The organism is Streptomyces sp. NPDC001292, assembly GCF_042896465.1.
Lineage (GTDB): Bacteria > Actinomycetota > Actinomycetes > Streptomycetales > Streptomycetaceae > Streptomyces.
Genome location: NZ_JBIAXG010000008.1, coordinates 171,313 through 225,313 on the forward strand (window position 1 = coordinate 171,313; position 54,001 = coordinate 225,313).

56 protein-coding genes and 4 pseudogenes (2 of these 60 running past the window's edge) are annotated in these 54,001 nt (G+C 73.1%); 27 read left to right on the plus strand and 33 right to left on the minus strand.

Translation table 11 applies throughout. The annotated features are described in order from the left end of the window. A protein-coding gene (locus tag ACFY4A_RS12265; RefSeq protein ID WP_390829340.1) for an N-acetylmuramoyl-L-alanine amidase crosses the window boundary here: on the minus strand, positions 1-1,664 show its 5' portion. 310 nt of this gene lie to the left of the window's left edge; the window shows 1,664 of its 1,974 coding nt (coding positions 1-1,664); the start codon lies at positions 1,662-1,664; the stop codon falls past the left edge of the window. 296 nt (positions 1,665-1,960) lie between these two features. Further along, positions 1,961-3,100, minus strand: a complete 1,140-nt coding sequence (locus ACFY4A_RS12270; RefSeq protein WP_390829341.1) for an aminoglycoside phosphotransferase family protein — start codon at positions 3,098-3,100, stop codon at positions 1,961-1,963. Between the two features lie 234 nt (positions 3,101-3,334). Between ACFY4A_RS12270 and ACFY4A_RS12275 the strand changes: the two genes are divergently transcribed. Further along, positions 3,335-4,828, plus strand: coding sequence for a hypothetical protein (locus ACFY4A_RS12275; protein ID WP_390829342.1), 1,494 nt, complete (start codon positions 3,335-3,337; stop codon positions 4,826-4,828). Positions 4,829-4,864: 36 nt separating this feature from the next. Here the strand turns inward: ACFY4A_RS12275 and ACFY4A_RS12280 are convergent, their stop codons facing one another. Beyond that, positions 4,865-6,319, minus strand: coding sequence for a PP2C family protein-serine/threonine phosphatase (locus ACFY4A_RS12280; RefSeq protein WP_390829343.1), 1,455 nt, complete (start codon positions 6,317-6,319; stop codon positions 4,865-4,867). A 416-nt stretch (positions 6,320-6,735) separates the two neighbouring features. On the opposite strand from ACFY4A_RS12280, the gene ACFY4A_RS12285 reads away from it, so the two are divergent. Next, a complete protein-coding gene (locus ACFY4A_RS12285; RefSeq protein ID WP_390829344.1) occupies positions 6,736-7,149 on the plus strand; it encodes an SsgA family sporulation/cell division regulator in 414 nt (137 codons plus the stop codon). A 78-nt stretch (positions 7,150-7,227) separates the two neighbouring features. On the opposite strand, the gene ACFY4A_RS12290 is transcribed toward ACFY4A_RS12285, so the two are convergent. Continuing rightward, the gene (locus ACFY4A_RS12290; protein ID WP_390829345.1) at positions 7,228-8,328 is read right to left on the minus strand and encodes a chemotaxis protein; all 1,101 of its coding nucleotides are present in this window, start codon (positions 8,326-8,328) and stop codon (positions 7,228-7,230) included. Between the two features lie 458 nt (positions 8,329-8,786). Between ACFY4A_RS12290 and asnB the strand changes: the two genes are divergently transcribed. After that, positions 8,787-10,631, plus strand: a complete 1,845-nt coding sequence (gene asnB, locus ACFY4A_RS12295; RefSeq protein WP_390829346.1) for an asparagine synthase (glutamine-hydrolyzing) — start codon at positions 8,787-8,789, stop codon at positions 10,629-10,631. A gap of 6 nt (positions 10,632-10,637) precedes the next feature. Here the strand turns inward: asnB and ACFY4A_RS12300 are convergent, their stop codons facing one another. Next, positions 10,638-12,245: an alpha/beta hydrolase gene (locus ACFY4A_RS12300; RefSeq protein WP_390829347.1), complete on the minus strand. Its 1,608-nt coding sequence runs from the start codon at positions 12,243-12,245 to the stop codon at positions 10,638-10,640. A gap of 265 nt (positions 12,246-12,510) precedes the next feature. Here ACFY4A_RS12300 and ACFY4A_RS12305 point away from each other — a divergent pair, with 265 nt between their 5' ends. Beyond that, the gene (locus ACFY4A_RS12305) at positions 12,511-13,176 is read left to right on the plus strand and encodes a chaplin family protein (RefSeq protein WP_390829348.1); all 666 of its coding nucleotides are present in this window, start codon (positions 12,511-12,513) and stop codon (positions 13,174-13,176) included. A gap of 132 nt (positions 13,177-13,308) precedes the next feature. Next, the gene (locus tag ACFY4A_RS12310; RefSeq protein WP_390829349.1) at positions 13,309-14,085 is read left to right on the plus strand and encodes a GNAT family N-acetyltransferase; all 777 of its coding nucleotides are present in this window, start codon (positions 13,309-13,311) and stop codon (positions 14,083-14,085) included. A 32-nt stretch (positions 14,086-14,117) separates the two neighbouring features. On the opposite strand, the gene ACFY4A_RS12315 is transcribed toward ACFY4A_RS12310, so the two are convergent. Continuing rightward, positions 14,118-14,384, minus strand: a complete 267-nt coding sequence (locus tag ACFY4A_RS12315; protein WP_390829350.1) for a GlsB/YeaQ/YmgE family stress response membrane protein — start codon at positions 14,382-14,384, stop codon at positions 14,118-14,120. A 143-nt stretch (positions 14,385-14,527) separates the two neighbouring features. Here ACFY4A_RS12315 and ACFY4A_RS12320 point away from each other — a divergent pair, with 143 nt between their 5' ends. Then, positions 14,528-15,295 carry an ArsR/SmtB family transcription factor gene (locus tag ACFY4A_RS12320; RefSeq protein WP_390829398.1) on the plus strand — a complete coding sequence of 256 codons (768 nt, stop codon included), beginning with the start codon at positions 14,528-14,530 and terminating at the stop codon, positions 15,293-15,295. Between the two features lie 33 nt (positions 15,296-15,328). On the opposite strand, the gene ACFY4A_RS12325 is transcribed toward ACFY4A_RS12320, so the two are convergent. From ACFY4A_RS12325 to ACFY4A_RS12335, 3 genes are all read right to left on the minus strand, one after another. Continuing rightward, a complete protein-coding gene (locus ACFY4A_RS12325; protein ID WP_390829351.1) occupies positions 15,329-15,973 on the minus strand; it encodes a sigma-70 family RNA polymerase sigma factor in 645 nt (214 codons plus the stop codon). Between the two features lie 118 nt (positions 15,974-16,091). Next, positions 16,092-17,462, minus strand: a complete 1,371-nt coding sequence (locus ACFY4A_RS12330; RefSeq protein ID WP_390829352.1) for a cryptochrome/photolyase family protein — start codon at positions 17,460-17,462, stop codon at positions 16,092-16,094. 86 nt (positions 17,463-17,548) lie between these two features. Then, positions 17,549-19,081, minus strand: a complete 1,533-nt coding sequence (locus ACFY4A_RS12335) for an SDR family oxidoreductase (RefSeq protein WP_390829353.1) — start codon at positions 19,079-19,081, stop codon at positions 17,549-17,551. 225 nt (positions 19,082-19,306) lie between these two features. Here ACFY4A_RS12335 and ACFY4A_RS12340 point away from each other — a divergent pair, with 225 nt between their 5' ends. Beyond that, positions 19,307-19,663, plus strand: a complete 357-nt coding sequence (locus ACFY4A_RS12340; RefSeq protein ID WP_390829354.1) for a YciI family protein — start codon at positions 19,307-19,309, stop codon at positions 19,661-19,663. Positions 19,664-19,866: 203 nt separating this feature from the next. On the opposite strand, the gene ACFY4A_RS12345 is transcribed toward ACFY4A_RS12340, so the two are convergent. Then, on the minus strand, positions 19,867-20,574 hold the full coding sequence (locus tag ACFY4A_RS12345; RefSeq protein ID WP_390829355.1) for a dienelactone hydrolase family protein: 708 nt from the start codon (positions 20,572-20,574) through the stop codon (positions 19,867-19,869). Positions 20,575-20,843: 269 nt separating this feature from the next. Between ACFY4A_RS12345 and ACFY4A_RS12350 the strand changes: the two genes are divergently transcribed. The 4 genes from ACFY4A_RS12350 to ACFY4A_RS12365 all read left to right on the plus strand — a co-directional run bounded on the left by ACFY4A_RS12350 (position 20,844) and on the right by ACFY4A_RS12365 (position 23,753). After that, positions 20,844-21,218 carry a BlaI/MecI/CopY family transcriptional regulator gene (locus tag ACFY4A_RS12350; protein WP_390829356.1) on the plus strand — a complete coding sequence of 125 codons (375 nt, stop codon included), beginning with the start codon at positions 20,844-20,846 and terminating at the stop codon, positions 21,216-21,218. Continuing rightward, positions 21,215-22,150 (plus strand): M48 family metalloprotease, encoded by a 936-nt coding sequence (locus tag ACFY4A_RS12355; protein ID WP_390829357.1) that lies wholly within the window; start codon positions 21,215-21,217, stop codon positions 22,148-22,150. Before ACFY4A_RS12350 ends, ACFY4A_RS12355 begins: the two co-directional genes overlap by 4 nt. 89 nt (positions 22,151-22,239) lie before the next feature. Further along, entirely contained in the window at positions 22,240-22,638 is a 399-nt protein-coding gene (locus tag ACFY4A_RS12360; RefSeq protein ID WP_390829358.1) for a VOC family protein, read from the plus strand. A gap of 44 nt (positions 22,639-22,682) precedes the next feature. Continuing rightward, on the plus strand, positions 22,683-23,753 hold the full coding sequence (locus ACFY4A_RS12365; protein WP_390829359.1) for an adenosine deaminase: 1,071 nt from the start codon (positions 22,683-22,685) through the stop codon (positions 23,751-23,753). On the opposite strand, the gene ACFY4A_RS12370 is transcribed toward ACFY4A_RS12365, so the two are convergent. Together ACFY4A_RS12370 and ACFY4A_RS12375 are read right to left on the minus strand one after the other, a co-directional pair. Continuing rightward, positions 23,735-24,250 carry a DinB family protein gene (locus tag ACFY4A_RS12370; protein ID WP_390829360.1) on the minus strand — a complete coding sequence of 172 codons (516 nt, stop codon included), beginning with the start codon at positions 24,248-24,250 and terminating at the stop codon, positions 23,735-23,737. The genes ACFY4A_RS12365 and ACFY4A_RS12370 overlap by 19 nt on opposite strands. Before the next feature lie 52 nt (positions 24,251-24,302). Next, positions 24,303-25,196, minus strand: a complete 894-nt coding sequence (locus ACFY4A_RS12375) for a LysR substrate-binding domain-containing protein (RefSeq protein ID WP_390829361.1) — start codon at positions 25,194-25,196, stop codon at positions 24,303-24,305. Between the two features lie 130 nt (positions 25,197-25,326). On the opposite strand from ACFY4A_RS12375, the gene mgrA reads away from it, so the two are divergent. Beyond that, positions 25,327-26,319: an L-glyceraldehyde 3-phosphate reductase gene (gene mgrA, locus ACFY4A_RS12380; protein ID WP_390829362.1), complete on the plus strand. Its 993-nt coding sequence runs from the start codon at positions 25,327-25,329 to the stop codon at positions 26,317-26,319. Between the two features lie 101 nt (positions 26,320-26,420). On the opposite strand, the pseudogene ACFY4A_RS12385 reads toward mgrA, so the two are convergent. Next, a pseudogene (locus tag ACFY4A_RS12385) lies at positions 26,421-26,848 on the minus strand (nuclear transport factor 2 family protein); the annotation flags it as partial. A gap of 396 nt (positions 26,849-27,244) precedes the next feature. On the opposite strand from ACFY4A_RS12385, the gene ACFY4A_RS12390 reads away from it, so the two are divergent. Continuing rightward, positions 27,245-27,655, plus strand: a complete 411-nt coding sequence (locus tag ACFY4A_RS12390) for a hypothetical protein (protein WP_390829363.1) — start codon at positions 27,245-27,247, stop codon at positions 27,653-27,655. 54 nt (positions 27,656-27,709) lie between these two features. Here ACFY4A_RS12390 and ACFY4A_RS12395 read toward each other — a convergent pair whose 3' ends face one another. Next, positions 27,710-28,912 carry a streptophobe family protein gene (locus ACFY4A_RS12395; RefSeq protein ID WP_390829399.1) on the minus strand — a complete coding sequence of 401 codons (1,203 nt, stop codon included), beginning with the start codon at positions 28,910-28,912 and terminating at the stop codon, positions 27,710-27,712. A gap of 236 nt (positions 28,913-29,148) precedes the next feature. Here ACFY4A_RS12395 and ACFY4A_RS12400 point away from each other — a divergent pair, with 236 nt between their 5' ends. Further along, a complete protein-coding gene (locus tag ACFY4A_RS12400) occupies positions 29,149-29,604 on the plus strand; it encodes an ATP-binding protein (RefSeq protein ID WP_390829364.1) in 456 nt (151 codons plus the stop codon). A 39-nt stretch (positions 29,605-29,643) separates the two neighbouring features. Here ACFY4A_RS12400 and ACFY4A_RS12405 read toward each other — a convergent pair whose 3' ends face one another. Further along, complete coding sequence (locus ACFY4A_RS12405) at positions 29,644-30,528, minus strand: RNA polymerase sigma factor SigF (RefSeq protein ID WP_390829365.1); 885 nt, start codon at positions 30,526-30,528, stop codon at positions 29,644-29,646. Positions 30,529-30,938: 410 nt separating this feature from the next. Here ACFY4A_RS12405 and ACFY4A_RS12410 point away from each other — a divergent pair, with 410 nt between their 5' ends. Next, positions 30,939-31,367 (plus strand): helix-turn-helix domain-containing protein, encoded by a 429-nt coding sequence (locus ACFY4A_RS12410; RefSeq protein ID WP_390829366.1) that lies wholly within the window; start codon positions 30,939-30,941, stop codon positions 31,365-31,367. A gap of 67 nt (positions 31,368-31,434) precedes the next feature. Here ACFY4A_RS12410 and ACFY4A_RS12415 read toward each other — a convergent pair whose 3' ends face one another. The 3 genes and pseudogenes from ACFY4A_RS12415 to ACFY4A_RS12425 all read right to left on the minus strand — a co-directional run. Continuing rightward, the gene (locus ACFY4A_RS12415) at positions 31,435-32,037 is read right to left on the minus strand and encodes a ClpP family protease (RefSeq protein ID WP_390829367.1); all 603 of its coding nucleotides are present in this window, start codon (positions 32,035-32,037) and stop codon (positions 31,435-31,437) included. A gap of 1 nt (position 32,038) precedes the next feature. Next, positions 32,039-32,695, minus strand: coding sequence for a ClpP family protease (locus tag ACFY4A_RS12420; RefSeq protein ID WP_390829368.1), 657 nt, complete (start codon positions 32,693-32,695; stop codon positions 32,039-32,041). Between the two features lie 111 nt (positions 32,696-32,806). Then, positions 32,807-33,355: pseudogene (locus ACFY4A_RS12425) on the minus strand (alpha/beta fold hydrolase); the annotation flags it as partial. A gap of 139 nt (positions 33,356-33,494) precedes the next feature. On the opposite strand from ACFY4A_RS12425, the gene ACFY4A_RS12430 reads away from it, so the two are divergent. Next, positions 33,495-33,977: a VOC family protein gene (locus ACFY4A_RS12430; protein ID WP_390829369.1), complete on the plus strand. Its 483-nt coding sequence runs from the start codon at positions 33,495-33,497 to the stop codon at positions 33,975-33,977. Positions 33,978-34,031: 54 nt separating this feature from the next. Here ACFY4A_RS12430 and ACFY4A_RS12435 read toward each other — a convergent pair whose 3' ends face one another. Beyond that, a complete protein-coding gene (locus ACFY4A_RS12435; protein WP_390829400.1) occupies positions 34,032-35,039 on the minus strand; it encodes a zinc-binding alcohol dehydrogenase family protein in 1,008 nt (335 codons plus the stop codon). Positions 35,040-35,213: 174 nt separating this feature from the next. On the opposite strand from ACFY4A_RS12435, the gene ACFY4A_RS12440 reads away from it, so the two are divergent. From ACFY4A_RS12440 to ACFY4A_RS12455, 4 genes are all read left to right on the plus strand, one after another. Then, a complete protein-coding gene (locus tag ACFY4A_RS12440; RefSeq protein WP_390829401.1) occupies positions 35,214-36,011 on the plus strand; it encodes a VOC family protein in 798 nt (265 codons plus the stop codon). Between the two features lie 105 nt (positions 36,012-36,116). Further along, positions 36,117-36,821, plus strand: coding sequence for a ribonuclease H (locus tag ACFY4A_RS12445; protein ID WP_390829370.1), 705 nt, complete (start codon positions 36,117-36,119; stop codon positions 36,819-36,821). 95 nt (positions 36,822-36,916) lie between these two features. Next, the gene (locus ACFY4A_RS12450; RefSeq protein ID WP_390829371.1) at positions 36,917-37,900 is read left to right on the plus strand and encodes an aldo/keto reductase; all 984 of its coding nucleotides are present in this window, start codon (positions 36,917-36,919) and stop codon (positions 37,898-37,900) included. Between the two features lie 88 nt (positions 37,901-37,988). Then, positions 37,989-38,480, plus strand: coding sequence for a DUF6328 family protein (locus ACFY4A_RS12455; RefSeq protein WP_390829402.1), 492 nt, complete (start codon positions 37,989-37,991; stop codon positions 38,478-38,480). Positions 38,481-38,500: 20 nt separating this feature from the next. Here the strand turns inward: ACFY4A_RS12455 and ACFY4A_RS12460 are convergent, their stop codons facing one another. From ACFY4A_RS12460 to ACFY4A_RS12475, 4 genes are all read right to left on the minus strand, one after another. Next, entirely contained in the window at positions 38,501-38,926 is a 426-nt protein-coding gene (locus ACFY4A_RS12460) for an SsgA family sporulation/cell division regulator (protein ID WP_390829372.1), read from the minus strand. Positions 38,927-39,048: 122 nt separating this feature from the next. Then, complete coding sequence (locus ACFY4A_RS12465) at positions 39,049-40,008, minus strand: threonine/serine dehydratase (RefSeq protein WP_390829373.1); 960 nt, start codon at positions 40,006-40,008, stop codon at positions 39,049-39,051. 116 nt (positions 40,009-40,124) lie between these two features. After that, on the minus strand, positions 40,125-40,802 hold the full coding sequence (locus tag ACFY4A_RS12470; protein ID WP_390829374.1) for an AIM24 family protein: 678 nt from the start codon (positions 40,800-40,802) through the stop codon (positions 40,125-40,127). A 38-nt stretch (positions 40,803-40,840) separates the two neighbouring features. Next, positions 40,841-42,073 (minus strand): serine hydrolase domain-containing protein, encoded by a 1,233-nt coding sequence (locus ACFY4A_RS12475; RefSeq protein WP_390829375.1) that lies wholly within the window; start codon positions 42,071-42,073, stop codon positions 40,841-40,843. Between the two features lie 401 nt (positions 42,074-42,474). Here ACFY4A_RS12475 and ACFY4A_RS12480 point away from each other — a divergent pair. Both ACFY4A_RS12480 and ACFY4A_RS12485 read left to right on the plus strand, forming a co-directional pair. Then, positions 42,475-42,561: pseudogene (locus tag ACFY4A_RS12480) on the plus strand (hypothetical protein); the annotation flags it as partial. A 574-nt stretch (positions 42,562-43,135) separates the two neighbouring features. Continuing rightward, positions 43,136-43,198 (plus strand): annotated as a pseudogene (locus ACFY4A_RS12485) (hypothetical protein); the annotation flags it as partial. 167 nt (positions 43,199-43,365) lie between these two features. On the opposite strand, the gene ACFY4A_RS12490 reads toward ACFY4A_RS12485, so the two are convergent. Further along, complete coding sequence (locus ACFY4A_RS12490; protein ID WP_390829404.1) at positions 43,366-43,542, minus strand: hypothetical protein; 177 nt, start codon at positions 43,540-43,542, stop codon at positions 43,366-43,368. 184 nt (positions 43,543-43,726) lie between these two features. Between ACFY4A_RS12490 and ACFY4A_RS12495 the strand changes: the two genes are divergently transcribed. After that, positions 43,727-44,599 (plus strand): universal stress protein, encoded by an 873-nt coding sequence (locus ACFY4A_RS12495; protein WP_390829376.1) that lies wholly within the window; start codon positions 43,727-43,729, stop codon positions 44,597-44,599. 1 nt (position 44,600) lies between these two features. Here the strand turns inward: ACFY4A_RS12495 and ACFY4A_RS12500 are convergent, their stop codons facing one another. Both ACFY4A_RS12500 and ACFY4A_RS12505 read right to left on the minus strand, forming a co-directional pair. Then, positions 44,601-45,839 (minus strand): DUF4032 domain-containing protein, encoded by a 1,239-nt coding sequence (locus ACFY4A_RS12500; RefSeq protein ID WP_390829377.1) that lies wholly within the window; start codon positions 45,837-45,839, stop codon positions 44,601-44,603. 10 nt (positions 45,840-45,849) lie between these two features. Continuing rightward, positions 45,850-46,596, minus strand: coding sequence for an MBL fold metallo-hydrolase (locus tag ACFY4A_RS12505; RefSeq protein ID WP_390829378.1), 747 nt, complete (start codon positions 46,594-46,596; stop codon positions 45,850-45,852). 176 nt (positions 46,597-46,772) lie between these two features. On the opposite strand from ACFY4A_RS12505, the gene ACFY4A_RS12510 reads away from it, so the two are divergent. The 4 genes from ACFY4A_RS12510 to ACFY4A_RS12525 all read left to right on the plus strand — a co-directional run bounded on the left by ACFY4A_RS12510 (position 46,773) and on the right by ACFY4A_RS12525 (position 49,747). Further along, positions 46,773-47,423 carry a class I SAM-dependent DNA methyltransferase gene (locus ACFY4A_RS12510; protein WP_390829379.1) on the plus strand — a complete coding sequence of 217 codons (651 nt, stop codon included), beginning with the start codon at positions 46,773-46,775 and terminating at the stop codon, positions 47,421-47,423. An 81-nt stretch (positions 47,424-47,504) separates the two neighbouring features. After that, entirely contained in the window at positions 47,505-48,059 is a 555-nt protein-coding gene (locus ACFY4A_RS12515; RefSeq protein ID WP_390829380.1) for a YciI family protein, read from the plus strand. A 129-nt stretch (positions 48,060-48,188) separates the two neighbouring features. Then, positions 48,189-49,145 carry an LLM class F420-dependent oxidoreductase gene (locus ACFY4A_RS12520; RefSeq protein WP_390829381.1) on the plus strand — a complete coding sequence of 319 codons (957 nt, stop codon included), beginning with the start codon at positions 48,189-48,191 and terminating at the stop codon, positions 49,143-49,145. A 77-nt stretch (positions 49,146-49,222) separates the two neighbouring features. Beyond that, complete coding sequence (locus tag ACFY4A_RS12525; RefSeq protein ID WP_390829382.1) at positions 49,223-49,747, plus strand: cysteine hydrolase family protein; 525 nt, start codon at positions 49,223-49,225, stop codon at positions 49,745-49,747. A 22-nt stretch (positions 49,748-49,769) separates the two neighbouring features. Here ACFY4A_RS12525 and ACFY4A_RS12530 read toward each other — a convergent pair whose 3' ends face one another. The 7 genes in view from ACFY4A_RS12530 to ACFY4A_RS12560 are tightly spaced (at most 55 nt apart) and all read right to left on the minus strand, a layout consistent with a single transcriptional unit that may run on beyond the window. Continuing rightward, positions 49,770-51,587 carry a complex I subunit 5 family protein gene (locus ACFY4A_RS12530; RefSeq protein ID WP_390829383.1) on the minus strand — a complete coding sequence of 606 codons (1,818 nt, stop codon included), beginning with the start codon at positions 51,585-51,587 and terminating at the stop codon, positions 49,770-49,772. Positions 51,588-51,589: 2 nt separating this feature from the next. After that, complete coding sequence (locus ACFY4A_RS12535; RefSeq protein WP_390829384.1) at positions 51,590-51,937, minus strand: sodium:proton antiporter; 348 nt, start codon at positions 51,935-51,937, stop codon at positions 51,590-51,592. Continuing rightward, positions 51,937-52,719 carry an MnhB domain-containing protein gene (locus tag ACFY4A_RS12540; protein WP_390829385.1) on the minus strand — a complete coding sequence of 261 codons (783 nt, stop codon included), beginning with the start codon at positions 52,717-52,719 and terminating at the stop codon, positions 51,937-51,939. Before ACFY4A_RS12540 ends, ACFY4A_RS12535 begins: the two co-directional genes overlap by 1 nt. Then, a complete protein-coding gene (locus ACFY4A_RS12545; protein WP_390829386.1) occupies positions 52,716-53,003 on the minus strand; it encodes a Na(+)/H(+) antiporter subunit B in 288 nt (95 codons plus the stop codon). Before ACFY4A_RS12545 ends, ACFY4A_RS12540 begins: the two co-directional genes overlap by 4 nt. After that, positions 52,988-53,296 carry a cation:proton antiporter gene (locus ACFY4A_RS12550; protein WP_390829387.1) on the minus strand — a complete coding sequence of 103 codons (309 nt, stop codon included), beginning with the start codon at positions 53,294-53,296 and terminating at the stop codon, positions 52,988-52,990. The genes ACFY4A_RS12545 and ACFY4A_RS12550 overlap by 16 nt, the downstream gene beginning before the upstream one ends. Positions 53,297-53,351: 55 nt before the next feature. Then, on the minus strand, positions 53,352-53,645 hold the full coding sequence (locus ACFY4A_RS12555) for a monovalent cation/H+ antiporter complex subunit F (protein WP_390829388.1): 294 nt from the start codon (positions 53,643-53,645) through the stop codon (positions 53,352-53,354). Next, a protein-coding gene (locus ACFY4A_RS12560; RefSeq protein WP_390829389.1) for a hypothetical protein crosses the window boundary here: on the minus strand, positions 53,642-54,001 show its 3' portion. Its footprint extends 96 nt past the window's final position; 360 of the gene's 456 nt are visible here — the last part of the coding sequence; the start codon falls outside the window, past its right edge; it ends in the stop codon at positions 53,642-53,644. The genes ACFY4A_RS12555 and ACFY4A_RS12560 overlap by 4 nt, the downstream gene beginning before the upstream one ends.

Below are 54,001 nucleotides of genomic sequence, written 5' to 3' on the forward strand. Positions count from 1 at the left end.
GCCGCGTGCACCGCCGTCGGCTGCTTCGCCGGGTTCTGGAACCAGGCCTTCTGGCCCAGGTACCAGATCGCCGTCCAGTCGCCCTGCCGCTCGGCGACCGCGAACTGCTGTCCGGTCTCCACCCGGGAGGCCACGTCGTTCACGTCGATCGTCGAGGAGCTGCCGTCCGGCCTGAGGCCGATGTCCTTGATCAGCGGCGAGGAGGTGTCGGGCTGCGAGTACAGCCGCACCTCGCTGGAGCCGTGCGGCGAGCACGGCTCGCCGACGGTGACGCAGCCCGTGTACTCGGGCCGGTTGGCCGCGTAGTCGGGGCGGATCGTCACCAGCCCGCCGTTCTTGCCCGTGGACGGCTCGAACGGGCGGTCCAGCAGGTCGAAGTAGTGCCGCCAGTCCCAGTACGGGCCCGGGTCGGTGTGCATGTCGTCGATGTACGAGGTGGTCGGCCCCGGCACGGTGTCGTGGCCGAGGATGTGCTGCCGGTCCAGCGGGATGCCGTACTTCTCCGCGAGGTACTTCACCAGCCGCGCCGAGGACCGGTACATCGCCTCCGTGTACCAGGCGTCCGGCGAGGCGAGGAAGCCCTCGTGCTCCAGGCCGATCGACTTGGCGTTGACGTACCAGTTCCCCGCGTGCCAGGCCACGTCCTTGGCCTTCACATGCTGGGCGATCTGCCCGTCGGTGGAGCGCAGCGTGTAGTTCCAGGACACATAGGTCGGGTCCTGGACCAGGTTGAGGACGCCGTCCCAGCGGCCCTCCGTGTCATGGATGACGATGTACCGGATGGACTGCGCCTTCGGCCGGTCGCCCAGGTCGTGGTTGCCGTAGTCGTCGCCGAACTCCTCGTACGGCGCCGGAACCCACTCGCAGGACACCGAGGCCGGGCACTCCGTACCCTCCGCCGAGCGGTACGGCAGGGCCGTCCGCGTCAGCTGGGCGGTGCGGGGGGCGACGCCGGGCCGCGCGGCCAGGACGACCCGCTGGCCCGAATCGGTGGTGCGCCGCTCGCCGGAGCGGATCACGCGGTACACGTCGTCGGCGTAGGCCGCCGCCGCGCTGTCGTCCGCGCCGGAGAACCGGGCCACCGCGCCGTACCAGTCGGCCGGATCCGTGCTCAGCGGTTCGCCGAGCTTCTTCTGGGCGGCCGCCAGCAGGGCCGCGCCGCCCGCGATGTTCGCCGAGTCGTCCTCACGCAGCCGCGCGGCGGGGATCCCGGTCAGCTCCGCCGCCTTGGTCAGCGTCTTCAGCCGGACGGGCAGGGCGGAGTTCTCCGGCACCTTCGCCTCGGGGTGCAGGGGCGCCCGCGCGTCGTCCCCGCGCGCGTCCTCCGTGCCCCCGCCGTGGTGCGGGGCCCCGGCGAGCGCGGTGCGCGCGTCGGTCAGGTGCATCGGCCCGTAGCCGCCGGTCACGCTCGGGGCGCCGCCGTGCCCGTCCCAGCGCGACTGCAGATAGGACACGCCCAGCAGGACGCTGAGCGGCACGTGGTACTCGGCGGACGCGGACGCGAACGCCCGCTGCAACCGGCCGGTGTCGTCCGTGGCGGCGCCCGCGGACGGGGTGCCGCCCAGCAGCGGCAGCAGCAGCGCCGCCGAGGCGACGACACCCGCCGCGCTGCGCGCGCTTCTGCGTCCCGGCATCGCTCTGGGGTCGGTGGCGGATCCTCGCAATGCAGCCTCCTGGGGCGCTCGGGCGTAGCGGGGCGTGCAGGGCCGGCGTGGATCAGTGGTACCGGCTGTCCGACGATCCGTCAATCATGCGCACAGCAAGGCGATTCCCCATGTCAAGCGGCATCTCGGCGAGTTTCGGCACGGCGCCCTCAAGGCCTGCGCGGCGTCAGTGGCTTACACCAATGGCCCCTGCGGCCACTACTCCGAAAGAGCTGAACGAGGGCTAGGCAAGGGCGGGCAGGACAAAGGACCGCGGGCACCCCAGTCGGAGGGTGCGCCGCGGACCGTTGTCCCCGTCAGCGAGTGCCGACGGCTGCGCGTACGGCCCGGCGGGCCAGCTGGCAGTCGTCGTGGAGCCGCCGCAGCAGCAGCCGCTGTTCCTCGCCGGACGGCGCAGCACCCGGGTGGGCCGTGCCCGGTGCCGCCGGGGCCGTATCGTGCATGGAGCGCTGCACGGCCGTCTCGTACGTGCGGATCTCACGGGTGAGTACGAGCATCAGGTTCACCAGGAACGCGTCCCGCGCGGCCGGGCCCGCCGACTGGGCGATCTGGCTGATCTGCCGCCGCGCCACCGGCGCGTCCCCGAGCACCGACCACAGCGTCGCCAGGTCGTAGCCCGGCAGGTACCAGCCCGCGTGCTCCCAGTCCACCAGCACGGGACCGGCCGGCGAGAGCAGGACGTTGGCGAGCAGCGCGTCGCCGTGGCAGAACTGGCCCATGCCCTGCCGGCCGGCGGCGAGCGCGATGCCGTGCAGCAGCTTCTGCAGGTCACCCAGGTCCCGGTCGGTGAGCAGACCCAGCTCGTGGTAACGGGAGATACGGGCGGCATAGTCCAGCGGGGCGTCGAACGTGCCCGCCGGCGGCCGCCAGGCGTTCAGCCGGCAGATCGCGCCCAGGGCCGCCCCGATGTCCGCCCGCGGCGGGGCCTGCGCCGGGTGCCGCTGCAGAGCGGCCACCCGTCCCGGCGTCCGTTCGATGACCAGCGTGCAGTTGTCCGGGTCCGCCGCGATCAGCCGGGGCACGCGGACCGGTGGCCGGTGCCGGACGAACGAGCGGTATGCGGCTATTTCGTGCCGGTAGCGCTCCGCCCACGCGGGGGAGTGGTCGAGTAAACACTTGGCGACAGCCGTGCTGCGCCCGATCGTGCCGACCAGGAGCACGGACCGCCCGCTGCGGCGCAGCACCTGCACCGGAGAGAACTCCGGGCAGATCCGGTGCACCGAGGCGATCGCCGTGCGCAGTTGCGCGCCCTGAGGGCCGGACAAGTCGAGTCTCCCGCTGAGCGGTCGCGTGCCGGACCCCACGGCGTACCGCGTCCGGCCCGCACCGAGGGCGGGGGCCGCCGGACGCACGGGGTCGAGGTAGGGGCCGCCGGCGCCCGGGCGGGCACGCAGCGACCGGGGAGGGGCGGACACGGAGGACGATGCTGCGTACATGTGGCGGGACCGATCCCTTCGTGTGCCTGCTGCTTCAGCGCGCTCCCGGCCCGGGCGCCCGGGTGCACCCTGGGGAATGTCCCTCGGCGACCGGGTCGGGGTGGCGCGTTCCTACCTGACACCCGGTGCGCACTGGCACACCATCTGGCGCACCCTGGCGAACCCTGGCGAATAGTCGCCCGGCAAGTCGCGGCGGGTCTACTGTCAACTCAGCCGAGTACCTGGGGGCTTGACGTGACAGGACAACCCAACACCCGTCTCGCGGACCTGTTCGGCCTGGCCGGCTGGTCCAAAGGGGAACTCGCGAGGCTGGTCAACCGGCAGGCGGCGGCCATGGGCCACCCCCAGCTGGCGACCGACACCTCTCGGGTGCGGCGCTGGATCGACATGGGAGAGATCCCGCGCGATCCCGTGCCGCGAGTGCTGGCGGCCCTGTTCACCGAGCGTCTCGGCCGTGTCGTGACCATCGAGGACCTAGGTCTGGTGCGGCACGGGCGTACAGGGAAACGGCAGGGCGACGGGAGTGCGGAACATCCCGACGGAGTGCCGTGGGCGCCCGAGCGGACCGCCGCGGTCCTCACCGAATTCACGGGAATGGACCTCATGCTCAACCGACGCGGCTTGGTGGGCGCGGGCGCCGCGCTCGCCGCGGGCTCCGCACTCAGCAGCGCCATGCACGACTGGCTGCAATCCGATCCGACACTCAAGGCCGACACTCCCGCCCTCGACCATCCCCTGCACGCCGCCCCCGCTGGGTTCGACCGCTACGACGCCGCCCCCATCGGGTCGCAGGAGATCGAGGAACTCGAACGCTCGGTGGAGGTTTTCCGAGCCTGGGACGCGGCCCGGGGCGGCGGGCTGCAACGCAAGGCGGTGGTCGGCCAGCTCAACGAGGTGGGCGGCATGCTCGCCTACCGCCATCCACCCCACCTCCAGCGGCGCCTGTGGGGCGTCGCCGCCAACCTCGCCGTCCTCGCCGGCTGGATGTCCCACGACGTCGGCCTGGAACCCACCGCCCAGAAGTACTTCGTCATCGCCGCCCACGCCGCGAGGGAGGGTGGCGACCGGCCGCGCGCCGGAGAGGCGCTGTCCCGCGCGGCGCGCCAGATGGTGCACCTGGGGCGGCCCGACGACGCGCTGGACCTGATGAAACTCGCCCACTCCGGTGCGGGCGACCGCCTCCAGCCGCGCACCAAGGCGATGTTCCACACCATCGAGGCCTGGGCGCAGGCCTCGATGGGCAAGGGCCAGGCGATGCGCCGCACCCTCGGACAGGCGGAGAACCTCTTCGTCTCCGACCGCGGCGACGCGGAGCCGCTCGACTGGATGCAGACCTTCAAGGACGAGGACCTGTACGGCATGCAGGCGCTCGCGTACCGCACGCTGGCGGAGCACGACCCGGGCGCGGCCGTGCACGCCCAGCACTACGCGGAGAAGGCGCTGACCTTGCGGGTCGACGGGCGCGAGCGGTCGAAGATCTTCGACCATCTGTCCATGGCCTCCGCCTGCTTCATCGCGGACGACCCCGAACAGGCGGACCGGTACGCACGGTTGGCCCTGATGGCGATGGGATCGAACTCCTCCCGCCGCACCTGGGACCGGCTGCGCGAGATGTACCGGCTCACCGCCGAGTACGCCACCTATCCGAAGGTCGGCGAGTTGAGGGAGGAGATCCGGCTCGCCCTGCCGAAGCCGAAGGGCAGGAACGCCGGCAGCGCACCGGCGTAGGCTACGGGTTCCGTACGCGGGCTACGACGAAGCGGGCTACGACGTCACTCGGGCGACCAGCACGCAGGCGTCTTCGTCGCGCCCGGTACCGCCGAACTCCTCCACGACCGTCCGTACGCACTCCTGCGCGCCGCGCGCCTCGGTGAACCGCGGGGCGAGGTCGAGCAGGCGGTGTGCGGTGGCCGTTCCTCTCGCACTCTCGGCCGCGCTCGAGCGGGGGGACTCCCGTCGCGGCACCAGTCCGTCGGTGTGCAGCAGGAGCAGGTCGCCCGGCTCCAGGGTCTCCTCGGCCTGCCCGTAGGAGGCTCCCGCAGTGGCGCCGAGCAGGACGCCGTCCGGGGTGTCCAGGATCCGCCCCGTCCCGCCGCGGAACAGCAGCGGGGCGGGGTGTCCTGCCCGTGCCCAGGTGAGGGTGCGGGTGGCGGGCCGGTAGTGGCAGCAGACGGTGCTGCCCAGGGCCGGCTGGACGGTGGTGTCCAGCAACTGGTTGAGCCAGGTCATCAGCTGTCCCGGCCGGGCCCTTGCCATCGCCATGCCGCGCAGGGCGCCCAGCAGCATCGCCATGCCCGAGGTCACGCCCGGCCCGCGGCCGGTGAGTCCCCCGACGCTGAGCAGGATGTCGCCGTCGGCCAGCTCCAGCGCGTCGTACCAGTCGCCCCCGATCGGTGTGCCGGTGGAGGACGGCAGGTAGTGGGCGGCCAGGTCGAGCCTCGGGCGGCCCCGGCGCGGGAGCCGCAGGGAGCCGCGCCACGGGGGGAGCACGGCTTCCTGCAGCTCGACCGCGAGCCGGTGCTCGGTCTGCGCGCGATGCCGTTGGCGGTGCAGCGAGTCACGGGTCTCGCGCACCGCCGACTGACTGAGCCGCAGCTCGCTGACGTCTCGCAGCACCGCCCACATCGAGGCGGTGCCGCCGTCGGCGTCGAGCACGGGCTCGCCCATCATGTGCACCGCGCGGACGGCTCCGTCGGGCCGCACGATGCGGAACTCCCCGTCGATCGGCTTGGCGTCGACCAGGCAGTCGGTGACCATGGCGGTCAGCCGGGGCCGGTCCTCGTCCAGCACCACGGAGGGCAGTTCGTCGAGGGTGAGCGGGGGAACGGCGGGGTCGCGGCCGAGGATCTGGAACAGTTCGCCCGACCAGGCGGCCTCGTCCGTCAGCAGGTTCCACTCGGCGCTGCCGACACGGCTGAGCAGCGAGCCGCGCGGTGGCGCGGCCGGTGCGCAGGGCTCGGCCGACGGTATCGCGGGCAGCGGCGGCGGGCCGTCCCGCAACTGCGTCAAGTGCTCGTCCAGATCGTTGAGTTGGTGCAGCGCCAGCTCGCACAGCGCACGCTCCCATCGGCCCCGTGGATCCGAGGCGTCGCCCCGCGCGTCCCGCCGTACGGCGTCCACCTGGCCCCTGAGCCGGCGCGCCTGCGATATCAGCGCGTCGACCGGGCCGCCCCCTGGTGGCTGGGCGGGGGAGCGGTCCGCGAAGACGTGAGGCGGCATGGCGCACTCCGATGCGGGAACGGTACGGCCGAGGCGGCGGGAAGGACCGCTATGACTCTTGCACAGCCGGCGGCGCCCCGTAAGGGATTTGGCAAGACGCGACGCGAGGGTGCATCCGGCATATGCCACAGTCCTTCCCGGGCGGCTGACCGGCACTTTTGGCGTAGCCGCCCCGGCGGCCGAGGCGTAGACGAGGTACGTGATTTGACGGTCGGCCGGCGGTGGCGCCCGGACGTTCAAGCTTGCGTTCCGCGACCGCGTGTTCCCCTCGGCGGACCGCCCGCCATCGATCGCGGCAGGAGTGACGCAGGTCACACGGATTGGTGGGCGGTCATGCGTAATGCGAGCGGCTCCTGCGGGCTCCTAAGGACAACGGCGCAACCGGCCGACCTTACGACCCGCAGCGGAGACCGATCATGGACACCACCCTCGAGCAGACCGCCCGCGCCCGTCTGATCACCGCGGACGGGTGGGAACTCCCCGTGCCCGCCACCCTGCGCTACGTCTCCACCGACCCGCTGGCCGTACACGTGGACTTCCCGCCCGAGGCCTCCCTCGACGGCGAGGCGGTCTCGTGGACCTTCGCCCGCGCTCTGCTGGAGGAAGGGCTCGAGGGGCAGGCCGGGGCCGGGGACGTGCATCTGTGGCCGTGCGGGGGGTCCCGTACGGTGCTGGAGCTGCACTCGCCCTCGGGTCTGGCCCTGCTGCAGTTCGACACCCCGGCGCTGCGCCGCTTCCTGCTGCGCAGCTACGCCGTGGTCGCGGCCGGTCAGGAGGACCTCGGTGCGGCCGTCGACCGCGGCCTGAGCACCCTGTTCGGCACGGTCTGACCGGGCGGCCCGCCGCGTCGGCCTCCCCGGAGGGGGGCCCGGTGTCCGGCGCGGCCGCGGCCGCGCCCGCGTCCGGCGTCAGTAGCGCAGCACTCCGGCGATCCCCTGCGCGTCGCCCAGGGTGCCGTCGGGGACGAAGCGCACGTCGGCGCCCGTCTCCAGGCACTGCTCGACGATCTCGTCCACGATGTCCTCGCGGGCGCCCGGTTCGTCGCTCTCCGCAGGAACCAGATGGCCGCCGACGGAGTCGCGCACCGTGACGCGGTAGTTCTCCTCGACGGCCAGCAGCCGGATGCGGCCCTCCTGCGCGGTCTGCCAGACCTCGTCGACACCGGCCGCGTACTCCTTGCGTCCGCGGGCCCCCTCCAGTTCGCGGGCCACCGCCTCGGTGTCGCCCCGCGTCTCCTCGTCGTGCAGGGGCCCGATCGCCCGCCAGACGGTCTCGGGGGTGGCGTGCGCCAGACCGCCGTGCTGGACGGGCACCGCGCACTTGGCGACGCTGCCGACCTCCTCCAGGGCGGACAGCGCGGCCGGCTCGCCCGTGATGTACAGCCGGCGCGGATGCTCGCGCAGGACCGCGCTCATCGCGGTGTCCGCCTCGCGCAGGAACTGCCGGGTGCTCTGGTCCCGGAACGTGCTCGGCTCGTCGCCGATCTGCATCCGGCGTTCGGCGTCGAAGTTCTCGACGAGTTTCCTGGTCAGCGGGAAGCCGCCGGTGTGGTCCTCCGTGACGCGGTCGACGCCGCCGCTCCACAGCGTCACGCGGTCCGCGGAGACGGCCAGGACCCAGAACGGGCGTTCGGCGGTCCGCGCGGAGACCAGGTTGCGGGTCAGGAAGGTGTCCGAGAGGACCACGCGCTCCGGAACGGTACGGGTCAGCGACCACACCTGGTGCTCGCCCGGAGCGGCGAAGATCGCCAGCCCGTCCTCGGCGTACGTCAGATCGACCTCGGCGAGGGCCTGGTCGAGCTGCCGGACGACGTCGTGGCGTTGCTCCCGGGTGACCTGCGGGTTGGTCTCCAGTTGCCTCTTGGCCTCGGCCACGACGTTGCGCAGCCGGACCGGATCCTGTGCGTTGTCGGGCTCGCGGCGGTGCGTCGGCGTCAGCACCGACACCGCCGGGTAGGGGCGCGGACGCCGCAGCTCGGTGAGTATCGAGGGACTCAGCTCGTGCTCCATGACAGCACGATAGGTCCGATTCGCACTTCAGGCATTCGGGGCAACTCGGCTGGCGCGCGGGGCCTTTCGCTGGTACGGCGCCCGAGGTGCCGCACGCCGTGCCGCGTGCCCGCCCGAGACCGTTGCGTGCCCCGTCCGAGACCGTCCGGCGTGCGGGCCGCCCGGGTCGGCGAGGCCCGGTGCGCGGACATTGGAGAAGTCTTTGCCCTTGGCCGGTTCCCGGCGCTCCGCCCCAGATGGGACGCCCTTTCCGTGATGTTCCGGGAGCAAAGTGCGGCCGCAACGGGCGGGCCACCGTGGCAACCGGGTGAAGGACGCGTTGACCGCCCCGCCCCGGTGGCGCACGCTCGTCATGTAGATGCTCAATACAACTGGTTCGCCCGGGCGTCGGGCGCTCACCCCCGCCTTCGGGCAGGGGAGCGATCCCCTCCGGCGGGCCGGGGAGCAGGAGGTGGCGGATGTGCGGCATCACCGGCTGGGTCTCCTACGACCGCGACCTGTGCGCCGAGGCCGCGACCTTGCGTGCCATGACCGAGACGATGGCCTGCCGGGGTCCCGACGACCGCGGCACCTGGGCGGAGGGGCCCGCGGCCCTGGGGCACCGCAGGCTCGCGATCATCGACCTGCCCGGCGGCCGCCAGCCGATGACCGCCGGGACCCCGGACGGCACGGTTGCGCTCGTCTACTCCGGCGAGACCTACAACTTCACCGGGCTGCGCGCCGAACTGGCCGCCCGCGGCCACCGCTTCACCACCGACTCCGACACCGAGGTCGTCCTGCGCGGCTACCTGGAGTGGGGCGACGCCGTGGCCGAACGCCTCAACGGCATGTACGCCTTCGCGATCTGGGACGGCCGCCACGACGAACTCGTCATGATCCGCGACCGGATGGGCATCAAGCCCTTCTACTACCAGCCCACCCCCGACGGCGTCCTCTTCGGCTCCGAGCCCAAGGCGATCCTCGCCCACCCCATGGTCCGCCCCCGGGTCGCCCTGGACGGCCTGCGCGAGCTGTTCACCTTCGTCAAGACCCCGGGCCACGCCGTCTGGGACGGCATGCGCGAGGTCGAGCCCGGAACCGTCGTCACCGTCGGCCGCACCGGCCTGCGCACCCGCGTCTACTGGCGGCTGCGGACCCTGCCCCATCCCGACGACCGCGAGACCACCGTCGCCACCGTCCGCACCCTCCTGGACGACATCGTGCGCCGCCAGCTCGTCGCCGACGTGCCCCGCTGCACCCTGCTCTCCGGCGGCCTGGACTCCTCCGCCATGACCGCGCTGGCCGCCCGCCGGCTGGCCGAGCAGGGCGAGAAGGTGCGCAGCTTCGCCGTCGACTTCGTCGGGCAGAGCGACCACTTCGTCGCCGACGACCTGCGCGCCACCCCCGACACGCCGTTCGTGCACGATGTGGCGCGCGCCGCCGACACCGACCACCAGGACATCGTGCTCGACGCGCACACCCTCGCCGACCCGGAGATCCGCCGGAAGGTGGTCCGCGCCCGCGACCTGCCGATGGGCTTCGGCGACATGGACTCCTCCCTGTACCTGCTGTTCCGCAGCATCCGGGACCACTCCACCGTCGCCCTGTCCGGCGAGTCCGCCGACGAGGTCTTCGGCGGCTATCAGCACTTCTTCGACGAGGAGGCGCGCCGCGCCGACACCTTCCCCTGGCTGGTGCGTTTCCCGCGCGACTTCGGCGACGACGCCGGTGTCCTGCGCCCCGGCCTCGCCCGGGCCCTCGACCTGCGCGCCTACGTCGCCGACGGCTACCGCGCCGCCGTCGGCGCCGTCAGCCGCCTCGACGGCGAGAGCGACTTCGAGTTCCGGATGCGGCAGGTCTGCCACCTCCACCTGACCCGCTTCGTCCGGGCCCTGCTCGACCGCAAGGACCGGATGAGCATGGCGGTCGGACTGGAGGTCCGCGTCCCCTACTGCGACCACCGCCTGGTCGAGTACGTCTACAACGCGCCCTGGGCCCTGAAGTCCTTCGACGGCCGGGAGAAGAGCCTGCTGCGGGAGGCGACCGCCGACCTGCTGCCCAAGTCCGTGTACGACAGGGTCAAGAGCCCCTACCCGTCCACCCAGGACCCCAAGTACGCCCTCGCCCTCCAGGACCACGCCAAGGACCTGCTCGGCCGGCCGGGGCACCCGGTCTTCGACCTCGTGGACCCGGAGCGGCTGCGCCGCCTCGCGCACCGCGACACCCCCCTGGGCGGCGACCAGGCGGCGCGACGCGGTCTGGAGCGGATCCTCGATCTGGCCGTCTGGCTGGACCTGTACCGTCCGCAGATCGTCACCGGCTGAGCCCGGTCAGCCGCTCCCGTCCGGCTCCCGGTCCGCACCGCAGGAGCTGCCGTCGGCCGGCAGGGAGCCGTACAGCAGGAAGTCGTTCACCTTCTTGTGCACGCACCGGGAGGACAGGTACCCGGTGTGCCCGTCGGCCCTGTTGTCGAGCACCACGGCCGACGGGCCGAGCCGCCGCGCCGTCTCCAGCGTCCAGCGGTACGGGGTCGCCGGGTCGCCGCGGGTGCCGACCAGCAGCATCTTCGCCGTGTCGACGTTCCTCACCTTCTCGCGGATGAAGTCGGTGCCCTTGGGGCGGCCGTAGCACATCAGCAGCTCGCTCAGCCGGGCACGGCCGAAGACGGGCGAGGCCTGCTCGTACTCGGCGCTCAGCCGGCCGAGGTCCCTGGTGAGCCGCGCGGCGCCGGGCCGGTCGGGGTCGTCGGCGCAGTTGACCGCCATGGTCGCGGCGGGCTGGTTGTCCGGCGGTATCTCGGCGGAGCCGGCCAGCCCGCCGTCCGCGGGACGCGGCGCACTCGGCCGTCCCGGCAGGGTGCCGCCACCGGCGGAGAAGGCCTCGACGCCGTGCGTGTCGCCGTCCTCCAGCAGGGAGGCGATCGCCCGTTGCAGGGAGGGCCACAACCGCTTGCTGTAGAGCGCCTGTCCGATCGCCCTGGCGAGGTCCTGGCCGGACAGCCTGCCGCCGAACCTGTTCGGCACCGGGTTCGCGTCGAGCGAGCGGACGAGCCGCACGACCTGGTCGCCGGCCGCGCGGCGGTCGTCGCCCCACGGGCAGGCGACGTCCCGCACACACCAGTCGAGGAAGTCGTCGAGCGCCGTCTGCTGCGCCTCGGCGGCGACCAGCCCCTGCTCCGTCAACGGCTCGGTCAGTGTGTCGACCCCGTCGAGGGCCATCCTTCCGACCTTGCCGGGGAACAGCGCCGCGTACACCGAGCCGAGCCGGGTGCCGTAGGAGAAGCCCAGGTAGTCGAGCCGGTCGTCGCCGAGCGCCTGACGGATCACGTCCAGGTCCCGGGCGGCGTCGACAGTGCCCATGTGCGCCAGGACCGGGCCCGAGCGCCGGGCGCACTCGGCGGCCGTCCGCTGCCACGCCGTGAGCTTCTCGCGGACGACCTTCGGGTCGCCGAGGTCCCCGTTCCCGCCGGTCAGCTGCGTGGTCCGGTCGTCCGTGTCCAGGCCGCAGCCGACCGGAGAGGACCTGCCGACGCCCCGCGGGTCGAAGGTGACCACGTCGTAGCCGTTGGTCAGGTCCATGAACCGCCTGCCGTCGGTGGTCAGCCCGGGTATGCCCGCGACGCCGGGACCGCCGAAGTTGAGCAGCACCGAGCCCCGGGAGGGTCCGGTGGCCCGGTAGCGGGCCAGGGCGAGGTCGAGGGTGCCCGCGCCGGGGCGGGCGTAGTCGAGGGGAACGGTGACCTTGCCGCACTGTATGTCCTTCGGGGCGTCCGCCTCGCACGCCGACCACGTCACCTTCTGGCGGTAGAACCGGCCCAGACCGCCTGGCGCGTCGCCGTCGGCCCCCGCGGGCAGTTCCGCGCCGAGGAGGACGAGCGTGACGGCCCCGACGCATGCGCAACGCCGGGCCGCGCGCCGCGTCGACAGCTTGGCCAGCATGAACGCCTCCAGCAACGCTCCGCCGCGGACCGGGAACGGGCCTTCGCCCACCTTAGGCGGCCCGTCCGGGCGCCGCCTCCCGGCGGGCCGCCCCGCGGGCTCCGCACCCCGGACCCATCGCCCGGCATCGGCGGCTTCGCGCGCCGTTCGATAACAGGGCCCCCGATGGGGTGAAAGGGCGACAGGCCATAACCCCGAATCCTTCACCAGCGTTTTACGGGGTGCGGGTGAGCGCCCGCGACCATGTCTGGAAGGCAGGGAACCTATGAAACGGGTCACGCGGAACAGTGTGATCGCCGTGGCCGCCGCCTCCGGCGCGATGGCGATGACCATGCCGGTGTCCGCCTTCGCGGCGGACGGCGGCGCCGCGGCGGAGGGTGCCGCGGCCGGCTCGCCCGGTGTGGTCTCCGGCAACACCGTCCAACTGCCGGTGGACGTTCCGATCAACGTGTGCGGGAACACCGTGGACGTGGTGGGGCTCCTCAACCCCGCGGCGGGCAACCGGTGCGCCGACGCGTCCGACGGGAGGGACCGGACGCCGGCAGCCGACGGTGCGGCGGCACAGGCAAGCACACAGGATTCCCCCGGTGTGGTCTCCGGCAACACCATCCGGCTGCCGGTGCACGTCCCGGTGAACGTCAGCGGCAACAGCGTGAACGTGGTGGGCATCGGCAACCCGGCCTCCGGCAACACGTCCACGAACACCCCGGGCCCGCAGGCCGACCCGACGCCCCCGCCGCCCGTGCGGTCCGAGCCGCAGCCGTTGCCGAGGCCCGTGACGCGTCCCGAGCCCGCAGCCGTGCCTCAGACGCAGGTGTCGCTCGCCCACACCGGCGCGGACCAGACCGTGCCGGTGGTGGCCGCGGGCGCGGCCCTGGTACTCGGCGGCGCCGTCCTGTACCGGCGTTGCCGGCCCGGCTCGTTCCGCTGACGCGGGCCCGCGACCGCGGTGGAGACCCACCGGACACCTGGCCGGTGGGCCTCCGCCCGGTGCGCCCCACGCCCGGGGGTCCCGCACCGTAAACCTGTTGCCGTGGACGTCCGCGTTTGCTCCAGTTGGCGTATGGATCACGCCGCGGTACTCGCCCTGTACGACCGGGACCTGCGCGAAGGCGCTCGGCCCGACGGCCCCGGCACGCGCGTGGAGCGCGCCGACAACGTGGTGCGCCAGATCGGCTCGGACCAGGGCTGGAACGGCGTGCTCTGGTCGGACCTGGACGAGGCCTCCGTGGACGCCGCGATCGCCGAACAGACAGCCCGCTACGGCGAGTCCGGCCTCACCTTCGAGTGGAAGGTGTACGGGCACGACCGCCCCGCGGACCTCGGGCAGCGCCTGCTGGCCGCCGGCTTCGCACCCGAGCCGGAGGAGACGCTGATGGTCGGCGAGATCGCCGATCTGCACCTCGACGCCGAGCCTCCCGAGGACGTTCACCTGCGCACGGTCACCGACGAGGCGGGGCTCGACCTCCTGATCGGCGTGCACGAGGCTGCGTTCGGTACGGACGGCTCCCGTCTGCGTCACCGCCTCCTCGCCCGGCTCGCCGCCGAGCCGGACACGCTCGTGGCCGTGGTCGCCCTCGCCGGAGACGTGCCGGTGAGCGCCGCGCGCATGGAGCTGGTGCCCGGGACGCGGTTCGCGGGCCTGTGGGGCGGCGGCACGGTCGAGGGCTGGCGAGGCCGGGGCATCTATCGCGCCCTCGTCGCCCACCGCGCCCGTGCCGCCGCCGACCGCGGCTACCGCTACCTCCAGGTCGACGCCTCCAGCCAGAGCCGCCCCGTCCTCGAACGGCTCGGCTTCGTCGCGCTGACCACCACGACACCGTACGTGTACGAGCCGTGAGCCGGCTTAACTGACCGGGCGGGGACGCCGGCTCAGCGGTGACCCGCCTTCGCCCGGTCCAGCGCGGTGACACCCACCGCGGCGAGGGCGATCTGGATCAGCCACTCGATCCAGTCGACGCCCTTGGTGTCCGAGACGCCGAGCGCGGAGGCGATCGCGGCGCCCACCAGGGCGGCCACGATGCCGATGAGGATCGTCCAGATGACGCCTATGTGCTGGCGGCCGGGAACGACGAGCCGTCCCAGCACACCGATGATCAAGCCGATGACGATGGCACTGATGATGCCCGTGATCTCCATCTTCCGCCCCTCCGCGTCGTGACCCCCGCGCCCTTCGAATGCCCGCTGGAACCGGAGCCACACCGGTCGGTTCCCCCGCCCCGGCTTGACATGCAGGTAATTGCCTGCATGACTGAAGTGTGCGATCAGACGCCGACTCGGGGATGGACAGGGTCTTCAAAGCGCTGGCCGACGAGACCCGCAGACGGCTGCTGGACCGTCTGCACGAGCAGAACGGGCAGACGCTGGGCGAGCTGTGCGCCCGCATCGACATGACGCGTCAGTCGGTGACCCAGCACCTGGCCGGACTGGAGGCCGCCAACCTGGTCAGCACGGTGCGGCGGGGGCGGGAGAAGCTGCACTACGTCAATCCGGTCCCGCTCCACGAGATCCAGGAGCGGTGGATCGACAAGTTCGAACGCCCGCGCCTGAGCGCGTTGGGCGCCGTGAAGCGACGAGCCGAGGAAGCCATGGCCGACAAGCCGGACTACGTCTACGTCATCTACATCGAGAGCACGCCCGAAACGGTCTGGGACGCCCTCACGGACGCCGACCTGACCGCCGCCTACTGGGGCCACAGCAACGTCTCGGACTGGCGTCCCGGCTCCCGCTGGGAACACGTCCGCACGGACGGCTCGGGCGTCGCCGACGTGGTCGGCACCGTGGTCGAGGCCGATCGCCCCGCCCGCCTGGTGACGACCTGGGCCGCGCCCGAGGACGAGGAGCGGCCGGACCGGCACTCCCGGGTCACCTTCGACATCCGGCCGCACGGGGACATCGTCCGTCTCACCGTCACCCACGAGGACCTCAACGACGAGGGCGAACTCGCCGACGTCTCGGGCGGCTGGCCGGCGGTCCTGTCCAATCTCAAGTCCCTCGTGGAGACCGGCAGTCCGCTTCCCCAGGAGCCCTGGCTGATGCCCGGCCCCTGACCCGGCGGGAGCCGGCCGTCACCCGCGGACCGGTCAGGACTTCTCGCACCGTTCGTGCAGCGAATCCCGGGCCTCACCGCACTCCTGCTGCTGGAGGCGGCGGCGCAACCGGTGCAGGCCCCGGCGGGCGTGGCTCTTGACGGTGCCCAGCGGCCAGCCCGTGCGCGCCGCGATCTGGGTCTGGGTCAGGTCCTCGAAGAAGGCCAGGCGCAGCACACGCCGCTGGGCCGCCGGGAGCCGGTCCAGCTCGTACCGGACCAGGACGCGGTCCAGGGCGGCCTCCGGCCGGCCGTCGGCCGGATCGGCGGAGCCCAGCGCCGACCCGGCGGCCGCGACCAGCTCCCCGCGACGGGTCCGGGCGGCCAGCGCGTCGGCGATCCTGCGCCGGGCGATGCCGACGATCCACCCGGCGAGCGGGCCGCGTTCGGGCCGGTAGCCGTGCCTTCCCCGCCAGACACCGAGGAAGACCTGCTGGGTGACGTCCTCCGCCTCCTTGGCGTCTCCCAGGGATCGCCGGGCCAGCGTGTGCACCAGGGCCGACCAGCGGTGGTAGGCGGCGGCTAGGCAGGCGTCGTCGCCCGCCACGAGGCCGCGCGCGAGCTCCTCGTCGGGCGCCCACGGTGACACTTCCGCGAGACGCTCCGTAGCGGTCGGGACGGCGGTCGGATGCGGTGTCATGGCGACGGCTCCAGTGACGGTTCCCGGGCTTGTCCCTGTGCGTCCATCGTGTGACCCCGGCACAACCCGCTCAACTCGCATCGGTTCTGCGTCGTTCTGCCCGGGTGGGCGCGGCTCCTCAGTCGCGGCCGCGAGCGCGCTTGAAGCGGGCCAGCCCCTCGGACAGTTCCACGACCGGGTCCGGGTAGTCGAGAGCGTCTCGCGCCGGCCCCCGGAGCTTCCACGGCTCGTGCACGGCCGGCCCGTCCAGCCCGGCGAGTTCGGGCACCCAGCGGCGTACGTACGTGCCGTCGGGGTCGTACCGCTTGGCCTGGGTGACGGGGTTGAGCACCCGGTTGGGCCGGGTGTCCGTGCCGGTGCCGGCCATCCACTGCCAGTTGAGCTGGTTGTTGGCGAGGTCGCCGTCGACCAGGTACCGAAGGAAGTGCCGCGCGCCCACCCTCCAGTCGACATACAGCGTCTTGGTGAGGAAGCTCGCGGTCAGCAGGCGGCCCCGGTTGTGCATCCAGCCCTCGTGCAGCAGCTGGCGCATGGCCGCGTCGACGATCGGATAGCCGGTGCGGCCCTCCCGCCAGGCCTCGACGTCCTCGCGCGCGGCCCGCTCGGACCGCCGGCGGTCGTGCGTGCGGTAGTCGGCGCTCGCCGAGGCGGGCCGCACCGCCAGCACCTGGCGGTGGAAGTCGCGCCAGGCGAGCTGCCGTACGAAGGCCCCCGCGCCCGGACCGCTCGCGCCGCGCGCCCGGTGCACGAGTTCGACCGGGGAGAGGGTGCCGAAGTGCAGGTGGGGGGAGAGCCGGGACGTGGCGTCGCCGGCCAGGTCGTCGTGGCGCTCCTCGTAGGCGCCGACGCCGGAGCCCAGCCAGGCCGCCAACCGCTTGCGGCCCTCCGTCTCGCCGCCCGGCACGAGGCCCGCCGACAGATCCGCGGCGGCCGGTCGGGAGGGCAGCTCCTCGGAGGCGATGCCGTCCGGGACGCGGACGGTGCGGGGGGCGCCGAGCGGAGCGCGCAGCCGCTGCCTCGACCACTGCCGGAAGTAGGGGGTGAAGACGGCGAAGTGGTCCGAGGCGGACGGCGTCAGCGCGCCGGGAGTGACGGCCGTGGTCACCGTGTCGTGCACGTGCAGCCGGCGTCCGTCCGTCTCCAGGGCGCGCCGCAGCCGCTCCTCGCGGCGGTGGGCGAATCCGCTGACGTCGGCTGCCATGTGGACCTCGTCGGCGTCGGCCTCACGGGCCACCGCGCACACCCGCTCGACGAGGTCGCCGCTGCGGACGATCAGCCGGCCGCCGCGGTGGCGCAGTTCCGCGTCGAGGTCGTGCAGGCAGTCGGAGAGGAACGCCAGCCGGTTCGGCGCGGCGAAGCCGGCCGCGTCCACGGCCCGGTCGCGCACGAACAGCGGGACGACGTGCCGGGCGCCGGCGAGGGCGGCGCGCAGCGGCGGGTGGTCGTGCACCCGCAGGTCGGCGGTGAACAGGACGACCGAGACGTTCATGGTGCGGTCTCCGTGGAGGGGACGGGAAGGGTTGGACGGATCGTTCCGGATCGCTTCGGGCGCGGGGCGTTCGGCGGATGCGGGCGTCAGCGGACGGAGGCGCGTTCCCCCGCCGGGGCGAGCCGGGCCTGCTCGGCCGCCGCCCCGGCGATGTTGCGGGCCATCCCGCCGAACACGACCGCGTGGAAGGGCGAGACACTCCACCAGTAGGCGTGCCCCAGCAGCCCGTGCGGATGGAACACCGCGCGCTGGCGGTACAGCGTGCGGCCCCCGGCGTCGGTGTCCACGCACATCTCCAGCCAGGCCAGGCCCGGCAGCCGCATCTCGGCCCGCAGCCGGAGCAGCCGTCCCGGCTCGATGTCCTCCACGCGCCAGAAGTCGAGCGAGTCGCCGGCCCGCAGCCGCTGTGCGTCACGGCGTCCCCGGCGCAGCCCGATCCCGCCCGCCAGCCGGTCCAGCCGGCCGCGCAGCGCCCAGGCGAGGGGGAAGGAGTACCAGCCGTGGTCGCCGCCGATGCCCTCGACGACCCGCCACAGTGCCTCGGGAGGGGCATCCACCGTGCGTTCCCGCCGGTCCGAGTAGAGGCTGCCGCCTGCCCAGTCGGGATCGGTGGGCAGGGGATCGCTGGGCGCGCCGGGCACCGACGCGGACGACCACCGGGTCGTCACCTGCGCGTCGCGGACCCGTCGCAGTGCCAGCCGCACCGCCTCGTCGAAGCCGATCGGATGCCCGGGAGGGTCGGGCACGTACCGCAGGATGTCGTGCTCCCGGCAGACGACCTCGTGGCGCAGCGACTCGGCGAGCGGGCGAGCGATGGCCGCCGGTACGGGGGTGACCAGGCCGATCCACTGACTGGACAGACGGGGGGTGAGGACCGGGACGGGGACGATGACCCGGCGGGGCAGGCCCGCCACCGCCGCGTACCGCAGCATCATGTCCCGGTACGTCAGGACGTCCGGACCGCCGATGTCGAAGGCCCGGTTCACGTCGTCGGGCATCCGCGCGCTGCTCACCAGGACGCGCAGGACGTCGCGCACGGCGATCGGCTGGATGCGGGTGCCCACCCAACTGGGGGTGACCATCACGGGCAGGCGCTCGGTGAGGTAGCGCAGCATCTCGAAGGAGGCGGAGCCGGAGCCGATGATGACGGCGGCGCGCAGGACGGTGGTCGGCACGCCCGAGGCCAGCAGGATGCGGCCGACCTCCGCACGCGAGCGCAGATGGGGGGACAGCTCCCGTTGCGGCACACCGGTGGGAGTCAGACCGCCGAGGTAGACGACGCGCCGCACGCCCGCGGCCCGGGCCCGCTCCGCGAAGACGCGCGCGGCCCGGCGGTCGGTCTCCTCGAAGTCCTTGCCGGTACCGAGGGCGTGCACCAGGTAGTAGGCGACGTCGACGTCCCGCAGGGCCGCGGCGACCGACTCCGGGTCGGTGACGTCCCCGCGCACCACCTCCGTCCGAGCCGCCCAGGGATGGTCGCGCAGCTTGCCGGGGGAGCGGGCCAGGCAGCGCACCCGGTGGCCGGCGTCGAGCAGCTCCGGGACCAGCCGGCCGCCGATGTACCCGGTGGCGCCCGTCACCAGGCAGCGCAGCCCGTCGCCCGTGTCATCACCGTTCATCGTCCTCGGTCCCTCGCGTGTCGGTACCTTTCCGGATCACTTCCACCGGGAGGGCCCTCGCGGATGCGTGTCCGGCGCTTTCCGTGGGCCGATCGCGTGGCCGTGGCTGCTGCGCGGCGACGGCCGGGGAACAGATTCCGCCGAGGCCGTCGGGCGAGGTGCCGGCGCGGGGGCCCGCCGTTCGTGCGAGAGGCGGGACGACGGCACGACGCCAAGGAGAACGTCATGAAGTACTACCTGCTCAGCGTGATCCAGCCGGCCGAGGGCGAGCCGCCCTCGGCCGAGGCGCTCGCGCGGATCATGCGCGACGTCGAGGGCTTCCACCAGGAGCTGCGTGAGGCGGGCGCCTGGGTCTTCGCCGGCGGGCTGCACGGCCCGGAGACCGCCGTCGTCCTGCGTCCCGGGGGCGGTGAGGTGCGGGTCACCGACGGCCCCTACACCAAGGGCGAGGCGTACCTGGGCGGTCTGTGCCTCATCAAGGCGCCCGATCTGAACGCAGCCCTGGACTGGGGCCGGAAGGCGAGCCTGGCCACCACCCTCCCCATCGAGGTGCGGTCGTTCCTGCACCCGGCCGGGGAGTGACGCCCGGCGCGCCCGCCTGCCGTCGAGGCGGCCGTCGGCGCCGAGTACGGCAGTGCCGTCTCCGGCCCACCGGGCGGGCGCCCTGCGCCTCACCGGCGAGGAGATGGCCCGTCTCGACGCGCTGCGCACCGGGACCGCCTGAGCGGCCTCCCGCGCCCGGCTGAGCGGCCCCCGCCGGCCCCGGCCGCGGCATCCGGTCCCGGTCAGTCCAGCTGCTGGTGCAGGAACGCGACCGTGCTCTGCCAGGCGCGGGCCGCCGAGTCGGCGTCGTGGCTGGGGCGGCGGTCGTTGAAGAAGGCGTGGCCGGCCGGGTACAGGCGGAAGTCCGCGGTGACGCCCGACTGCTGCCGGATCGTCTCGCGCAGCTCCTCGACCTGATCCGGCGGGATACTCCGGTCCTGCTCCCCGTAGTGGCCGAGGAGCTGGGCGCGCAGCCCGGAGAAGTCGGGCAGCTCGCCGCGGATGACGCCGTAGAACGGCACGGCCGCGCTCACCCGCGGCTCGACCGCCGCGAGGTACAGCACGAACCCGCCGCCCATGCAGAAGCCGACCGCGCCGACCGTGCCGGAGGTGACCTCGGGCCGGGACAGCAGGTGGCCGACGGCGCCGGAGAGCAGTTCGACACCGCGGGAGACCGGCAGGGCCTTCATCATCCGCTGGGCCTCGTCGGCGTCGTGCGCCACGCCGCCGCCGTACAGGTCGGGGGCCAGGGCGACGAAGCCCTCGGCGGCGAGCCGGTCGGCCACGTCGGCGATGTGGTCCGTCAGCCCCCACCACTCCTGGATGACGAGGACGCCCGGGCCGCTTCCCGACGGAGGCAGCGCGAGACAACCGTGCGCGGTGGCCCCGGCGCTGGGGAAGGTGACGTTCTGCCGGGCAGGCGTCTCGGGGGGCCTGGGCCGCTCGGACATGGCGCTCAACTCCTTGCCGGGTCGCGGATCAGCGCCCCGCGGGGGAGGGGCGGAGGGCCTTCCCGGATGCTTACCGCGTTCGCCGTGCCGATTCCGCCCGCCGTTCACGGTCCGGTTCGCACCCCTTCGTACGCTACTGCCGGCGGTCGGGCCGTGCAGCGGGCCGCCGGAGCGCACCGGGGCGCGCGTGTGCGCATCACGGCGCCAGACTGACTACAATCATGTAGACGATCTACGACTGTGGGCGACGACGGGGTGAGGACGTACCCATGACCGACGACGACAAGGAAGAACGCCGGCCGGCCGGCGAGCTCGAAGCCAGCGTCATGGCCGTCCTGTGGGCCGCCGGCGCGCCCCGGACCCCCGGCCAGGTCCAGCTGGGCCTCGGCACCGGCCTGGCCCGCACCACGGTGACCACCATCCTGACCCGGCTGCACGACAAGGGCGTCGTCGAGCGTCGCCGCCAGGGGCGGGGGTACGCCTACTACCCCGTCCAGGACGCCCACGGGCTGACCGCCCGCCGCATGCACTCCGAGCTCGACCGCGACACCGACCGCGAGACGGTCCTCGCCCGCTTCGTCGCCCAGCTCAGCCCCGACGACGAGCGCGTCCTGCGCGACCTGCTCGAATCCGGTGAGCGATGACCCCGGCCCTGCTCCTGCTGCTGCCCCTGCTGCTGCCGTTCGCCGCGCCGGCGCTGGCCCGGCGCGCGCTCGGCCGCCTCGCCCCCGTCACCGCGCTGTGGATGATCACCGTCTCCGCGGTCGTGCTCGCCGGCTGCTCCCTCGCCGCGCTCGGCGCCTTCGTCCTCACCGGCCTGCTCAAGCTGCCCCTCGTCGCGGCGCTGGGCAAGCTCGTCCACCCGCTGCCCACCCCCTCCGACCTGGTGGTCGTCCCGGCGGCCGCGATCTCCGTCGGAGCGCTCGCCGTGTGCGCGTGCACGCTCGGGCGCGCCGCGTTCAGGGAGTTCCGCGCCTTCCGCAGCGCGCACACGGAGGCCGGCCGCGGGCCCGCCGCCGGCGACCTGTGCGTGGTGGACTCCCCGCACCCGGACGCCTACGCGCTGCCCGGCCGCCCGCACCGCATCGTCGTCACCACCGCGATGCTGCGCAGCCTCGACGCGGCCGAGCGTGAGGCGCTGTTCGCCCACGAGCGGGCCCACAACCGGGGCGGCCACCACTACTTCCTGGCCGCCGCCGAGCTCGCCGCCCACTGCCATCCCGCGCTGCGGCGGGTCCGCGGGGCGATCCGCCTCGCGGCCGAGCGCGCCGCCGACGAGGCCGCGGCCGCGGCCGTCGGCGACCGCCGCCTGACCGCCCGCGCCATCGCGCGTGCCGCCCTGGCCGGCCAGGAGGCCCGCTCCGTGCGCCCGGAGTTCGCCCCCGCCGCCATCTCCGGCCCGGTCCCGCACCGCGTCAAGGCCCTTCTGGCCGCCCCGCACGTCACGCGCCGCGCCGCGACCCGGATCGCCGCGCTGCTGATGGCCTGCGTCACGGTCTCCTTCACCGCCTCGGCGACCGGAGTGATCGACTTCCATCACCGGGTCGAGGTCGCCCAGGGCGACAGCTCCCGCTGAACCCCTGCCGACCGGCGTCCGGAATGACTGGCGCCATCGACGTTTTACGTATAACCTCACCCGTCGATCGCACGTTCCGAAAGGCTCCGATGAGACGCATCGCCCTGATCACCCTTGTCGTCGACGACTACGACGAGGCGATCCGCTTCTACACCGGGGCGCTCGGCTTCCGTCTCGCCGAGGACGCCTCGCGTCCGGACGGCTCCCGCTGGGTCGTCGTCGAACCGGGCGGCGGCGCCGGGACCGCCCTGCTGCTCGCCCGCGCCCGGACAGCGCCCCAGCGCGCCCGGGTGGGCGACCAGACCGGCGGACGCGTCGGGTTCTTCCTGCACACCGACGACTTCGCCCGCGACCACGCCCGGATGCGGGCGGCGGGCGTGACCTTCCTGGAGGAGCCGCGTCGGGAGCCGTACGGCACGGTCGCCGTCTTCGAGGACCTGTACGGCAACCGCTGGGACCTGCTCCAGCCCGCCTCCGACGCGGGCTGACCCGCCGCACACCACCACCGCTCGACTGCCCTAGGAAACGCCCCATGACCGCGCCCCGCATGGACACCGACACCCTCCGCCGGCTCCCCAAGGCCGTGCTGCACGACCACCTCGACGGCGGCCTGCGCCCCGCCACCGTCGTGGAACTCGCGGACGCGGTCGGCCACACCCTGCCCACCACCGATCCCGGCGAGCTCGCCGCCTGGTACTACGACGCGGCCAACTCCGGCGACCTGGTCCGCTACATAGCCACCTTCGAGCACACCCTCGCCGTGATGCAGACCCGCGAGGGCCTGCTGCGCACCGCTGAGGAGTACGTCCTGGACCTGGCCGAGGACGGCGTCGTCTACGGCGAGGTCCGCTACGCCCCCGAACTGATGGTCGACGGCGGGCTGACCCTCACCGAGGTTGTGGAGACCGTCCAGGAGGGCCTGGCGGGGGGCATGGCCAAGGCGGCGGCCCAGGGCACGCCCGTCCGGGTCGGCACGCTGCTGTGCGGCATGCGGATGTTCGACCGCACCCGTGAGATCGCCGACCTGGCCGTCGCCCACCGCGACGCCGGTGTCGTCGGCTTCGACATCGCCGGCGCCGAGGACGGCTTCCCGCCCGCCGATCACCTGGACGCGTTCGAGCACCTGCGCCGCGAGAGCGTGCCGTTCACCATCCACGCCGGCGAGGCGCACGGCCTGCCCAGCATCCACCAGGCCCTCCAGGTGTGCGGCGCCCAGCGCGTCGGGCACGGCGTGCGCATCACCGAGGACATCGTCGACGGCAAGCTGGGCCGGCTGGCCGGCTGGGTGCGTGACCGGCGGATCGCCCTGGAGATGTGCCCGACCTCCAACCTCCAGACCGGCGCCGCGACCTCGATCGCCGAGCACCCCATCACCGCGCTGAAGGACCTCGGCTTCCGGGTCACCCTCAACACCGACAACCGCCTGGTGTCCGGCACGACGATGACCCGCGAGATGTCCCTGCTGGTCGAGCAGGCGGGCTGGACGGTCGAGGACCTGCGCACGGTCACGGTCAACGCCGTCAAGAGCGCCTTCATCCCCTTCGACGAGCGGGTGAGCCTGATCCAGGACGTGGTGCTGCCGGGCTACGAGTCCGCGCTGTGAAGCAGTCCCCTGACGTAGGCGGCCTGTCCGGCGTGCTGGAGATCGTCGGACAGGACGCTGACCAGGCGCACGCCTAGTGTGACCGGGGGGTCCCAGCGCTCGTCGACGACGCGTTCCAGGTCCTTGGCGGTCAGTTGGCGCAGGGCCGTCAGGGTCTGCTCGTGCACGGCGTCGTAGTAGCCGGTCAGCAGCTCACCGGAGTCGACCCTTACCTCGGCGACCTTCGCCGAGGTGTGCCCGTAGCCGGTGTCGTGGCGGTTCAGGCGGAGCCCGAAGCGCTTCTGCCAGTCCCGCGCCAGCCACACCTGGTCGAGGCCGAAGGCGTCGGCGATGTGGTCGTCCTGCACGCGCGTGAGGTGCCAGACGAGCCAGGCCACGGAGTTGGCGTCGGCGGCGGGACGGGCGTTGAGCCATTCGGCCGGCAGGCCGTCGACGGTGGCATGGACTTCTTCCCGGATGCGGCCGTAGCCGTCGATGAGGATGTCCTTCGCATGCATACGTCCACCCTGGCGCATCGCTCCCCGTCCCGCGTCCGGAACCCGGCCTCCGTCAGGCGGTGCCGGGCTCTTCCGGTCCGAGGAGGGTGATCAGGGCGCGGGCCGCCGGGCTGGTGGCCTGTTCGGGCGGCAGCAGCGCGACGGTCTCGTACTCCGTCTCCGCGGCGCCCTTGAGCGGCAGCGCGGTGAGCGAAGGCCGCTTGTGCCGGAAGTGGCGGGGGACGACGGCGATGCCCAGGTTCTCGTCGACCAGGTCGAGCAGGCTGTGCACGTCGTTGACCTCCAGGGCCACCGTGCGCCGGACGCCCGCGGAGGCGAAGGCCGCGTCGGTGGTCCGGCGCGGTCCCCAGTCCGGGTGGAAGTCGACGAAGACCTCGCCGTCCAGGTCCCGCGGCGTCAGGACGGCCTCGGCCGAGGTGAGCCGGTGCCCCGGGTGGCACAGCACCGTCATCGGCTCGCCGGCCAACGACACCGAGCGCAGCTGGTCGGTGTCCGCGCGGGTCCGGTAGGCGAACGCCAGGTCGAGCCGGCCGGCCGCGACCTCCTCCGCCAGCGCGCCCGAACCCGTCTGCCGCAGCCGTATCTCCACATCCGGATGCCACCGCCGGAACGCGGCGAGCAGCCCGGCCACGTGCACCCCGGCGATGCACTGCTCGGTGCCCAGCGAGAGCGTGCCGCGCAGCACGCCCTGCACCGCCGCCACCGCCTCGTGCGCCGCCCGGACCTGTGCCAGGATCCGCTGCGCCTCGCCGAGCAGCGCGCGCCCGGCCTCGGTGAGCGTCACCCGGCGCGTGGTGCGCACGAACAGGGGGGTCTGCAACTCCCGCTCCAGCGCCCGGATCGACGCCGAGAGGCCCGACTGGGAGACCATCAGGCGCTCCGCCGCCCGGGTGAAGTGCCGGTCCTCGGCGACCGCCACGAAGTGCTGGAGATGACGCAGTTCCATGATTGAGAAGCGTAATCGTTGAATCCCATCGGATTCTTCTGTTGGACCGCTGCCCACGGGGCGCGCGAGAGTTGGGGCACCGGTTCCGCCGGAACCGTTCACCCCTGTGCCAACCTCTGATGGAGTCGCGTTGTTCACCGCCCACCCCGACCGCTACGCGGACATGCCCTACCGGCGCACCGGACGCAGTGGCCTGAAGCTTCCCGCGCTGTCGCTCGGCCTGTGGCACAACTTCGGCCCGGACCGCCCGGTCGCCACCCAGCGCGCCATCCTGCGCCGCGCGTTCGACCTCGGCGTCACACACTTCGACCTGGCCAACAACTACGGCCCGCCGCCCGGCTCGGCCGAGTCCGCCCTCGGCGACGCGCTCCGCGCCGACTTCGCGCCGTACCGCGACGAGCTGGTCGTCTCCACCAAGGCCGGCTACCTGATGTGGCCCGGCCCGTACGGCGAATGGGGTTCCCGCAAGTACCTGCTGTCCTCGCTCGACCAGAGCCTGAAGCGGATGGGCCTGGAGTACGTCGACGTCTTCTACTCGCACCGCCCCGACCCGGACACCCCGCTGGAGGAGACCATGGGTGCCCTGCACTCGGCGGTCCAGCAGGGCAAGGCGCTCTACGTCGGCGTCTCCAACTACTCCCCGGAGCAGACCCGCGAGGCCGCCCGGATCCTGGGCGAACTGGGCACCCCGCTGCTGATCCACCAGCCCCGCTACTCGATGCTCGACCGGCGCCCCGAGGAGCAGGGCCTCCTCGACACCCTGGACGAGCTCCAGGTCGGCTCCATCGCCTACTCCCCGCTGGAGCAGGGCCTGCTCACCGCCCGTTACCTCGACGGCATCCCCGAGGACTCCCGGGCGGCGAGCGACAGCCCCTTCCTCGACTCCGCCGCGGTGACCGGCGAACTGGTGGGCAGGCTGCGCGCGCTGGACGAGATCGCCAAGTCCCGCGGGCAGTCCCTGGCGCAGATGGCGCTGGCCTGGGTGCTGCGCGGCGGACGGGTCACCTCGGCCCTGGTCGGCGCGAGCAGCCCGCAGCAGCTGGAGGACAGCGTCGCCGCGACACGGTCCCTGGACTTCGACGCGGAGGAGCTGGCACGCATCGACGCGGTCGTCGCCTCATAGGACGCGGTCCGGCCCACGACGCGGGCCGGAGGCGCGCTCGTACCGGCCCCGGCGGCCGCTCGCCGGGGCCGGTCCTCATACCCCGGTGGGGCCGGATCTCCCGCCCCGGCGGGCACCCGGTCGAGGAAGCCGAGTACGGTCCGCATCCTGCCCTCGCCGTCCAGGGTGACCACGTCGGACCCGGCGACCGGCGCGGAACCTCCCCCAGAGGGGGTGCCCCCAGCCTTGCTCACCAGTTCCCAGGTGAAGCATGCCGTGTCGTGGTGCCCGTCGACGGAGCCGGTGAGCCGGAAGACGAACCCGGGGAACCGCTCGCGCGCCGCGGTGCTGACGGCGGCGATCTCCTCGTGGCCGCCGGCGTCGGCTGGGGGTCCCCCCTGCTGGAAGAGCTTGGGGGAGGGTCGGTGTAGCTGCCGTCCGGGGTCCAGGCGTCGGCCACCGCCTTCGCCCGGGCCTGGGCGTCCGGCGCGTTCCAGGCCTCGAAGTAGCGGGTGACGGCGATCGTGTACCGGTCGGTCTGCGCGGACATGCTGAATCAGCCTCCATCGAGGTCGTAAACGCTGGTCGGAGCCCGGAGCCCGGAGCCCGGAGCCCGGAGCCCGGAGCCCGGAGCCCGGAGCCCGGAGCCCGGAGCCCGGAGCCCGGAGCCCGGAGCCCGGAGCCCGGTGATCGGCGACCCGATGGGACCACCCTGCCGCGCAGCTGCCGCCGGGGTCGGTTACCGAGCGGGTCATGCCCGGGCGGTCACGGACCGTCGAGTTTTCGGCCACCTGGCGTGATGAATATGTCAGGAGACTGGCCGGAAAGTCGTGGTGACAGTGGTTCAGCAGTGAACATACTCGAATTCAGGGGCACTTCACCGCATAAAAGCCGCACGGACGGCGAGGCCGGGCCGGCCGGGCGGCGACGCTACGGGGGAGGAGCAGTGCACGACGAATTCCTGTGCCATGTCACCGCGTACGGTGTGTGCGACGGCCGCCGCATCGGCGTACCGCTCGGCACCTACCGGGCGCCCACCCTGGCCCTGGCCCTGTGGTGGCTGCGCGACCGCGCCTCCTGGATCGCCGAGCGGCTCGACCCCGGCCCCGGCACCCCCCATGTCCCGCCGGGCGCGCTGGTCCCGGTGCCGGAGTCCGTGCCCGACGTCCCCGGCATCCTGCGCGCCTGGTGCGCCGACGTGGCCCAACAGGAGATCGTGGCCGACGAGTTGACCGAGGGAAGGCTGGTGCGGATCGCCGCCAGTGACGAGACCACGGAGTACGAACTGCTCGCCGAGTCGGTGGACGCCCTGCGCATGCACCGGACCCTGCCCGCGCTCGTGCTGCCCATGGCCTGACCGGCCTCCCGCGCACAACGCCCCCGCCCGCCGATCACGGCACGACCCGCGCCGTCACACCCCACCGGTCGGGAACCGGCCGGAGGGCACCTCGCCCCGGTGCCGTGACCGACGAGCCGCCAGAGCACCCAGGAAGCCGGTGACCAGACCCCACAGGGCGGCGAGGCCCAGCGCACTCCAGAACCGGGGACGCAGCAGCAGCTCTCCGGAGAGGTTGCCGCCCACGTCTCCGATGCCGAGGAGCGAGAGACCGTAGTGCGCGGAGATCCGGCCCACGACGCAGATCGTCAGAACCGTCAGCACCAGCGCGACGGCCATGCGCACGGCGTGCCGCCAGGCTCGCGTCCCGGCCGGGGAACGCGCCGCCATGAGGAACGCGGCGCCCAGCAGCAGCACCGCGTCCACGACCACCAGCCACCACACCCGGCCGTCGTGCCCGGCGAGCGTGCCCAGGTTGAGCGTGGAGACGTCCGGGGTGCGCAGCACCTCGTCGAGCAGGCGCGGCATCGGCAGCCCGAACGGACCGTCCACCCGGCCGTTCCAGGTGGCTCCCAGGCCGATGGTGAACACCGGCCAGACCACGTTCGGCAGCCCGAGCAGGATCACGGCGAAGTGCTCCGCCGGGCGCCCGCGGGTGGCCGCCGTCACGAGTGCGATGACCAGGCCCACGACCACGCACGCGAGCAGCAGGACCACCATGGCGTACGCCGCCGGACGCACCGACTCCTGCCGGCGCAGCAGCCGTGTCGGCAACGGCGCCCCGGGTGCCACCAGCAGGGCCAGCACCAGCACGCCCGCCAGCCACAGCAGCCCGAAGACCACGGTCAGCGGCACCTGCGCGGCGAAGCCGACCTCCGGCGCGGCGCCGAACAGACCGCCGATGACGCCGAGCACCCCGTTGCCGAGGTCGATGGCGAAGGTCTGCCGGGCGCCCAGCGCCAGACCGATCAGCGCGAGCAGCCACAGTACGGCGATCCGGGCGGCCCACCCGGCCAGTTCCCGCACCCCGGCCACCGCGCGGCGCCGCAGCGGCCGCAGAAAGCCCGCGGCGACGACGAGCGTGCCGACCAGCGTGACCGACAGCGGCATCACCGTGATCCCCGCGTGGGTCCGGGCGAGGGCGCCCGCGTCGCCCGAGAGCTCCACGCTGCCGCCGACCGCCGTCACCACGGTCGCGGCGACCACCCGGGGGAAGGCGTTGGCGGGAAGACGAGCCGCACCGGCCGCCCACAGTCCGAGTGCGGCGACCACACCCATGCCCACCACAGCGGCCAGTACCGTGGCCAGGGCCTGTGCCCAGCCGTGGCGGGCCGTCGTCGGCGGGACCGGGGGGCTCGCGGGGCTCACACCGCCACGCTATGCAGGGCCCCCGCGCCGCGCCTGCCGGAAGGTCCGTCCGCGTCCGCGAGCGGGCGGGGACTGCCGGGCGCGGCTCGGGGTAACAGCACAGATGCAGCAGTGTCCGGCCTGGCCGGCTTCCGAGAGAGACACGCATGACCGACCATCTGGACGGGGCAGTGATAGCGACTGGCTTCGACGTTCCCGTGGAACCGCTCCGGCGGGCGACGCACTACACCGGCGAACCGGGTTGCATCGCCGAGGCGCGCTCCTTCGCCGCGCACTTCCTGGACCAGCTCAGGACCGAGTGGTGCGCCGAGATCGGCCGCCGCTGCGGCGACACGCTCCTGCTGGTGGTCAGCGAACTGGTCACCAACGCCGACCGGCACAGCGACGGGCCGTACATCCTGGAGCTGGAGGGTACGGACAGCGCGGTGAACGTGTGCGTGTACGACAGCAGCGCCGTACTGCCCCGGCGCTTCCCCCGGGATCCGCGGCGTGTGGGCCGGCACGGACTGGAGATCGTGCACGCGCTGGCGCTGGAGGTGACCGTGGAACGCGTCCCGGTGGGCAAGCGGGTCCGCGCGCTGGTCGAACTCGGCGGCGAGTGACCAGCGCGCGACCGGCGCGGGCGGGCCCGGGCCCCAGTTCTAGGCGCAGCCCAGTTCGCCGAGCATGCCCTGGCGCAGCTGGGTGATGATCCGCTTGATCAGCCGGGAGACGTGCATCTGCGAGCAGCCGAGCCGTTCGCCGATATCCGCCTGGGTGGCCTCCTCCACGAACCGCAGATGGATGATCTGCCGGTCGCGTTCACTGAGCCCGGCCACCAGCGGCGCGAGGGAGTGGAAGTCCTCGACCAGCCTGATCCCGTCCTCCTCCACGCCTATGAAGTCGGCGAGCACCGCCTCGCCGTCCTCGGGTCCTTCCCCGGTGAGTGCCGCGTCCAGCGACGCGGAGTTGTAGCCGTTGGAGGCGAGCTGGGCCTCGACCACCTGGTCCTCGGAGATGTTCATGAGCGTGGCGAGCTCGGCCACCGTCGGGTCCCGGTCCAGGCGGCTGGACAGCTCCTCGCGCGCCCGGGCCAGCTCCACCCGCAGCTCCTGGAGCCGCCGCGGCACGTGCACCGCCCAGGTCGTGTCGCGGAAGAACCGCTTGATCTCGCCGACGATGTAGGGCAGGGCGAAGGAGGTGAACTCCACCTCGCGCGACAGCTCGAACCGGTCGATGGCCTTGATCAGGCCGATCATTCCGGTCTGGACGATGTCCTCCATGTCGTCGCCGCGGTTGCGGAACCGGCCGGCCGCGAACCGCACCAGCGACATGTTCATCTCGATGAGCGTGTTGCGGGCGTACTGGTACTCGTGCGTGCCCTCGTCGAGTTCCGTCAGCCGCCGGAAGAAGTGGCGGGACAGCTCTCGCGCGTCAAGCGGAGCGACCGACCGCGGGTCCTCCACCCCCGGCAGCGGCTCGCCACCCGTCACGGCCTCCCGGGTCTCCTCGACCGCTGCCCCGGACCGGATCACGGTGGTGTCCATCGCCTCTCCCACGTAAGTCACGGTTCGCCCTCTGCCTCGTCGGCCTGCGTGCGTCTGTTCCGGCGCCTGGGCACCGAGCGGTTGTGCGACCCCCGCGTACCCGGCCCGCCGGAATGTATGCGCGCCGCCGGCCTCGAGGGGTCGTGCACCGCTCCTTGCCTGCCGGGCCGTTGGAGCTGCGGATACCCGGAGTGACCCGGCGCATGCCCTTCGTGTGCCGGGCGGCGCGAATTCGCCGGTACGGGGCGGGGAGATCCGGCCGCGGGTGCGCGGAGGTCCGGCTGTGAGCGAGGAGAACCGGCCACAGCGTGGGGAGTTCCGGCCGCGAGGGCGGGGAGAGGCGCCGCGAATTCACCCAGGGCGCAACCGCCCTCCCTTCCACCCGCGTCCGGGCCTCCTAGGCTGAGGGGATGAGCGAACGAGCGCCGAACCAAGCCCGCGTCATCCCCCTGCGCCCGCCGGCCGCGCGCCCGGGGCCGTCCCGTCCGGCACCCGAACGACCCGCCCAGGGCCGCACCCCGGCGGCGGCGCCCAGGGAACCGCTCTGGCGCGATCTCGTCGGCGACGTCCTGCGCCGCGAGCGGCTGGCGCAGGAGCGCACGCTCAAGGACGTCGCCGACGCGGCGCGGATCTCGATGCCGTATCTGTCGGAGATCGAACGCGGCCGCAAGGAGGCCTCCTCGGAGGTCCTCGCGGCCGCGGCGCAGGCGCTCGGCATCGGCCTCGGCGACCTGCTCTCACTCGCCCAGGACGAACTGGCGCGGACTGCCGGACGCAGCGCCGTCCGCGGCCGCGGCACGTCCGTCCCCCGTTACGACGGACTGTGCCTGGCCGCCTGACGGCCACGCCCCGGGCCGGCGCCTCGGAGCCGCGAGTCGGCCCCCGTGGGGCGCCGGCCCACGCGCGTCAGACCCGCGCGAGGCGCCGGCTCAGCACCTCGTCGGCCAGCCCGTACGCCACCGCCTCCTCGGCGGTGAACACCTTGTCGCGGTCCATGTCCGCGCGCAGCGTCGCCGCGTCGTGGCCGGTGTGCCGGGTCAGCACCTCCTCGACCTGGGAGCGGATCCTGCTCATCTCCCTGGCCTGGAGTGCCAGGTCGGAGACCGTGCCGTGCCGGCCGCCGGTGGCCGGCTGCCCGAGCAGCACCCGGGCGTGCTCCAGCACGAACCGCCGCCCCGGGTCCCCGCCCGCCAGCAGCACCGCCGCCGTCGAGGCCGCCTGCCCCACGCAGAACGTGGAGATCGGCGCCTGCACGAACGTCATCGTGTCGTAGATGGCCATCAGCGAAGTGAACGATCCACCGGGCGAGTTGAGGTAGATCGCGATCTCCTGGTCCGGGGCCGCCGACTCCAGGTGGAGCAGCTGGGCGATGACGACGCCCGCCACGCCGTCGTCGATCTCGGTGCCGAGGAAGACGATGCGTTCGTTCAGCAGCCTGCTGAACACGTCGTAGGAACGCTCGCCCTGCGCGGTCCGCTCCACCACGTACGGAACCGTGTACGACCCCATGTCACAACCCCATCCGTCGGCGGGAGTTGGCCGGGCGGATGTCGGTGAGCGACTCCACCACCCGGTCCACCATCCCGTACTCCCTGGCCTGTTCGGCGGTGAACCAGCGGTCCCGGTCGCCGTCCCGGGAGATCGTCTCCTCGCTCTGCCCGGTGTGCTCGGCGGTGATCCGCTCGATGGTCCGCTTGGTGTGCTCCAGGTTCTCCGCCTGGATCTCGATGTCCGCGGTGGTGCCGCCGATGCCCGCCGACGGCTGGTGCATCATGATCCGCGCGTTCGGCAGCGCGAACCGCTTGCCGCGCGCCCCCACCGCGAGCAGGAACTGGCCCATGCTGGCGGCGAATCCCATCGCCAGTGTCGACACGTCGTTCGGGATGAGCCGCATCGTGTCGTAGATGGCGAGCCCCGCGCTGACCGATCCGCCGGGGCTGTTGATGTACAGGGCGATGCCGGTGTGCGGGTCCTCGGCCGACAACAGCAGCAGTTGGGCGCACACCCGGTTGGCCGACACCTCGTCGACCTGGGTGCCCAGGAACACGATCCGCTGGGCGAGCAGCCCGGCTGCGAGATGGTCGTCGAACCGGCTGGGCGGGGTGTCGTGCTCCTCGGCGCGCGGCGCGAGCGCGCCGGGTGAGAGCAGTGCGGCCGATGGGGTCATCGGGTCTCCTTGTCGTGGTACGGATGCCGTCGACCTCACTGTCGGCCCGCAGCGCCCGCCGCGTACGGTTTCTCTGCCCGTGGCAGATTCGCCACGGGCAGAGCGGCCCTGTCAGCCCTTCTCGCGCAACTGCCGGAAGAACGCCGACATGTCCGCGACCAGCAGGTCCGGCTCCTCCATCGCCGCGAAATGCCCGCCCCGGCCGAACCGCGTCCACCGCACGATGCTCTCGGTGCGCTCCGCCCTGTGCCGCAGCGGAACCTGCAGTTCGGCGGGGAAGACGGCGAGCGCGGTCGGCGCGGTCGACGGCTCGGCGGGCGCCGTGGCCCGGCCGGAGGCATGCGCGCGCTCGTAGTAGATCCGCGCGGACGAACCGGCCGTCCCGGTCAGCCAGTACAGCATCAGGTCGGTGAGCAGCCGGTCCCGGTCGACGGCCTCCTCGGGCAGTTCGTCGCGGTCCGTCCACTCGTGGTACTTATTGACGATCCAGGCGAGTTGGCCGACCGGCGAGTCGGTGAGCGCGTACGCCAGGGTCTGCGGGCGGGTCGCGTACAGCACCGCGTAGCCCGTGCCCTCCCGTAGCCAGGCGTTCCACCGTCGCCACGACGTGAGCGTCCGCTCCCGCTCCTCGGGGTCGAGCGCGGCCAGCTCCTCCCCGGTCTGCCCTCGGTGGGCGGTGACGTCGTCATGCCCGCTGGCCGCCGAAGCGCCCCGCGGATTTTTTCGGAACCCGCCGATGAGTTTCGCGGCGCGGGCCGGTCGACACACATGAGCGCGTCCCACTCTCCAGGAGGAACCCGTGGCCACCGAAGGATTCACCACCTGTCTCTGGTTCGACGGCCAGGCCGAGGAGGCCGCCCACTACTACGTCTCGATCTTCAAGAACTCCAGCATCGGGCGGATCGGCCGCTACACCGAGGCCGGTCCGGGCCCGGCCGGATCCGTGATCGCCGTCGACTTCGTGGCGAACGGCCAGAAGTTCGTGGCGCTCAACGGCGGCCCGCAGTTCACGTTCAACGAGTCGATCTCCTTCCAGATCTACTGCGAGAACCAGGAGGACATCGACCACTACTGGATCAAGCTCACCGAGAACGGCGGCGAGCCCGGCCCCTGCGGCTGGCTCAAGGACAAGTACGGCGTCTCCTGGCAGGTGATCCCGGACAGACTCATCGACATGATCGGCGACTCCGACGCCGAGAAGGCGGCCCGCACCACGCGGGCGATGCTCGCCATGCGCAAGCTCGACATCGCGGCCCTGGAGAGGGCGTACGCGGGCGAGTGAAGGCGGGCGGCGGGGCCGGCCCACCCGACCGGGGGAGTGGGCCGGTCCCGCCCGTCAGGACAGGTCGTTCACCAGCACCGCGGCCCCGTCGAAGCGGCCGGCCTTGAGGTCCTCCAGCGCCTGCGGGGCCCGGGAGAGCGGGTAGGGGTGCGTGGTGGCGCGCACCCCGTGCCGGGCGGCCAGGGCGAGGAAGTCCCGGCCGTCCTCGCGCGTGTTCGAGGTGACGCTGCGCAGTTCCTTCTCGTAGAAGAGCTCGCTCTCGTAGCGCAGCGGCGGTGTGTCGCTCAGGTGGATGCCGGCCACGGACAGGACGCCGCCGCGGTCGAGGGCCCGCAGCGCCACGGGGACCAGGTCGCCCACGGGGGCGAACAGGATCGCGCTGTCCAGCGGCTCGGGCGGCACCGCGTACGCGTCCTGGGCCGAGGCCGCGCCCAGCTCCAGCGCGAGTCGCCGCGCGGCCGCCCCGCGGGTCATGACGTGCACCCTGGCGCCCTCCGCGAGCGCCACCTGGGCGCACAGGTGGGCGCTGCCGCCGAACCCGTACAGGCCGAGGCGTCCGCCGGGCGGCAGCGCGGCCCGGCGCAGCGCCCGGTAGCCGATGATGCCCGCGCACAGCAGCGGCGCGAGCGCCACGTCGTCGACCTCGCCGGGCAGCCGGTAGGCGAAGGCGGCCGGGACGGTCGTGTACTCGGCGTAGCCGCCGTCGGCGTCCCAGCCGGTGTACCGGGAGGCCGGGCACAGGTTCTCCGCGCCGCGCAGACAGTACGCGCAGGTGCCGTCGGTGCGGCGCAGCCAGGCCACGCCCACCCGGTCACCGGGCGAGAAGCCGTTCACCGCCTGTCCCCAGCCCGCGACCACGCCCACGACCTCGTGGCCGGGTGCGACCCCGGGCCGGTGCACCGGCAGATCGCCCTCGGCGACGTGCAGATCGGTGCGGCACACCCCGCACGCGCGCACGTGCACCAGCAACTCGTCGTCCCCCGGCACGGGGACCGGTTTCGCCGTCAGCCGAAGCGGCCCCTCCTCCACCGGCCGGGGCCCGGCCACCGTCCACGCCCGCATCGTGCCGTCCGTCATCCCGCGTCCCGTCCGCCGTGGCCGCCCGGTCCACCCCTGTCCGGTACACCTCTGTCCATCCCCAGTGTGGAACAGGCGGGCCGGCTCAGCGCGCGACCGGACCCGGGAGTCACTAGCGTGAGGACGGGACACATCACCGAACGGGAGAGGGCGGCGGCCATGGCGGTACGACCCGAGGGAACCCCCTGCTGGGCCGATGCGATGTTCAACGACCTCGAGGGGGCCAAGAGCTTCTACGCCGACGTCCTCGGCTGGACCTTCGGCGAGTCCTCGTCGGAGTACGGCAACTACACCCAGGCCTACGCGGACGGCAAGGCGGTGGCGGCCGTCGTCCCGCCCATGCCCGGGCAGGAGGGGCAGTCGCAGTGGTGCCTGTACTTCGCCTCGCCGGACGCCGCCGCCACCGCCCGCAGGATCCGCGACAACGGTGGCGAGGTGCTGATGGAGCCCATGCAGGTCGGCGACTTCGGCACCATGTGCCTGGCCCGGGAGCCCAGCGGCGCCGTGTTCGGTGTGTGGCAGGGCGGCACCCACGAGGGCTTCGAGGCGACCGCGGTGCCCGGCGCCTACTGCTGGGCGGAGGTCTTCACCCGCGAGCCCGCGAAGGCGGACACCTTCCTCTCCGCCGTCTTCGGATACACCGCCAAGCAGATCCAGGACGAGGCGATCGACTTCCGCGTGTTCGACGTGGGCGGCGAGACGGTCCTCGGCCGGATGACGATGACGCAGGACTTCCCGCCCGAGGTGCCGTCGTACATCAACGTCTACTTCACCGTCGCGAACTGCGACGACGCGGTCGCCGCAGCGACCAGGCGGGGCGGTGTGCTGCGGTTCGGTCCGCATGACAGCCCCTTCGGCCGGTTCGCGGCGCTCACCGACCCGCAGGGTGCGAACTTCTCAGTGATCGACATCACCACGACGCAGGGAGAGAAGCCGCAGGTCGCGGACGTGCCCTAGGAGTGTCCTGAAGATCTTGAAATCGCCCGGTTTGCACCGCTTTGAATCGATCGAGCCGCCGGGCAGGCCCTGGGCGCCGGGGCGAAGGGCCCGTCCGGCCGTGGCATGATCGAGCCCATGCGTGAACGTGTGGTGGCCGCCTGCGACGGTGCGTCGAAGGGAAATCCGGGTCCGGCGGGCTGGGCGTGGGTCGTCTCGGACGACGCCGGGAGCCCGGTCCGCTGGGAGGCGGGAGCGCTCGGCACCGCCACCAACAACGTCGCCGAACTCACCGCGCTGGAGCGGCTGCTGACGGCGACCGACCCGGACGTGCCGCTCGAGGTGCGGATGGACTCGCAGTACGCGATGAAGGCCGTGACCACCTGGCTGCCCGGCTGGAAGCGCAACGGCTGGAAGACGGCCGCGGGCAAGCCGGTCGCCAACCAGGAACTGGTCGTGCGGATCGACGAGCTGCTCCAGGGCCGCTCGGTCGACTTCCGCTACGTACCCGCCCACCAGGTCGACGGCGACCCGCTGAACGACTTCGCCGACCGGGCGGCCAGCCAGGCGGCGAGCGTGCAGCAGTCCGCGGGCAGCGCCCTCGGCTCGCCGGAGCCGCCGTCCGCCGCCCCCGCGTCCGCCGCCCCGCGCCGCCGCGCGAACGGGGCCAAGGCGGCCCGGCCGCGCGGCGGAGGTTCGTCGTCCCGCACGATCAAGGCGAAGTTCCCCGGCCGCTGCGTGTGCGGCCGCTCCTACGCGGCCGGCGAGTCCATCGCCCGCAACGACGAGGGCTGGGGCCACCCGGAGTGCCGCGCGGCGGCCGCCGGATAGCCGCGTCGGCGCGAACGGGCCGGGCGCCCGTGCCCGGGTGAGTGCCCGGAGCGGTCCGCTCCGCGCGGGCGGAGCGCTGGTGACAGACTGTCGCCATGGACGAACGTGAATTCGGCAGGTCGCACCAGCACGCGTCGGTCGTCGGGCTCGGCACCTGGCAACTGGGCGCCGACTGGGGCGACGTGGACGACAAGGAAGCCCTCTCCGTACTGGAGGCGGCCGCCGAGTCGGGGGTGACCTTCTTCGACACGGCCGACGTCTACGGCGACGGGCGCAGCGAGTCGGCCATCGCCACCTTCCTCGGCGGCCGGCCGGACCTGCACGTGCTGGTCGCCACCAAGATGGGCCGGCGCGTCGACCAGATCCCGGAGAACTACGTCCTGGACAACTTCCGTGCCTGGAACGACCGTTCCCGGCGCAACCTGGGCATCGACCGCATCGACCTGGTGCAGCTGCACTGCCCGCCCACACCCGTGTACTCCAGCGACGCGGTGTTCGACGCTCTGGACACGCTGGTGGAGGAGGAGCGGATCGCCGCCTACGGCGTCAGCGTGGAGACCTGCGCCGAGGCGCTGACGGCGATCGCCCGGCCGAACGTGGCCAGCGTGCAGATCATCCTCAACCCGTTTCGCATGAAGCCGCTGCGCGAGGTGCTGCCCGCGGCGCGGGAGGCGGGTGTCGGCATCATCGCCCGGGTACCGCTCGCCTCCGGGCTGCTGTCGGGCAAGTACACCAAGGAGACCGTCTTCGCCGCCGACGACCACCGCACCTTCAACCGGCACGGCGAGGCCTTCGACCAGGGCGAGACCTTCTCCGGCGTCGACTTCGCCACGGGTGTGGAGGCCGCGGCCGAGTTCGCCGAGCTCGCCCCCGAGGGCTGGACCCCGGCCCAGCTCGCGCTGCGCTGGATCATCCAGCAGCCCGGCGTCACCACGGTCATCCCGGGCGCCCGCTCGCCGGAGCAGGCACGCGCGAACGCCGCCGCCGCGAAGCTGCCCCCGCTGGGCGAGGAAACCCTCGCGGCGATCCAGGACCTCTACGAGCGCCGGATCAAGGACCAGGTGGACGCCCGCTGGTAGAAGGGGGTCGAGAACCGCTCGCCGGGGAACCCGCATGACACAGGGGCCGGCCCGGGGCGCGGGCCGGCCCCCGGAGCCGGGAGGCGGAATGGCGGTGACGGGAGACGGCGAGCGCCGGGGGCGCCACGAGACCGAGGAGGAGCGGGCCGACCGCCGATGGGTGGAGCTCATCCAGGAGGTGCGGGTGGCCCAGACGGGTGTGCAGATCCTCTTCGGCTTCCTGCTCACCGTCGTGTTCCAGTCGAAGTACGACCACCTGAGCCACACCGACCAGATGATCTACATCGTCACCGTCGTCCTCGGCGCCGCGACGACCGGCGCGCTCACCGGCCCGGTGTCCCTGCACCGCCTGGTCTCCGGGCGCCGGGTCAAGCCCCAGGCGGTGGTATGGGCCTCACGGCTGACCTTCGTCGGTCTCGTCCTGTTGCTCGCCACCATGACCTCCTCACTGCTGTTGATCCTCCGGGTGGCGACACACGAGGGATTCGTGTCCTGGCTGGTCGCCGCGGTGGTGCTCTGGTACCTGCTGTGCTGGTTCGCGCTGCCCCTGTGGGCGCGGCGCCGCCATTCCACCCACTGAGGCGACGGCGGCAGCCTTGCTCAACTGCCCGCGAGCACCTCCGCGAGGAAGTCGTCGACACCGGCGTCCTCCTCGCCCGGCGCCACCACGGCATGGGTCTCCCGCAGGAAGGCAGCGACGGCGGGCGCCCACACGAACACCGTCGCGTGCTGCCGTCCGCCGTCGGCGTGGGCGTCGCCGTAGAACTCCATGCACAGTTCCTCCGACGGGCCGTCGGTGACGGGGCGGAAGCGGACGTCGCCGACGCCGACCGGCTTCCGCATCCCCTCGCCGAGCATTCCGCGGTCCAGGTTCCACCGGGCCAGCACCCGCCCGTCGTGGGCGAAGACGACCGTGACGGCGAACGGGTCGTCGGCGTCGTAACACAGGTGCGCCAGCACGGGGAAGCGTTCCGTGCCGTGCGCCTGCAACTGCACCACCAGACTCTTGCGCACCAAAGCGTGCACGAATTCGGCCCTCCGAGGACGACATCGGGACGTAGACCTCTCTGGTACCCCTGATTCCCGTGAGATGCCCGGACGTTCGATCGGATCTCCCAGTGCCGCGACGCCCGGACCGGCGGTGGGTGTCAGCGCAGTCCGAACCGGTCCGCCCAGGACATGACGTCGGCGACCGCCGCGTTGCCGCCGCACACCACCAGGCCGAGCCGGAGGTCGGGGCCGATCCGCTCCCGTACGAGCCGGGCGGCCGGCAGCAGGCAGCCTGCGGCGGGCTCGGCCCAGACCTTGGCGTGCTCGGCGAGGTCGAGGCAGCCTCGCACGGCCTCCCGGTCCGGCACCACGAGCACCTCGTGGACGAGCGCGCGGACATGGTCGTACGTCAGCTGCGAGACCGTCGGCGCGCTCAGCGTCGTCACGATCGAGGACAGGGCGACCGGCACCGGGCCGCCGGACGCCAGCGCCTCGGACATGGCCTGGGCGCCCTCGGTCTCCACGCCCCAGACCCGCACCCCGGGCCGCAGTGCGCGCAGCGCCGCGGCGACGCCCGCGATCAGCCCGCCGCCGCCGATGCTGACGAGCACGTCGGTCAGCTCACCGGCGTCCGCGGCCAGTTCCAGGCCGACGGTGCCCTGTCCGGCGACCACCACCTCGTCGTCGAAGGGATGGACCAGGGTGAGCCCCTCGTCCCGCAGCCGTGCGGCCGTGGCGAACGCCTCGTCCATGCCGTCGGTCAGCCGTACCGACGCCCCGGCGTCCTCCGCGATCGCGACGGACCGGGCGGGCGCCGAGCGCGGCATGACGACGGTGGCCTTCACATGCAGCGCGGCGGCCATCACCGCGAGCGCGATCCCGTGGTTGCCCCCGCTGACCGCGACCACGCCCGCGGCCCGCTCCGCCTCGTCGAGCGACAGAAGTCTCGCCGTCGCGCCGCGCGCCTTGAAGGAGCCCGTGCGCTGCAACAGCTCCAGCTTCGCCGTCACCGGGGCGCCGAGCAGCGCGGACAGGCCGGGACTCGGCACGGTCGGTGTGCGCACGACGTGTCCGGCGATCCGCTCGGCCGCGGTTTCGATCTCCGAGATGCCGATCACGGCAGTCCACCTTTCCGGCGCGGGGTGATGATCCGCGCCGCCCCGACCCTCACCCGCAGGGGGCACGCAGGTCAACACATCTCGCGGAGCCCGGCCCACGAGGAGGGCGGGCTCCCTCAGTGCTGCTGGGGCCGGTACGGCGTCGCCTCGCTCGGCCGGACGACGACGTACCCCTCGCCCTCCACCATCAGCTGCACCGCCTCGCCGGACCCGCCGCGCAGCATCGAGCCGAACGACTGCGAGCGGTGCAGCGACGTCCGGAGGCGGGCGGTCCAGCCGACGACCGCGTCCGTGTCGACGTACACCGGCTGCTGCGGCGTGACCGGTATGACCAGCGGGCTGCCCTCGCACACCAGGCCGAGGCGGCCCTGCCCGGTGAACACGCTGTTGAACAGCCCGCCGCCCGCGATGCCCGAACCCTTGACCGTCCTGATCTGGTACGACAGGGTCGCGTCGAAGCACAGCACGTTGCGGCCGTTGACGGTGAACTCGTCGCCCGGGTCGACCTCGACGACGAAGCAGTTCCGGGCCTCCTGCGCGAACCAGGCCTCGCCCTGCCCGCGCACCGTCATCAGCGGCAGTCCCTCCCCGGTGACCGCGCGCTTGAGCATGCCGCCGACGCCCTGGCCCTTGCGCTCGAACCGCAGGTCGCCGCGGTAGGCCACCATCGAGCCCTGGCGGGCGCACATCTCGCCGTCCACCGTGTACTTGACACACTTGGCGTTCTCGACGGACATGCCCGGCGCGGTCGCGGGGCCCACCACGTACTCACTGGAAAACAGGTCACCCTCCATACGGGCATCCTGGCCCGGAGGCGCCCGTTCCGCCAAGATCACCGGTTGAGGTCGTTCTCCACGGCCGTGCCGGGCAGTCGGGCCGCGCCGCGCACCTTCGTCTGCTTGCCGCAGAACGCCGACTCCAGCGTGCGCAGCATCGTCATGTGCACCGCGCCGTTGTTGGAGGTGTTGGCGAGCGCGGCGAGGCTGCGCCTGCCGTCCTTGCTCGTGAACGCGTAGGTGTAGTAGCCCTGGACGGCCCCGGTGTGCCCGTACACCGACACCCCGCACGAGAGGTCGCGGCGGCGCAGCCCGAGCCCGTACGCCTGGGCGGTGCCCGCGGGGATCCACCGCTCCATCTGGTCCAGTTGCGCGGGGGGCAGCAGGCGTCCGCCCAGCAGCGCCGAGAAGAACGTGTTGAGGTCGCGGGTGCTGGAGATGAGCGCGCCCGCGCTCTGCGCCCAGGACATCGTCTGCTCGGTGGCGTCGACCAGGGGCGACTTGGCCGAGTCGGGGGTGAGATAGCCGTGCGCGTGACGGCCGGGGATCTTCGTGGTGGGGTGGACGTAGAAGGTGTCGCTCAGCTTCAGCGGCTTGATGATGCGGTTCTCGTACGCGGTGCGCACCGAGTGGCCGGTCAGCTTCTCGATGAGCATGCCGACGACCACGAAGTTGGTGTTGGAGTAGGCGTAGGCGGCGCCGGGCGCCTGGGTGCGCGGGTGTCTCAGGGACAGGGCCAGCAACTGACGGTAGGTGAAGACCTTGGTGCGCACGGCCTCGAAGCCGGACACGGTCCTGGCGAACATCTCGTCGGTGTAGTCGTACAGACCGCTGCGGTGGCTGAGCACGTGCCGTACCGTGATCCGGTTGTCGGGCAGCAGTCCCGGCAGGTAGCCGTTGACCGGGTTGTCGAGCTTCAGCCGGCCCTCGGCGGCCAGTTGCAGCAGCACGACCGCGGAGAAGGTCTTGGTGACGCTGCCGATGCGGAACCGGTCGGCCGTGCTGATCCAGTCCCCGGTCCTGCGGTCGGCGAGTCCCTCCGTGGCCTTGTACACCGTGGCGTGGTCGTCGTGGGAGGCGCGGTGGTCGTCGATGCGCGCCATCGCGCCAGGCGCGCCCTGCCTCAGCGCCGTGCGCAGGAGGGTGCCGATTGCCGCCGGGTCCGGGGCGGGCAGCGCGTCCGGCGCCGCCGTTCCGGGCCGGTGGCCCGCCGCGTGCGCCGGTCCTGCCAGCAGGGCCAGCACCAGCGATCCGAGCACCGCACCGCTGCACACCGTTCGTGAGGGCATCCGAATCCTCTCCCGTCTCCGTCCGCGCGGTGATCCGTGCGAGACCCATCGCATTCGGGCAACGCAACCTTCTCCCATCCGGTCACATCTCCACGGACGACACACAGTTGGTCATTCGCCGATCACTGAGTGGGGTGGATTGGCAAAGGATTGCCCTGTACCGCACGGAATTCTCGAGAGCGCGCAGACCCCGTATACGCACCGTCGCGCTCGCCGCCGCGGTGGCGACGGCCGTCACGGGCCTGGCCGGCCCGGCGCCGGCCGCTCCTGCCGGGCACGCCGTGTCGTCCGCAGGCACCTCCACCACCGCCTCGGTGGTGGCCGCCGCCGGCGCCGCGGCCTTCGCGCACGCGGCGGCGACCGGCGTCACCCAGGGGGACGAACCACACGCCCGGGACGTGGTGCTCGACCCCGAAGGCGCACGCCACGTCCGGTTCATACGCACTCACTGGGGAACGCCGGTCCTCGGCGGCGACCTCGTCGTCCACCTCGACCGGGAGCTGAGGTGCACCGGCGTCACCCGGGCCGCGGGCCACTCGGTCCAACCAGGCGTCGGCCAGGTGGAGGTGACGCCTCAGCAGGTCGCAGCCAGGTCCGCCTCCGCCGTCGGCGGCGAGGCGGGCACCGCGCGGTTCGTCGTGGACCCCCGCGGTGGCGCCTCCACCCTGGCCCACGAGGTGGGGGTCACGGCCGCCGCGACCACCGGAAGCGGTGGCTCCCGGACCGTCGTCGACGCCGTCACCGGCGAGGTGCACAGCGACACGCCCGACCGGGACGGATTCCTCTCGCCCAGGCCGGTCGAGACCCTGCGCCGGTGCGGCGAGACGCTCGACCCGGTCACCGGCGCGGCCCCGCGGGCCGCCGCCCTCGCCGCGACGCCGTCGGCCGCGGCGGTCCGCCACCCTCGGACCGCGACGGGCACCGGCTCGTCCCCGTTCGTGGGCAAGGTCTTCCTGACCACCACTCAGACGGCGAGCAGGAGCTTCCTGCTGAAGGACCCCAGCCGGTACGGCACGGAGACGCGGGACGCCAAGAACAGGCCACTGGAAAATTTCGCGCTACATGGTCTCCACGACCGACTTCCACGGCGCGCGCGTCGCCACTCTGAAGGCGGCCAAGGACCTCCACGGCGCGACCAGTACCGAGTACAAGGCGGTGGACCGAACCTGGACCGCGGTCGACGTCGCCGCCGCCGAAACCCCGGCGGCCGACGCTGACAGACCGTCAGGAAACGGGTTACCCGGATGCCCCGCCCCCGGCGGGGCATCCGCACGTGCGGCAGGGGGCGAGGCTCAGCGCAGGGCGTCCGCCCAGTTCGCCGGGACGCGTCCCGCCGGGCCCGGGGCCGGCTGGTCCGCCGGGTGGCTCACGGGCGGGGCGAGTTCGGGCCCGGACTCGTAGAACTCGTTCGTGTCGTAGTTCCAGAACCAGCCCTCGCCGGGCTCGTAGCTGTGGCATGCCGCTGTCACCCCGCGTGCTCGGATCGGCGGCCCGGTGCACCCGGTCACCACGCCGGCTCATGCCCATCGTGGGTGCGGCCGTCCCGCTTCGCCCGGGTACGCGGGAGGCGACCGCACGGCCGGCCGCTGCGGTGATCGGCCGGTAGGGGAGACTTGCACCGAGGACGGCTCACCACACAGGGAGGCACACGGCATGACGCGCCCGATCACGGCAGGGGTGGACGGATCGGAGGAGGGCCTCGCCGCACTGGCGTGGGCCGCACGGGAGGCCGAGCGCCGCGGGCTGCCGCTGCGCGTGGTGCGGGTCTGGCGCCACGAGGTGCACGACGCCTTCGACGTGGGCGACCGGGACGCCCAGCGCGAGCGGGCGCGCGAGTCGGTCGCCGAGGCCGCCCGGACCGTCACCGAGCGCCACCCGGGTCTGACCGTCACCGCCGACGCCGTGGAGGACGACGCCGTGCCGGCGCTGCTCGGCGCCGCGGCCGAGTCGGAGACGCTGGTGCTCGGCTCGCGCGGACGCGGCGCCCTCGTCGGGTTCCTGGTCGGCTCCGTCGGACAGCAGGTGATCGCCGGGACCGAACGGCCCGTCGTCCTGGTGCGCGCCGGGGACCGGCCGGCCGCCGAGGCCGCGGGCCGCGAGGTCGTCGTGGGCCAGCAGGGTGCCCCCGAGGACAGCGCCGCGGCCCTGGAGTTCGCGTTCGGGACCGCCGCCGCGCGCGGCGCCGGGGTGCGGGCGGTGCGCGCCTGGACGCTGCCGCCGGTGTTCGCCTACAGCCCCGGCTCGCTCAAGCTGCTCGACGAGGCCGGCGGCCTGGAGCCGTACGAGCGGAAGGCGCTGACCGCGGCGCTTCAGCCGTGGCGGGAGCGCTTCCCGGACGTCCCCGTCGTCGAACACGTGGAGATGGGCAGCGCGGGTCAGGTGCTGCTGGCCGCGGCCGAGCACGCCCAGCTGCTGGTCGTGGGACGCCGGGCGCGCCGTACGGCGGTGGGCGCGCGGATCGGCTCCGTTGCGAGCGGAATGCTGCACCACGCCGGCTGCCCGGTCGCCGTCGTCCCGCACCCGTGAGTCACCCGGGCGTCGCCTCCGGCGTCTCGCGCGCCCCGGGCAGGATGTTCCTGGCGTAGTCCCGCACGGCGGTGTCGAGGCCGATGTCGCGCTGCGCCCGCTCGGACAGGTACCAGCGGTGCTCCAGCAGCTCGTGGTACAGCTCGGCCGGGTCCATGGTGCCGCGCAGCTCGCGCGGCACCGCCCGCACTGCGGGGCGGAACACCTCCCGCACCCAGCGGTGGGCCAGCACCTCCGGGCGGGCGGCGTGCGGATGCCCGCCGCCCGGCTCGTAGTCGTCCTGGGTGGCCATCCAGCTCTCCAGGTCGTTCAGCAGCCGCCGCGCCTGGTTCTCCTCGGTGTCCAGGCCGGTCAGGCGCAGCAACTGCCGCTGGTGGTGGCCGGCGTCGACGACCTTGGGCACGAAGGTGACCGTGTCGCCCGTGGTCGAGCTCTCGATCTGCATCTCGGCCACGTCGAAGCCGAGGTCGTTGAGCCGTCTGATCCGGCGCTCGATGTAGTGGTACTTGCCCGCCGGGTAGACCGAGGTGCGGGTCAGCTCCTGCCACAGGCCGCGGTAGCGGGCGCAGATCTCGGTGCCGAACTCGATCGGGTCCACCGAGGGGTGCAGCGCTCCGGAGGCCTCCAGGTCCAGCAGCTCGCCGCTGATGTTGACGCGGGCCAGGTCGAGGTCGTACTCCCGCTGTCCGGGGCTCAGCCGCCGGTGCAGTTCGCCGGTCTCGGCGTCCACCAGGTAGGCGGCGTACGCGCCGGCGTCGCGACGGAACAGCGTGTTGGACAGGGAGCAGTCGCCCCAGGCGAACCCGGCCAGGTGCAGCCGCACCAGCAGGACGGCCAGGGCGTCCATCAGGCGGTGCATGGTGGCCGGGCGCAGGGTGGTCTCGAACATCGACCGGTACGGCATCGACCCGCCCAGGTGCCGGGTGATCAGCACCGGCTCCAGCGGCTCGCCCGCGCTGTCGGTGCGGCCGGTGACCACGGCCAGCGCGTCCACCGCGGGGATGCCGAGCCGGTCCAGGTCGCGCAGCAGCTCGTACTCGCGCAGTGCCGGGCGTTCGGCGAGTTCCTTGACGGCGATCACCTCCTCGCCGGCGCGGGCGTAGCGCACCACGTGCCGGGAGATGCCGCGCGGCAGCGGCACGAGGTACTCCTCCGGCCACTCCTCCAGCGGTGTCCGCCACGGCAGTTCGAGCAGGAGCGCGGGGTGCTCCGGGTTGGTGGCGCTGATCTGCAAGGCCATGACACGAACCCTAAAGGGCGCGTTCCCGAGCCCGCAGCGCCGCCTGCCGCACCGGACCGCGGTGCGCGGGACCGTGCCCGGGCAGCAGCAGGTCCCCCTCCAGGCTTTCGAGCCTGCCCAACGAGGCAAGTGCCTGGGCGCGTTGGTGGTGGAACATGTCGGGCAGCAGTTGCGGGCCGGTCAGGCGTGAGGTGGGGTGGCCGCTCACCAGGGCGTCGCCGGAGACCACCACGCCGGTGTCCGGGAGGTGGAAGACGGTGTGGCCCCGGGTGTGGCCGGGCGTGTGCACGGGCACGGGCCGCCCCGGCAGGTCCAGCGGGCCGGCGGCCGGGAACGGCTCGGGCGCGGCGACCGGGACGTGCGCGGTGCCGCCGAGGCGCAGCGCGTGCACCGCCCAGGGCAGCACCCCGGGCCGCCAGCCATTGCGCAGCACCTGCCCGACGGTCACCTGGTGCAGGAACTCCCGCCGTGCGTGGGGCAGTTCGGCCTCGTGCAGATGCACCGGGGTGCCGTGGGCGAGGCGCAGGTACTCGGCGGAGCCCAGGTGGTCGTTGTGCGCGTGGGTGATCAGCACGGCCACCACCGCTTGGGGCGAACTTCCCACCGCCGTCAGCGAGTCGAGCAGCTGCTGCCGGTCGCCGGGGTAGCCGGTGTCGATGAGTGTGGCGGCGTCGCCCTCGGTCAGGATCACCCAGTTCGTGTTGCTGCCGTGCACCAGATAGGTGCCGTCGGCGACTTGCTGCACGTCCGCGCGCATCGCTCTCCTCGCATCCCGGGCGGCTGTCCGACGGGGACGGCCCACCGGATACGTCCCAGGGTAGGGCGAAGGGCGGCGCCCGACGGCGCAGCCATGAGGGGACCCCGTCCGATCGGGCAGTCGCCGGCGTGAACGAGGTCGTCAGAACGCTGGGGGAGGCCTTAGGGTCCTCGCTCGTGACCCGATCCTCCTCGCACCTCGATGTGACGGCCGACGCCTACGACGCCGTCGCCGTCCGCTATGCCGACTTGGTCCGCAACGAGCTCGACGGCCTTCCGCTGGACCGCGCGGTGCTCGCCGCGTTCGCCGAACTCGCCCGGACCACCGGACCCGGGCCCGTCGCCGAGCTGGGGTGCGGCCCCGGACGTGTGACCGCGCACCTTCGGGACCTGGGGCTGGACGTCTTCGGCGTCGACCTGTCGCCGGTGATGATCGACCTCGCCCGCGAGACGCACCCGGACCTGCGGTTCGAGGTCGGTTCCATGGACGCCCTCGGCCTGGCCGACGGCACGCTGCGAGGCATCGTGGCCTGGTATTCGGTCATTCACACCCCGCCGCGGGACATTCCCTCGTACTTCGCCGAGTTCCGGCGGGTGCTCGCGCCCGGCGGCCACCTCCTGCTCGCCTTCTTCGAGTCGGCGGGTGGGCCGGTCGCGCCGTTCGACCACGGAGTGACGACGGCCTACCGGTGGCCGATCGACGACCTCGCGGATCTGGCCGGCGAAGCAGGATTCGTCGAAGTCGGCCGGATGCTGCGTGAGCCCCGAGAAGGGGAACGGTTCCGCCGGGGCCACCTGCTGATGACAGGAGGCAAGGAGCTCGGGTGACCGGCGGCCGGCTTCGGCGGGTCCGGCGGCCCGCCGAAGCCGGTTGAGATGCCGCCCCGTCTTGGGGAAGGGTCTGGAGTCATGGAGTTCTTCTGCTACCACCGCGACCGGTCCGGCTCCCTGCCGTTGCGCCACGAGAAACTGGAGGAGCACTGGTCCTACATGGACCGGTACGCGAAGGAGATGATCGCCCGCGGCCCGACGTTCGCCGACGACGGCGAGACGCCCACCGGCAGCGTGCACATCCTCGATCTGCCGGATCCCGCCGCCGCCCGTGCGTTCGCCTTCGACGAGCCCAACTACCAGTGCGGCGTCTACCGGGACGTACTGCTGCTGCGGTGGCGCAACACGCTCGGCCGCACGATGTGGGAATTCCCCGGCGGCCGGACCGGCGGCAACCGCTATCTCGTGCTCGGCCTCGGCACGGGGCAGGACGCCGCCGATCCCGCCGCACCGCCCGACCGGGACGAGCTGATCGCGTACGGGCCGCTGCTGTCCGACGACGCAGCCGCCCGGCTGGGCACGGCGGCCCTGGTCCGGGCGCCGGACCCGGACACGGCACGAGCCGTCCTGGCCTCGGCCCGGTACGCGGACGTCGAGGTCCACACCTGGCGGTTCGGCGGCCGGCCGTCCTGAACCGGAGAGGCACCTAGCCGACGGCATCGCCGCGCTGACTGTTCCCGCGGCCACGACGTGCGCCCCGCACCTTTCCGGGTACTCGGCAAAACCCTCGCAGAGCCGCAGGCACGATCTTCAGGAGCAGTGATGGCTGACTTCGGATACTTTCTGTCGTCCGAGGAGCACAACCCCGCCGAACTCGTCGAACAGGCCAGAATGGCCGAGCAGGCCGGTTTCACTTCCTTGTGGATATCGGACCACTACCACCCGTGGAACGACCGTCAGGGACAGAGCCCGTTCGTGTGGTCGGTGGTGGGCGCCCTCTCCCAGGCGGTCTCCCTGCCGGTGGAGACGGCGGTGACCTGCCCGCTCGTGCGCACGCATCCCGCCGTGATCGCGCAGGCGGCCGCCACCAGCGCCGTACAGCTCGGCGGCCGGTTCCGGCTGGGGGTCGGCACCGGCGAGGCGCTCAACGAGCACATCCTGTGCGGCCCGTGGCCCGAGGCCTCGGTGCGCCTGGAAATGCTGGAGGAGGCGCTCCAGATCATCCGGAAACTGTTCACCGGGGAGCAGACAAGCCATCGCGGCAAGCACTACACCGTCGAGAACGCCCGTCTGTACACCCTGCCCGAGCAGCCGGTGCCCATCGACGTCTCCGCCTTCGGTCCGCAGGCGGCCGAGGCCGCCGCCCGGATCGGGGACGGGCTGATCACGACGAAGCCCGACACCGCCCTGGTCGAGCGCTTCCGCCGCGGCGGCGGGGGCACCAACCCGGTGTGCGGCGGGCTCAAGGTGTGCTGGGGCACGGACCGGCAGGAGGCGGTCCGCACCGCGCACCACCTGTGGGCCAACGAACAGCTCCCCGGGGAGCTCTCGCAGATCCTGCCCACCCCGCGTCACTTCGAGCAGGCGTCCCAGCTGGTCACCGAGGACCAGGTGGCCGCGGCCGTACCGTGCGGCGATGATCCGGAGGCCCACGTCGAGGCGCTGAACGCGTACGTCGAGGCCGGATTCGACACCGTCTACGTCAGCCAGATCGGCAAGGACCAGCAGGGGTTCTTCGACTTCTACCGCACCAAGATCCTCCCGCAGCTGCGCGACTGACCGGCGGGCACGAGGTGGTGGACGCGGTGCCCGGGCCCGGAGGGCGGGGGAGAAGGCAGGGGGGATGCGCGCTCATCGTGATCGACATGATCAACACCTACGACCACGAGGACGCCGAACTGCTCGTCCCCTCCGCCCGCCGGGTGGTTCCCGTCGTGGCGGGCCTGATCGAGCGGGCTCGCACCGCGGACGCTCCGGTGATCTACGCCAACGACAACTTCGGTCTGTGGCGCTCCCACCACGGAGAGCTGGTGGAGACCGCGCTGGCCCGGTCGCACGCCGAACTGGTGGAGCCGATTCGGCCCGACGACGACTCCCTGTTCGTGGTCAAGGCCCGCCATTCCGTCTTCTACGAGACGCCCATGACCTACCTGCTGTGGCAGCTGGAGATCGCGAACGTGGTGCTGTGCGGTCAGGTCGCCGAGCAGTGCGTTCTCTACTCCGCCCTGGACGCGCACATCCGCCATCTGTCGGTCACGGTGCCGAGGGACGCCGTCGCGTCCATCCACCCCCACCTCGAGGCGGCCGCCCTGGAGATGATGGAGCGCAACATGGGCGCCAGGATCGTTTCGGCCGACGAAGTGGACTTCACGGCACCCTGACGCCGCCGCGCCCGGCGTGCGTTCAGGACTGGGCGGCGAGCGCGGCGCACAGCACCGCGATGCCGAGGGCGAGCCAGGCCAGGTAGTCGCCGACGCGTCCCGAATGCAGGCGGCGCAACGCCCGGACGGCCCGGGCGGCGGGGTGCCGCTCGGACAGTCGCGGCGTGCGCCGGTGGACTGCGGAGACGGCGAGCGCGACGGCGATGCCCGTGGACAGCAGTCCGAGTGCCACGCCCGCGGTGGTCCAGCCGGTGTCCGGCGCGTGGCCGGCGGGCGCCGCGTTCTGCTGCGTGAGGACCGCTGCGGCATACCGCGCCCGGTCGGTGAAGACGGCGGCGCCGGGCGCGAGGGCGGCGGCGATCACGGGCACGCAGCCGAGCGTCGCGGCGAGCGCGAGGAGAGCGGCGGGGACGAGGGTCATGGGCGGTGGCAGGGTGCGCTGCGGGGACCGGATCTCGGGTTCCTCGCCCTCGCCGGTGGTCTCCTGTTCGCCGGGCCGGCTGCGCGGTACCGGGCCGGTGCCCCAGAAGACCCGCAGGCCCGCGCGGAGCACGGCGGCGCCGGTGACGGCGGAGGCGGCGACGAACACGGCGGGCAGCCACGGCTGCCAGCGGCCCGCGGCGTCCTCGGTGAGCGCCTTGCCCAGGCCGGTGCCGAACGGCGGCAGCCCGGCCAGGGCGAGGGCGCCGGCCGCGAACAGCAGACCCACCGGGCGCAGCGCGCGGGCCTTGCCGTGCAGGCCGTGTTCGTCGACCGAGCCGTAGCGGTCCAGCAGTACCCCGGTCAGCCCGAACAGCGCCCCTTTGACGCAGCCGTGGGCGGCGACGTACAGCGCGGTCCCGGCCACCCCGTCCGGGGTGAGCAGGGCGACGCCGATGGTGAACAGGCCGACGTGGCTGACGGTGGAGAACGCCAGGAGGCGCTTGAGGTGCCGCTGCTGCCAGCACATCACGGCGCCGACCAGCGCGGTGAGCACGCCCAGGGCAGCGAAGACCGACCGGAACGCCTGGTGGGGGATGCCGCCGGGGCCGGCGAAGACGGTCCAGTACACGCGTGCGATGCCGTAGACGCCGAGTTCGACCATGACGCCGGACATCAGCATGCACACCGGGGTGGGGGCGACCGCGTGGGCGTCCGGCAGCCAGAAGTGGAACGGCACGGCCGCGGCCTTCACCAGCAGGGCGGTGGCGATGAGGACGAACGCGACGACGGTCAGCAGGTCGGTGGGGTGGCCGGCGAGCCGCTCGCCGAGGCGGGCGAGGTTCAGCTCGCCGGTGCGGGCGTAGAGGAGGCCGATGCCGAGCAGGGAGCAGTAGGCCGCGAAGGAGGTGACGATGCCGAAGGTGAGAGCGCCCTGGAGGGGGCGGGGATCTTCGATGTGGTAGCCGGTCAGCGCGTATGCGGCCGCTCCCATGAGCTCGAAGAAGACGAAGGCGTTGAACAGGTCGCCGGTGAGCGCGAAACCGGCCATGCCGGCCTCGAACAGCAGGATCAGGGCGGGGAAGACTCCGGCGTGCTGGCCCTTGGGCTCGTCGAAGTACCGCCACGAGTAGACCAGGACGGCCAGTACGAGCACGGCGACCAGCAGGGCCAGCCCCGCGCCGATCGGGTCGGCGGCGAGCACGATGCCGAGCCGGGCCGGCCAGCCGCCCAGGTCCGAGGTGGCGAGCCGGCCGCTGCGCCCCCACAGCAGGGCGAGGCAGACCACCTCGGCCGCCGCGGCCGTGGTCGCCAGGACGTCGCAGCCGAGGCGGGGCAGCACGCGGCCGGCTACGGCGAGGAGGGTGGAGCCGAGCAGGGGGACGGCCACGGCCAGGGGCAGGAGGTCGGCTGCGGTCATGGTCACCCTTTGAGGCCGGTGAGGGCCTGCGGGTCGACGGTGTGGTGCCGCTTGCGCAGCTGGATGGTCAGCGCGAGCAGCAGCGCGGTGACGGTCGCGCCGACGACGACGTCCGTCAGCGCCAGCGCCTGGACGACCGGGTCGACGACGGGGCGGGAGCCGGGGCTGACGTCGGAGTAGACGGGGGCGGTCGCGCCGCGGCGGTAGCCGACGGCCAGGAGCAGCAGATAGGTGGAGGACTGGGCGACGGCGAGGCAGCCGATGGCGTGGATGAGGTCGCGGCTGGTGACCAGCCCGTAGAGGGCGATGAGCAGGACCCATCCGGCTGCGAGGTAGGGCCAGATCCCCACTAGCGGTCTCCCTTGTCGTCGGTGTTCTCGTCGTGGGCGGCGCTGCTGTCCTGGTCGGGGTCGGCGAGTTCGACGGCCTGGTCGAGGAAGTGGGCGAGCAGGGCGATCAGCCCGGAGGCGACCTCGACGCCGACCGCGGCGTTGAGCACCGGGACGCTGCCGCCGGAGGTGATCTGGTTGAACGTGCCCAGCGGCAGCACGTTCTTCAGGAACGCGCCACCCGCGACGAGGCCGGCCAGGCCGACGAGGCTGAAGGACGCGGCGGCCAGCGAGTCCGTCACATCCAGGACGGCCAGCGGCCGCAGCCTCTTCAGCGCGCGGTAGTCGGCGGCGACGTAGGCCAGGTGCAGAGCGGTGGCCAGTACGACGCCGCCCTGGAAACCGCCGCCGGGGCTGAGCTGGCCGTGCGCGACGATGTACACGCCCACGACCAGGGTGACCGGCAGCAGCAGGGCGCCGAACAGGCGGGTGCTGGGCATGACGTACTCGGCCCCGGCGCGCCGGTGACGTTCGTCGCGGGCCCGGCGCAGCAGCAGTGTGGCCCCGAGGACGGTGCCGAAGAGGATGGACTCCTCGCCGAGGGTGTCGAAGGCGCGGATGTCGAAGTTCACGGACGAGACGACGTTGGCCGTGTGGTGGGCGAGGGCCGCCGCCACCGCCCGGTCGCCGTAGGGGTGGTGGGCCGACCCGAACGGCGGGAGCCGGGTGCAGGCGGCGGCGAAGAAGGCGGCGATCGCCGCGGCGGCGACCAGGAACACGGCCAGCCGGGCGCGCGCCGTCACTCCTGGTCCTCGCCGTCGCCGGGCCCGGTGCGCTCGCCGGCGCCGCTGGGCCGGCGGGTGACCTTGCGCACGGTGAGGAGGATCAGCAGCGGGGTCAGCGCGGTGCCGACGGCGAGCTGGGAAAGCGCCACGTCGGGGGCCTGAAGCACCGCGAAAAGCACCGCGAGACCCAGGCCCAGCGCGGACAGGACGACGGCCTGGCGGGCCGGGTCGCGGGTGAGGACCGCCGCGGTCGCGGCGAGGACGACGAACGCGAGGGCGGCGCCGATCAGCCACTCGTCCACGAGCTCTCCCCCTCCTCGGCCTGCTGGGAGGCTCGGCCGACGGCGATGGTGGTGACCGTCCCCCCGACGGCGAAGACCAGGCCGATGAACAGCGTCTTGACCGCGGCCCGGCCCACCCCCTGGTCCACGGCCACGGCCGCCGCGATCAGCGGTACCCCCGCGCACGAGGGCGGGGCCAGGGCGTGCAGCCGCATCAGCGTTCCGCGCAGCCGCAGCACCGCGAGGGCGGACAGCAGCATGCACCCCACCCCGGCCCACAGCAGCACGAGCACGGTCACATGGCGCGGCGTCATTCGGAACTCCCTGGCGCCCTCCCGTCCGCGTGCCGGCCGGCCGGGCGCGGTGTCGTCACGTCTCGGTGCTGGAATCGTGTGTCGGATGTGTCTCGTGGCGGCGGCCCGCCACGAAGCGGGTGAAGACGAGGGTGCCGGCGGGGGCCAGGACGGCCAGCATCAGCGCGAGGTCCTGGTAGGCGGGCCGGCCGTATCCCTGGGGCAGGAGGAGGAACACCGCGCCCACCGTGGTCGACAGCAGCGCGGCCCCGGCGAGTCGGCGCACCGCGGTGCCGCGGGCCACCATCCACAGATACGGCGGCACCGTGGCGGCCAGCAGGATCAGTGCGGCCGCCGTCCAGGCGTTCACCGCCTCCCGCCCGTCCGGGCCACCGCCGCTTCGACCGGCCCCGCCTCCGGACGCAGGGCGTGCACCAGCACCACGTCGTCGCGCGGGATGCCGATCACGCAGGTGTCCGGTGACGCGGTGATCAGCGTGCCGGCCCACGCCGCGGCCGCCCCCTGCCGCAGCCTCACGCGCCGTACGGTCGCCTCCACCGGATGCGCGGCCACGGAGGACACCAGTACGGCCAGGCCGCGCACGATCGCGTACGGCAGCGCGACGGCCGCCCGGGCCGCGCTGCGGACCCCCTTGACGCGCACACCGGCGGCCAGCCGCATCCGCCGTGCCGCGAACGCCCCGCCCAGTGCGGCAAGGCCGGCCAC

Bases quoted from the DNA above. Each gene is read 5' to 3' on its own strand.
- ACFY4A_RS12520 (WP_390829381.1), top strand. From the start codon at position 48,189: ATGGCTGACTTCGGATACTTTCTGTCGTCCGAGGAGCACAACCCCGCC.
- ACFY4A_RS12280 (WP_390829343.1), bottom strand. From the start codon at position 6,319: ATGCCGCCTCACGTCTTCGCGGACCGCTCCCCCGCCCAGCCACCAGGG.
- ACFY4A_RS12445 (WP_390829370.1), top strand. From the start codon at position 36,117: ATGATCGAGCCCATGCGTGAACGTGTGGTGGCCGCCTGCGACGGTGCG.
- ACFY4A_RS12340 (WP_390829354.1), top strand. From the start codon at position 19,307: ATGAAGTACTACCTGCTCAGCGTGATCCAGCCGGCCGAGGGCGAGCCG.
- ACFY4A_RS12285 (WP_390829344.1), top strand. From the start codon at position 6,736: ATGGACACCACCCTCGAGCAGACCGCCCGCGCCCGTCTGATCACCGCG.
- ACFY4A_RS12435 (WP_390829400.1), bottom strand. From the start codon at position 35,039: ATGCGGGCGTGGACGGTGGCCGGGCCCCGGCCGGTGGAGGAGGGGCCG.
- ACFY4A_RS12330 (WP_390829352.1), bottom strand. From the start codon at position 17,462: ATGAACGTCTCGGTCGTCCTGTTCACCGCCGACCTGCGGGTGCACGAC.
- ACFY4A_RS12415 (WP_390829367.1), bottom strand. From the start codon at position 32,037: ATGGGGTCGTACACGGTTCCGTACGTGGTGGAGCGGACCGCGCAGGGC.
- ACFY4A_RS12500 (WP_390829377.1), bottom strand. From the start codon at position 45,839: ATGGCCTTGCAGATCAGCGCCACCAACCCGGAGCACCCCGCGCTCCTG.
- asnB (WP_390829346.1), top strand. From the start codon at position 8,787: ATGTGCGGCATCACCGGCTGGGTCTCCTACGACCGCGACCTGTGCGCC.
- ACFY4A_RS12365 (WP_390829359.1), top strand. From the start codon at position 22,683: ATGACCGCGCCCCGCATGGACACCGACACCCTCCGCCGGCTCCCCAAG.
- ACFY4A_RS12325 (WP_390829351.1), bottom strand. From the start codon at position 15,973: ATGACACCGCATCCGACCGCCGTCCCGACCGCTACGGAGCGTCTCGCG.
- ACFY4A_RS12375 (WP_390829361.1), bottom strand. From the start codon at position 25,196: ATGGAACTGCGTCATCTCCAGCACTTCGTGGCGGTCGCCGAGGACCGG.
- ACFY4A_RS12300 (WP_390829347.1), bottom strand. From the start codon at position 12,245: ATGCTGGCCAAGCTGTCGACGCGGCGCGCGGCCCGGCGTTGCGCATGC.
- ACFY4A_RS12470 (WP_390829374.1), bottom strand. From the start codon at position 40,802: ATGGAGGGTGACCTGTTTTCCAGTGAGTACGTGGTGGGCCCCGCGACC.
- ACFY4A_RS12320 (WP_390829398.1), top strand. From the start codon at position 14,528: ATGGACAGGGTCTTCAAAGCGCTGGCCGACGAGACCCGCAGACGGCTG.
- ACFY4A_RS12505 (WP_390829378.1), bottom strand. From the start codon at position 46,596: ATGCGCGCGGACGTGCAGCAAGTCGCCGACGGCACCTATCTGGTGCAC.
- ACFY4A_RS12400 (WP_390829364.1), top strand. From the start codon at position 29,149: ATGACCGACCATCTGGACGGGGCAGTGATAGCGACTGGCTTCGACGTT.
- ACFY4A_RS12310 (WP_390829349.1), top strand. From the start codon at position 13,309: ATGGATCACGCCGCGGTACTCGCCCTGTACGACCGGGACCTGCGCGAA.
- ACFY4A_RS12530 (WP_390829383.1), bottom strand. From the start codon at position 51,587: ATGACCGCAGCCGACCTCCTGCCCCTGGCCGTGGCCGTCCCCCTGCTC.
- ACFY4A_RS12270 (WP_390829341.1), bottom strand. From the start codon at position 3,100: ATGTACGCAGCATCGTCCTCCGTGTCCGCCCCTCCCCGGTCGCTGCGT.
- ACFY4A_RS12410 (WP_390829366.1), top strand. From the start codon at position 30,939: ATGAGCGAACGAGCGCCGAACCAAGCCCGCGTCATCCCCCTGCGCCCG.
- ACFY4A_RS12350 (WP_390829356.1), top strand. From the start codon at position 20,844: ATGACCGACGACGACAAGGAAGAACGCCGGCCGGCCGGCGAGCTCGAA.
- ACFY4A_RS12495 (WP_390829376.1), top strand. From the start codon at position 43,727: ATGACGCGCCCGATCACGGCAGGGGTGGACGGATCGGAGGAGGGCCTC.
- ACFY4A_RS12450 (WP_390829371.1), top strand. From the start codon at position 36,917: ATGGACGAACGTGAATTCGGCAGGTCGCACCAGCACGCGTCGGTCGTC.
- ACFY4A_RS12405 (WP_390829365.1), bottom strand. From the start codon at position 30,528: ATGGACACCACCGTGATCCGGTCCGGGGCAGCGGTCGAGGAGACCCGG.
- ACFY4A_RS12345 (WP_390829355.1), bottom strand. From the start codon at position 20,574: ATGTCCGAGCGGCCCAGGCCCCCCGAGACGCCTGCCCGGCAGAACGTC.
- ACFY4A_RS12395 (WP_390829399.1), bottom strand. From the start codon at position 28,912: ATGGGTGTGGTCGCCGCACTCGGACTGTGGGCGGCCGGTGCGGCTCGT.
- ACFY4A_RS12455 (WP_390829402.1), top strand. From the start codon at position 37,989: ATGGCGGTGACGGGAGACGGCGAGCGCCGGGGGCGCCACGAGACCGAG.
- ACFY4A_RS12335 (WP_390829353.1), bottom strand. From the start codon at position 19,081: ATGAACGGTGATGACACGGGCGACGGGCTGCGCTGCCTGGTGACGGGC.
- ACFY4A_RS12475 (WP_390829375.1), bottom strand. From the start codon at position 42,073: ATGCCCTCACGAACGGTGTGCAGCGGTGCGGTGCTCGGATCGCTGGTG.
- ACFY4A_RS12360 (WP_390829358.1), top strand. From the start codon at position 22,240: ATGAGACGCATCGCCCTGATCACCCTTGTCGTCGACGACTACGACGAG.
- ACFY4A_RS12515 (WP_390829380.1), top strand. From the start codon at position 47,505: ATGGAGTTCTTCTGCTACCACCGCGACCGGTCCGGCTCCCTGCCGTTG.
- ACFY4A_RS12440 (WP_390829401.1), top strand. From the start codon at position 35,214: ATGGCGGTACGACCCGAGGGAACCCCCTGCTGGGCCGATGCGATGTTC.
- ACFY4A_RS12420 (WP_390829368.1), bottom strand. From the start codon at position 32,695: ATGACCCCATCGGCCGCACTGCTCTCACCCGGCGCGCTCGCGCCGCGC.
- ACFY4A_RS12550 (WP_390829387.1), bottom strand. From the start codon at position 53,296: ATGACGCCGCGCCATGTGACCGTGCTCGTGCTGCTGTGGGCCGGGGTG.
- ACFY4A_RS12355 (WP_390829357.1), top strand. From the start codon at position 21,215: ATGACCCCGGCCCTGCTCCTGCTGCTGCCCCTGCTGCTGCCGTTCGCC.
- ACFY4A_RS12290 (WP_390829345.1), bottom strand. From the start codon at position 8,328: ATGGAGCACGAGCTGAGTCCCTCGATACTCACCGAGCTGCGGCGTCCG.
- ACFY4A_RS12305 (WP_390829348.1), top strand. From the start codon at position 12,511: ATGAAACGGGTCACGCGGAACAGTGTGATCGCCGTGGCCGCCGCCTCC.
- ACFY4A_RS12315 (WP_390829350.1), bottom strand. From the start codon at position 14,384: ATGGAGATCACGGGCATCATCAGTGCCATCGTCATCGGCTTGATCATC.
- ACFY4A_RS12370 (WP_390829360.1), bottom strand. From the start codon at position 24,250: ATGCATGCGAAGGACATCCTCATCGACGGCTACGGCCGCATCCGGGAA.